Here is a 57,181-nt window from a genome sequence, read left to right as displayed (position 1 = left end):
CACTCGCGCTCGCCGCTCATCCATCATCACTGGCTGGATACGTTCGGCATCCGCGGCGACTACCGGCGGGAGGCGGTGACGGTCGAGGATTTTCCGGCATTCATCGCCGGTCTGAAATCCGGCACCTCGCCCTACGTCGGCGGCAACGTCACGATCCCGCACAAGGAAGCGGCCTGCTCCCTCGCCGATCGTCGTGATCCCGTCGTCGAGGAACTGGGGGCCGCGAATACCCTCTGGATGGAGGACGGGGAACTCTGTGCGACCAATACCGACGCGCACGGTTTTGCGGCCAACCTCGATGAACGCCACCCGGGCTGGGACAAGGTCTCGAAGGCGGTGGTGCTCGGAGCCGGGGGTGCCAGCCGCGCCGTAATCTGGGCCCTTCGCGAACGCGGCGTTTCCGAGATCAACGTCGTCAACCGGACACTTCCGCGCGCCCGTGAACTGGCCGACCGCTTTGGACCGACCATCCACGCCCACCCGATGACGGCGCTCTCGGAAGTGCTCCAGGGGGCTGGTCTTTTCGTCAACACGACATCCCTCGGGATGGACGGGGAGGCCGTTCCCGTGATCGGCTTCAAGTCCATGTCCCCCGGCGCGCTCGTGACCGACATCGTCTACGTGCCGCTGAAGACGCCGATCCTGCAGCAGGCGGAGGCGGAGGGCCTTTCGACGGTCGATGGACTGGGCATGCTCCTCCATCAGGCGGTGCCCGGTTTCGAAAAATGGTTCGGCGTGCGGCCCACGGTCGACCGCGCGCTCCGCGACCTCGTCATCGCCGACATGGATCAGAAGCCATGATCGTCATCGGGTTGACCGGCTCGATCGGAATGGGCAAGTCGACCACGGCGCGCATGTTCGCTGATGCGGGCATTCCGGTCAGTGACGCGGATGCCGTTGTCCATGATCTCTATCGTTCGGACGCCGTGGAGCCGATTGGCAAGGCCTTTCCCGGAACTATCGACGACGGCGGCGTGGATCGCGGAGAGCTGGCGCGTCGGCTGGCGGAGAATCCGGCTAACTTTCCCGTTCTCGAGGCCATCGTCCATCCGCTTGTCCGCGAACGTGAACGGGCTTTTGTGGCCGAGAACGCCGCACGCGACGCGGAGATGATCGTGCTCGACATCCCCCTGCTTTTCGAGGTCCAGGCGGAGGACCGGGTGGACGTCATCGTCGTCGTGACCTGTGATCCACAGATTCAACGTGAGCGGGTCCTTGCGCGGCCGGGCATGACGGAGGAAAAATTCAATCTGATTCTGTCTCGGCAGATGCCGGATGAGGAAAAGCGCCGCAGGGCTGATTTCCTCATCGATACCGGTAGGGGACTGGAGCCGGCGCGACGGCGGGTCGATGAGATCATCGCGGCGCTGAGAGCCGGCAGGAGAAGCGAGACGGCCCATGCGTGAGATCATCTTCGATACGGAAACGACGGGACTGGAGACGAAGCTCGACCGCATCATCGAGATCGGCGGGATCGAGCTCGTCAACAATTTCCCGACCGGTCGGACGCTGCATCTCTACATCAACCCCGGCGACCGGAAGGTTCACCCCGACGCGCTGGCGGTCCACGGGATCACCGATGAATTCCTGAAGGACAAGCCGGTCTTCGGCGATGTCGTGGGGCAGGTCATCGAATTCTTCGAAGGCGCGAAGTGGATAGCCCACAACGCCAACTTCGACATGGGCTTCATCAACGCGGAGTTCGATCGCCTGGGGCTTCCTCCGGTCTCGATGGAGCATGTCGTCGATACGCTCGCCCTGGCGCGCCGCAAGCACCCGATGGGTCCGAATTCGCTGGATGCCTTGTGCCGGCGCTACGGCATCGACAATGCTCACCGCACCAAGCACGGCGCCTTGCTGGACTCCGAACTGCTCGCGGAAGTCTATATCGAGATGACCGGCGGCCGTCAGGCGGCGCTGGGCCTCGTCGGTGCCGAATCGACCGCGACGATCATCGAGATCGAGGAGCATGTGGCCGGTACCTCGGCCCGCCCGCGTCCGCTGCCGCCACGTCTCAGTGCGGCGGAACTCGAGGCGCATCGGGCGCTGGTCGCCTCTCTCGGCGCGAAAGCGGTCTGGGCCCGTTACGAAACGGAAAGCCCGGACGTCGCCATCCGGGCTTCCTGAGAATTCAGAACTTTTGACGCGATCAGCTGTTGAGCGGTTGGACCTGCGATTTCGCACGTTCGGCGGCCATGCGCTGGGCGAACATCTGGGCAAAATCGATCGGATCGATCATCAGCGGCGGGAAGCCGCCGTTGCGGGTTACGTCTGCGATGATCTGGCGCGCGAACGGGAAGAGCAGGCGCGGGCATTCGATGAAGAGCACCGGCAGCAGGTGCTCCTGCGGGAAGCCGGCCACGCGGAAGACGCCGCCATAGACCAGCTCGGCCGCGAACACGACCTTGTCGCCTTCCTTGGCTTCGACGTTCAGCGAAAGAACGACGTCGAAATCCGTTTCCGAAAGCGGGTTGGCGTTGACGTTCACGTTGATGTTGATTGCCGGTGCCTTGTCCCGCGACTGCAGCGAGCGCGGTGCACCGGGATTTTCGAAGGAAAGATCCTTGGTGTACTGGGCGAGGATGTTGAGCGACGGGCTCTGAGTGCCCTGTTCGTTTTCGGTTGCCATGACTTTCCCTCGGAAGTGGACGTTTGGTGGCCGTCTATCACTTCGCCCAGGGGCTTACAACCCTGGCGCCCCTTGCGAAGGCGCGCGTCAATCCTCGTCGGGACGGCGGCCGGACCAGGGCGAACCGGGGTTCGGTTCGCGCTTGAAATCGTCCTCGTCCAGGTCGAGCACGCGCCGGTTCGCGGCCGGCTCTCTCTGGCGGTCGTAGCTGTGCCGCTCCGTATAGGACGCCGAGCTGACGACCACGAAACGACGGCCGATCCACGACCAGACGAGGCGGCGGACAGGAGGAATGAAGAGCGCGATCCCGATGATGTCGGTGATGAATCCGGGAATGAGAAGAAGCAGCGCGCCGATGACGATCATTGCCCCCTGGACGATAGCATCTCCGGGAATGCGTCCCTCGCGTCCTTCCTCCGAAAGCCTCCGCAGCATCTGCAGGCCCTGCACGCGCAGGAGAAGCAGGCCGGCGAGGCTTCCCAGGAGCACGAGGCCCAGCGTTCCCCATACGCCGACCATCTGGCCGACGACGACGAAGCCCGCGATTTCGGCCAGGGGCAGCAGAAGGATGGAAAGGGGGATGAGGGATGTTCGCATATAATGCTCGTCTGCGGGCGTTCCGCGCTTGCCTTCGCTATTTGAATGATGCTGTTTGCGGACTATATGATGACTTGCAACAAGAATTTAAACGGTATTGCGGGACAAGATGGGCTCCAACGACTTCATAACTCTGTTTTTCCTCGTCGCGGCAGTCCTGATTTTCCTGCAGTTGCGGAGCGTGCTGGGCCGGCGGACGGGTAACGAGAAGCCGCCCTTCGATCCCTTCAGTGCCCGTGAGGCGAGCAAGACCCCCGCAGGCGATGACGGCAAGGTCGTGACCTTGCCGAGCCGGGATGCCTCGGAACAGGATCGGTTTGCGGAAATCGATGCGGTCGCCAAGCCCGGCACTCCTGTCAATGACGGCCTGCGCCAGCTGCTCGAAGCCGACCCCTCCTTCAGCCCCCGGGAGTTTCTCAACGGCGCGCGCATGGCCTACGAGATGATCGTGATGGCCTTCGCCGACGGTGATCGCAAGACCCTCAAGAACCTCCTGTCGAAGGAAGTCTACGAGGGCTTCGATGCCGCCATCGCCGAACGCGAGTCGCGCGGCGAGGTGGTCAAATCCACCTTTGTCGGCATCAACAAGGCGGACATCACCCAGGCAACCGTGCGGGGTGAAGAGGAGCAGGTGACGGTCCGCATCGTGAGCCAGCTGATATCGGCGACCTTCGACAAGGCCGACGCCGTCATTGACGGCGATCAGGAAGCGGTCGCGGAAGTCATCGACATCTGGACCTTCGCCCGTGATGTCCGCTCGCGTGACCCCAACTGGAAGCTCGTGGCGACCGAATCCGAGCAATGACGCAGGGCTCGTCGGGTTTTTCACTTCGGCGGGTGGCTTTTTCCGATCTGCCCGGGTGGCGCGATGATCATCCGGGCGCCCTCGTGGACGGGATCCGCAACTGCCTCTCCCATATCCGCTCCGGCAAGCCCTATAAGACCGGTTCTCTGGGTCTATCGTTCGACGAGATCCTGCCCGCCTATGAAGCCGCCCTCGGCGCCGATCTTCGCGATCCGGCGGCTGCCCGTGATTTTTTCGGGCAGCATTTCGAACCTTTGATGATCTGTCCCGGCGAGGGTGGTCGCGGTTTCGTGACCGCCTTCTACGAGCCGGAGGTCGAAGTGTCGGATACGAAGTCCGACATATGGGCCCATCCGTTCTATAGCAGACCGGAGGATCTCGTTGATCTCGACAATACCAGCCGACCGGCGGACATGGACGCTTCCTGGCGGTTCGGTCGTTCCGGTCCGCAGGGCATAATCGAATATCCCGACAGGAAGGCGATCGATCACGGCTTTCTCGATGGCCGGGGACTGGAGATCGCCTGGGCCCGCTCCAGGGCGGACGTCTTCTTCGCCCATGTTCAGGGCGCGGCGCGCCTCGTCTATCCGGACGGCAGCGTGAGGCGGATCACCTATGCGGCGAAGTCGGGCCACCCCTTCAGCGCTATCGGCAGGCTGCTGATCGATCTGGGGGAGATCGATGCGGCCACGGTCTCGATGCAGATGATCCGCGCCTGGCTGGAGGCCAATCCGCATCGGATGGACGAGATCCTCTGGCACAACCGCTCCTATATTTTCTTCAGGGAGGCAGAGGTGGCCGATGACAACCTCGGTCCGATCGCGGCCGCCAAGGTGCCGCTCCTTCCGGGACGCGCCCTTGCGGTCGACCGCCTCATCCACACCTTTGGCTACCCGTTCTTCATCCACGCGCCGTCGCTCACGCATATGGATGGGGGGCGACCCTTTGCCCGCACGATGATGGCGCTCGATACCGGAAGCGCCATTGTCGGCGCCGCCCGCGGCGACATTTTCACCGGCTCCGGAGCATGGGCCGGCGAGCTCGCGGGAGCGGTGCGGAACGAGGCGGATTTCTATATCCTTGTCCCGCGTTCTGCTTCGGCGAGGATGGTTGGATGAGCGGTCGCAAGCTCAGTTCTGAAGAGCGTATCCTCTGGGGAAAGGTCGCGAAGTCGACGCGGGCCATGTCCGGCCGCGAGGCGGATCTTCGCCAACTGGAGGAGGAGATCGCGGCGATGCTGGCTGCGGAGGAGGCAGCACTGGCGAGGCCCGCACCGAAGTCGCGGCAGGATGCGCCTGCCGACGTCCCGCCGCCGCCGGCCGGTTCGAAGCGCACGCCCGGCCACCAGCCGCTGGAAAAACCGGTCCACCGCAAGCTGGCCAAGGGCCGACTGCCGATCGAGGCCCGCATCGATCTGCATGGGATGTTCCAGGACGAGGCGCATGATCTGCTTCTCGATTTCCTGTTTCGGGCCCACGATCGCGGCATGCGGCACGTGCTGGTGATCACCGGCAAGGGCAGTTCGCTCGGCAGCGAAGGGGCGTTGCGGCGGGCGGTGCCGCTCTGGTTCTCCAAGCCCGAGTTCCGTTTCCTCATCTCTTCCTATGAATGGGCGGCCCGGCACCATGGCGGCGAGGGCGCCCTCTACGTGCGCCTCAGCCGCACGAGGCATCAGCCATGACCCCGTTCGCGGAGGCGCTGCGGGAACTGCGCCGGCGCCGCGGCGTGACGCAGCGGGACCTCGCGGCGGCGATCGGCGTCTCTCCGGCCTATCTCTCGGCGCTCGAGCACGGCCGCAAGGGCAAGCCGAGTTTCGACCTCCTGCAGCGCATCGCCGGCTATTTCAACATCATATGGGACGAAGCGGACCAACTCTTCATGACGGCGGAGGCCTCCCACCCGAGGGCGGTCCTCGACACGGCAGGCCTTCCCCCCGGACATACCGCGTTTGCGAACCGCCTCGCGCGGGAGATTCGCGCATTGCCGCCGGATGTGATAGAGGCCATGGATAAAATCCTGGACCGGTCTCCTCCCAAGGGGTGATTGTTACGGAATCCCCTGATTTCAGGCAGGTCCAACAGGGCTGGAGCTTTAGAATCCGTCCCAAACTCCCTATATCTCAGAGTGGATGTGCGGGTGATTCGCTGTTTGCGGCCCGCTGACGGACAATGGAAAGATCGTTGATGACCGACACACCCGTGAACGAAGCCGGCGCGAGTGCAGAATATGGCGCAGACTCCATCAAGGTCCTGAAGGGGCTGGATGCCGTGCGCAAGCGGCCCGGCATGTATATCGGCGACACCGACGACGGCTCCGGCCTGCATCACATGGTCTACGAGGTGGTCGACAACGCGATCGACGAGGCCCTGGCGGGTCATGCTGATCTCGTCACGGTGACCCTCAATGCAGATGGCTCCGTATCCGTGACCGACAACGGCCGCGGCATCCCGACGGACATCCATACCGGCGAGGGCGTATCGGCCGCCGAAGTCATCATGACCCAGCTCCATGCCGGCGGCAAGTTCGACCAGAATTCCTACAAGGTCTCGGGCGGCCTCCATGGCGTCGGCGTCTCGGTGGTGAACGCGCTCTCCGTCTGGCTGAAGCTGCGCATCCGCCGCAGCGGCAAGGTCCACGAGATTTCCTTCACCCACGGCGTCGCGGATGCTCCGCTGAAGGTCGTCGGCGACTACGAGGGGCGCTCCGGCACCGAGGTCACCTTCCTGGCCAGCCCCGAGACGTTCACGATGACCGAGTACGACTACAATACGCTCGAACATCGCCTGCGCGAACTCGCCTTCCTGAATTCCGGTGTCAGAATCCGGCTAACGGATCGTCGCAAGCCTGACGTCCGGGAAGAGGAACTTCTCTATGACGGCGGCCTGGAAGCCTTCGTGCGCTACCTCGACCGCGCCAAGAAGCCGCTCGTCGAAAAGCCAGTCGCGATTCGCGGCGAGAAGGACGGCATCACCGTCGAGGTCGCCCTCTGGTGGAACGACAGCTATCACGAAAACGTCCTCTGCTTCACCAACAACATCCCGCAGCGGGACGGCGGCACCCACATGGCGGGCTTCCGCGCCGCGCTCACAAGGCAGATCACCACCTACGCGGATTCCTCCGGGATCATGAAGAAGGAAAAGGTGTCGCTCACCGGCGACGATTGCCGTGAAGGCCTGACTGCGGTCCTTTCCGTCAAGGTACCCGACCCGAAGTTCTCGTCGCAGACGAAGGATAAGCTGGTCTCCTCGGAAGTCCGTCCGGTGGTCGAGAGCCTCGTCAACGAGGCACTGTCGACCTGGCTGGAAGAACATCCGACCGAGGCCAGGGTTCTCGTCGGCAAGGTGGTCGAGGCCGCCGCGGCGCGCGAGGCCGCCCGCCGGGCCCGTGAACTCACCCGCCGTAAGGGCGCGCTCGACATCGCCTCCTTGCCCGGCAAGCTCGCCGATTGCTCGGAACGGGATCCGACCAAGTCCGAACTCTTCCTCGTCGAGGGTGACTCCGCCGGCGGTTCCGCCAAGCAGGGCCGCTCGCGCGAAACCCAGGCGATCCTTCCGCTGCGCGGCAAGATCCTCAACGTCGAGCGTGCCCGCTTCGACAAGATGCTTTCCAGCAACGAGATCGGCACCCTGATCACGGCGCTTGGAACCTCGATCGGCAAGGACGAATTCAACGCCGAGAAGCTGCGTTACCACAAGATCATCATCATGACGGATGCGGACGTCGACGGCGCCCATATCCGCACGCTGCTGCTCACCTTCTTCTTCCGGCAGATGCCGGACCTGATCGAGCGCGGCCACATCTATATCGCCCAGCCTCCGCTCTACAAGGTAACGCGCGGCAAGTCGGTCCAGTACCTCAAGGACCAGAAGGCCTTCGAGGAATACCTGATCACCAGCGGCCTGGATGAGACCAGCCTGATGCTCGCCTCGGGCGAAGTCCGCACCGGCCAGGATCTGCGCGAAGTCGTCCACGATGCAATGCGCTTGCGCAACCTCCTCGAGGGGCTGCACTCCCGCTATAATCGCGCCGTGGTCGAACAGGCGGCGATTGCCGGGGCGCTCAATCCTGAGCTGACGGACAACCGGGAGCGCGCACAGCAGACGGCCGACGAGGTCGCCCGGCGGCTGGACGTGATCGCCGAGGAGACCGAGCGCGGCTGGAGCGGCCACGTGACCGACGAGGGCGGACTCCGCTTCGAGCGCATGGTCCGCGGGGTCAAGGAAGTCGCGGTCATCGACGTCGCTCTCATCGGATCGGCGGATGCGCGCCATATCGACCAGATGACGCCTCGCCTCAACGAGATCTACGGAACGCCTCCGGTCATGCGCCGCAAGGACGACGAGACCGAGATGTCGGGGGCATTGGCGCTTCTCGATACGATCTTCGCGGCCGGCCGCAAGGGTATCTCGATGCAGCGCTACAAGGGGCTGGGAGAAATGAACGCCGAGCAGCTCTGGGAAACCACGCTGGACCCGAACGTCCGATCGCTCCTTCAGGTGAAGGTCAGCGACGCCACGGATGCCGACGGGCTCTTCTCCCGCCTGATGGGCGACGAGGTCGAGCCCCGCCGCGAGTTCATCCAGGACAACGCCCTGAGCGTCGCGAACCTCGATATTTAAGCAGATACTGTTTCACGTGAATCGCGCAACAAGCGCTGATTCACGTGAAACTATTCGTCGCCGGCGAACCGTCCCTCGAAGGCCACTTCCGAGAGCGGCCTGCGTCCGCTCCGGGCCGCCCGCTCGCTCAGGTCGTCCGGGAGCGCATCGCTGGGCGCAACCTTGCCGATGGCGCAGGCCGCCTCGACGCGAAAACCCTCCGGTATTCCAAGAACCCGCATCGCCTTTTCGCGGTCCAGGCCTTCCATGCCATGCGTATGATAGCCGAGCTTCATCGCCTGGGAGGCGATCGAGAACCAGGCGGCCCCCGTGTCGAAGGAATGGGTATAGGCCGGCTTCCGTTCGCCGTCGGACGAGATCCGGTAGGTGCGTGACACGAAGATGACCAGCGCCGCCGCACTCTGCGCCCATCGCTGGTTGCCCGGCACCAGGAGATCGAGGACCGTCGCCCAGCTCGGCGTGCCCTTCAGCGCGTAGATGAAACGCCATGGCTGGTTGTTGCCGGAGGAGGGCGCCCAATGCCCGGCATCGAGGATCGTCAGCATGTCCTCGCGCGGCATCGCTTCGTCGCTGAAGGCGCGTGGCGACCACCTGTCGAGAAAGAAAGGGTCGATCGGATGTTCGGACTGTCTGCCGTTGCTGGTCGTCATTTGGTCTCTCCTGCGACGCGTGCCGGGGTGAACGGTGACTGCGCCAGCCAACAAGGCAGGGTCCGGAAAATCAAGTGACAATTGTGCGACCTTCCGCCATAAGGCGGTTGTCAGACAAGTGGAGGTACTTCCGTGAAACTTATGCGCGTTGGTCAGCCGGGCCAGGAAAAGCCGGCAATTCTGGACTCGAAAGGGAAGGTGCGCGACCTCTCGCAGCATGTCGCCGATATCGGCGGCGCGGCCATCTCGCCGGAGGGCCTTGCCCGGATCGCAGCGCTCGACCCGGAGAGCCTTCCCGAGCTTCCGGTTGACCGCATCGGCGCCTGCGTTGCCGGCACCGGAAAATTCATCTGCATCGGCCTGAACTTTTCCGACCACGCCGCAGAGACGGGTGCGACCGTCCCGCCCGAGCCGGTCATCTTCATGAAGGCCACGTCCGCGATCTGCGGCCCCAATGACGACGTCCGCATCCCGCGCGGCTCGGAAAAGACCGACTGGGAGGTCGAGCTCGGCGTTGTCATCGGCAAGACCGCGAAATATGTCGGCGAAGCCGAGGCGATGGATTATGTCGCCGGCTATTGCGTCTCCCACGATGTCTCCGAGCGCGGCTTCCAGACCGAGCGCGCCGGGCAGTGGACCAAGGGCAAGTCCTGCGACACCTTCGGGCCGATCGGCCCCTGGCTCGTCACCCGCGACGAGATCGCCAATCCGCAGGATCTCGGCATGTGGCTGAAGGTCGACGGCGAAACGATGCAGGACGGCTCGTCGAAGACCATGGTCTACGGCGTCGCCTTCGTCGTCTCCTACCTCAGCCAGTTCATGTCGCTGCATCCCGGCGACATCATTTCCACCGGCACGCCTCCCGGCGTCGGCATGGGCATGAAGCCGCCACGCTATCTCAAGCCCGGCGACGTGGTCGAACTTGGGGTCGAGGGACTGGGCACGCAGCGTCAGATCGTCGTGGCCGATCATTAACCGGATGATCGGGGTGGAACCTTAATTCTCTAGCTTCATTCTGGATGCCAGGCGTTTCGCCTGGCATTTTGATATTTGAAGATCGGTTCCCGCCGGATGTTGCACTGCAATCCAAACGTGCTAGCTTCGCTCACCGCTCCCAGGAAGCCGGACGGCCCCGCCCGCGGGCCCCGGCATACATGAAAGGCGGCGCATCGATGATTTATCAATTTTACGAAATGAACCACGCGGCGGTGGCGCCGCTGCGGGCGGCTGCCGATGCAATGCGGCTTTTCCACACCAACCCGCTCAACCCCATCTCCTACACCTCCATGGGACGGAGCATGGCGGCGAGCCTCGAGCTTTTCGAGCGGATGACCCGCCGTTACGGCAAGCCCGAATTCGGGCTGGCGACCACCGTCGTGGACGGGGCGAGCGTCCGGGTCAGCGAGGACGTCGTCTGGGCCAGGCCGTTCTGCAACCTCATCCATTTCCGCCGCGATCTTCCGGCCGACCGCGCGCCCGACCAGAAGCTCCTCATCGTGGCCCCGATGTCCGGCCATTACGCGACGTTGCTTCGCGGAACGGTGGAGACGCTGCTTCCCAATGCGGAAATCTACATCACTGACTGGATCGACGCCCGGCTCGTGCCCGTTACCGACGGCCGCTTCGATCTCGACGACTATATCGACTACCTCATCGAGATGATCCACCAGATCGGCCCGAACACCCATGTGATCGGCGTGTGCCAGCCCTCGGTACCCGTGCTCGCGGCCGTGGCGCTCATGGAAGCGGAGAATGATCCGCTGGCCCCGGCCTCCATGGTGCTCATGGGGGGACCGATCGACACACGCAAGAACCCGACCGCGGTGAACCAGCTCGCCCAGGAAAAGCCGCTCGAATGGTTCCGCGACAATGTCATCATGACGGTTCCCTGGCCGCATCCGGGTTTCATGCGCCCCGTCTATCCCGGCTTCCTGCAGCTGTCGGGCTTCATGTCGATGAACCTCGACCGGCACGTTACCGCGCACAACGAATTCTACGAGCACCTGATCAAGAACGATGGCGATTCGGCCGAGAAGCACCGCGATTTCTATGACGAATATCTCGCGGTCATGGACCTGACGGAGGAATTCTACCTGCAGACGGTCGATACGGTCTTCATCAAGCACTCCTTGCCCGAGGGCAGGATGATGCATCGCGGCCGCCCGGTCGATACGAAGGCGATCCGCAATGTCGCGCTGCTCACCATCGAGGGAGAAAACGACGACATCTCCGGTCTCGGCCAGACCAAGGCCGCGCATGCGATCACGCCGAACATTCCCGACGACATGCGCATGCACTACATGCAGCCCGATGTCGGCCATTACGGCGTCTTCAACGGCTCGCGCTTCCGCCGGGAAATCGCGCCTCGCATCCTCGAGTTTACCGCGGCCCACGCCCGCGACGCCAGTCGCCGGGGATCGGCGAAGCGCGCCGCTAAAGGCGGTAAGACCGATTGAGCTCGTTCTGCTAATTCAGATTATTCTTGCGAAAGGCCCGCCTTCTTCTTGAAGCGGCGCGAAGCGCTTCCCAAATCGAGTCCGACGGGCTGGCATGTGGCTGCCCGCTGGAACGAAGGGTATGTCATCGATGAACCAGTCTGCATTGATCCGTCCGGATTGGACGCCGGCCACCATCGCGCTGATGGTGCTGGGCTTTGTGGTCTTCTGGCCGCTCGGCCTTGCCATGCTCGCCTATATCCTCTTCGGAGAACGGCTCCAGGGCTTCAAGCGAAACGCCAACCGCAGAGCGGATGGCATGTTTGCCGGTTACCGCCGGGCCAAGTCGCGCTACGACACGCATTTCTCGACCGGCAATGTCGCCTTCGACGACTGGCGGAAAGCCGAACTCGACCGGCTTGACGAAGAACGCCGCAAGCTCGACGAGATGCGCGAGGAATTCGACAGCTATGCGCGCGAACTGCGCCGCGCCAAGGACCAGGAGGAGTTCGACCGCTTCATGCGTGAGCGCAAGAACCGCCCCACCGGACAGGGCGACGTTGTCGACGTCTGAGGATTCACGTGAAACACTGCCAACCGGCGCCCTCGGGCGCCGGTTGTGTTATGGGCCGGGCCACGAATCGGCTAGATAGGCTTCTATGTTCGCGCTCCTCAAGAAACCGGTCCGCACCCCCCGCCAGCCGTCTGCGCCGGAAAAGCGCACCCTCGATATTGGCGGACGCGCCATGCCGCTCACCATCCGCGAAAATCCCCGCTCTACCCGCATCACGCTTCGCATTGAGCCTGGGGCGAGGGCGCTGAACCTCACTGTTCCCGTTGGCCTGCGCCGAGCGGAGATCGACGATTTCCTCGACCGCCACCAGGGGTGGCTTCTCACCAGGCTCGCCCGCTTCCCCGCGGCCGGCTATTCCGTGCGCCCCGGATCCACGGTCATGCTGCGCGGCGTGCCGCACCGTGTCGAACACACCGGCAGCCTGCGCGGCGTGACGGAAGCCGTCACCAGCGAGGGCAGGGCGGTCCTGCGCGTCAGCGGGATGGAAGAACATGCCGGCCGCCGGGTCGCCGCTTTCCTCAAGAAGGAGGCGCGTCGCGATCTCGAGGCCGCGATAAAGCTTCATGCACGCGGCGTGCGCAAGCCGGCCGGATCCATCACCATGAAGGATACCCGTTCCCGCTGGGGCTCGTGTTCCTGGGACGGCAATTTGAGTTTCTCCTGGCGCATCGTCATGGCGCCGCCCTTCGTGATCGACTATCTCGCCGCCCATGAGGTTGCCCATCTCGACCAGATGAATCACGGTCCGGACTTCTGGGCTCTTTGCCGTCGCCTGTGCCCGCGCACCGACGAGGCGAAGGACTGGCTGAAGCGCCACGGCTCGCAGCTTCACGCGATCGACTTCGGCTGACCGGTTGCCGAGTTGAGGCTCGGACACCCCGCGCCGGGGGATGGTTTCCAGCGTCCACGCCAATGGAAACAGCGGCATAGGTGGAATCTCATCCCCCTTCATCCCCGGGGCTTTCGCTGTCGTTAGACTTCTGCCGTCCCGCTTCGGCTACACCGGTCACGCATCGCCGGCGAAGCGGGGCCGGTGCCTGCAGGACTTGCGGTGATGCAAGCCGGTTCTGCAGGGCTGCGCAGAAAGTGGTTCCCTTTCGCATCGCGAGGCGTGCGTGTGCCGCACACAAACCGGTCCCGATAATGAGAACACTATGGGGGGGGCCGCCGCAGAGGAAACGGAGTTGCGCGGGCAAAGAACACTGAACGGGACACGTCGCGTGTCACATAAAAACCAAATACGAGACACACGACGTGTCCCGGCCGATCCCCGGTAGAACCAGGAAAGGGAAGAAAAAATAATGGCTCAACCGTCCTGCTCCGGACGGACGCAGAAAGATACCCGGAACGCCAAGGGAGGAGTCCGTCTTCCCTGTCGCAATCGTCGCGCCGATCCCGCCACCTCGCCTTAGGGATCAGTTGCTGGACATAGCCGCAAAAAGCGCTTTTATCTCGACTCCGCCATGATTTCATGCGAACTCGCAGGACATGAAACCGGACATCAAGATCTGCGGTTTGAAGACGCAAGAGGCCATCGAACGGGCGATCGCCCGCGGTGCGACCCATGTCGGCTTCATCTTCTTTCCTAAGAGCCCCCGCCATATCGATCCGGAAGTCGCAGCCGAACTCGCCGAACCGGTTCGCGGCCGGGCGCGGATCGTCGCGGTAACCGTCGATGCCAGCGACGAGGACCTGGACGACATCGTCCACCTGCTGAAACCGGACATTCTCCAGATGCACGGTTCTGAGACGCCGGAACGCGTGTTGCAGGTGAAGGCGCTCTATGGCCTGCCGGTCATGAAGGCTTTCTCGGTTCGCGATGCCTCCGACCTCGACCGCATCGATCCCTATCTGGGCGTTGCCGACCGCTTCCTGTTCGACGCGAAAGCTCCGGCCGGATCGGAACTACCCGGCGGAAACGGCGTGTCCTTCGACTGGAAGATCATGGCCTCGCTTGACGAAAGCGTGGATTACATGCTTTCCGGTGGCCTGAACAAAGACAATGTCGGTCTTGCGCTCGCCTCTACTCGGGCCCGCGGCCTGGATGTATCCTCCGGTGTGGAAAGCGCGCCGGGCGTCAAGGATACCGCCATGATCGACGCCTTCTTTGACGCCATTGCAGAGGCCCGTTCCGTCGGAGCCTGAGGGAGTAGAGAGTGAACCAGACGCCGAAACCGAATTCCTTCCGCGCCGGACCCGATGAGGATGGCCGCTTCGGCATCTTCGGCGGCCGCTTCGTCGCCGAAACCCTGATGCCGCTCATCCTCGACCTGCAGGCCGAGTGGGAGAAGGCGAAGACCGATCCGGAGTTCCAGGCGGAACTGCAGCATCTCAACACGCACTATACCGGCCGCCCGAGCCCGCTCTATTTCGCCGAACGGCTGACGGAGGAACTCGGCGGCGCGAAGATCTACTTCAAGCGCGACGAGCTGAACCACACCGGTTCCCACAAGATCAACAACTGCCTCGGCCAGATCCTTTTGGCCCGCCGCATGGGCAAGACCCGCATCATCGCGGAAACCGGTGCCGGCCAGCACGGCGTTGCCTCCGCAACTGTCGCCGCCCGCTTCGGACTGCCCTGCGTCGTCTACATGGGCGCGACCGATGTGGAACGCCAGGCACCCAACGTCTTCCGGATGAAGCTCCTCGGCGCCGAGGTCCGCCCGGTGAGCGCCGGCCACGGCACCTTGAAGGATGCCATGAATGAGGCGCTGCGCGACTGGGTCACCAATGTAGACGACACCTACTACCTGATCGGGACGGCGGCCGGCCCGCATCCCTATCCGGAACTCGTTCGCGAATTCCAGTCGGTGATCGGCAAGGAGACGCGCGAGCAGATCATGGCGGCCGAGGGCCGTCTGCCGGACATGCTGGTTGCGGCCGTCGGCGGCGGTTCCAACGCGATCGGTCTCTTCCACCCCTTCCTCGACGACGAATCCGTCCGGATCGTCGGCGTCGAGGCCGGTGGAAAGGGTCTCGACGGGGAGGAGCATTGCGCCTCGCTCACCGCCGGCTCGCCCGGCGTCTTGCACGGCAACCGCACCTACCTGCTGCAGGACGGCGACGGCCAGATCAAGGACGGCCACTCGATATCCGCCGGCCTCGACTATCCCGGCATCGGTCCGGAGCACTCCTGGCTGAAGGACATGGGGCGCGTGGAATACGTGCCGATCATGGACGACGAGGCGCTCGCCGCCTTCCAGATGCTCACCCGCACCGAGGGCATCATCCCGGCGCTCGAGCCGAGCCACGCGTTGGCCGAGGTCATCAAGCGCGCGCCGAAGATGGACAAGGACCAGATCATCGTGATGAATCTTTGCGGCCGCGGCGACAAGGACATCTTCACCGTCGGCAAGATTCTCGGAATGGGCCTCTGACATGACCGCACGCATGGACAAGAAATTCGCCGACCTGAAGGCCGAGGGCCGCCCGGCGCTCGTCACCTACTTCATGGGCGGAGACCCGGACTACGATACCTCGCTCGCGATCATGAAGGCGCTTCCGGGCGCGGGAGCCGACGTGATCGAGCTCGGTGCCCCGTTCTCCGATCCGATGGCCGACGGTCCCGCGATCCAGCTGGCAGGCCAGCGGGCACTCAAGAACGGTCATTCGCTCAGGAAGACGCTGGAGATGGCGCGCGACTTCCGCCGGTCGGACGACACGACTCCGATCGTCATCATGGGCTACTACAACCCGATCTACATCTACGGCGTCGAGCGGTTCCTCGACGACGCGCTGGATGCGGGCATCGACGGCCTGATCGTCGTCGACCTGCCGCCCGAAATGGATGACGAACTCTGCATCCCCGCTCTCAGGAAGGACATCAACTTCATCCGCCTGACGACGCCCACGACCGACGACAAGCGCCTTCCGAAGGTGCTGAGCAACACTTCGGGCTTCGTATACTACGTGTCAATGACCGGCATCACCGGCTCGGCGCTTCGCGATCCTTCCGTGATCGCTGGCGCCGTCCAGCGCATCAAGAAATCCACTGACCTGCCGGTCTGCGTCGGTTTCGGCGTCAAGACGGCCGAACATGCCCGCCTCATCGGCGCATCGGCGGATGGCGTGGTGGTCGGTACGGCGATCGTCAACCAGGTCGCCACCTCGCTCGACAAGGACGGCCGCGCGACGGCCGATACCGTGCAGTCGGTAGCCACCTTCGTTCGCGGCCTTGCGACCGGCGTCCGTTCGGCCCGCCTTGTTGCCGCCGAATAGTATCCCCAGATTAGGGCGAAGAATATCAGGAGTACGCCAAGTGAACTGGATCACCAATTACGTTCGGCCGCGGATCAATTCCATGCTTGGTCGCCGTGAGGTTCCGGATAACCTCTGGATCAAGTGCCCGGAAACGGGGGAGATGGTCTTCCACAAGGACCTCGAGGAAAACAAGTGGGTCATCCCGGCCTCCGGCTATCACATGAAGATGCCGGCCAAGGCGCGGCTGACGGACCTCTTCGACGGCGGCGTCTACGAGGCCCTGCCGCAGCCGAAGGTCGCCCAGGATCCGCTGAAGTTCCGCGACTCCAAGAAGTACATCGACAGGCTGAAGGACAGCCGCCTCAAGACGGAGCAGGAGGATACGATCCTGGCCGGGCTCGGACATGTCCGCGGCGTCAAGCTGGTTGCCGTCGTCCATGAATTCAATTTCATCGGCGGTTCCCTCGGCATGGCGGCGGGCGAGGCGATCGTGAAGGCCTGCGAGCGGGCCGTAGTCGAGAAGTGCCCCCTGGTGATCTTCCCCGCCTCCGGCGGTGCCCGCATGCAGGAAGGCATCCTGTCGCTGATGCAGTTGCCCCGCACCACGGTTGCGGTCGACATGCTCAAGGAGGCCGGTCTTCCCTACATCGTCGTCCTCACCAATCCGACCACCGGCGGCGTGACTGCGTCCTACGCCATGCTGGGTGATATCCACATTGCCGAACCCGGCGCCGAGATCGGCTTTGCCGGCAAGCGCGTCATCGAGCAGACCTTGCGTGAAAAGCTGCCCGAAGGCTTCCAGACGGCGGAGTATCTCCTGGAGCACGGCATGGTCGACATGGTCGTCAAGCGGCATGATCTGCCGGATACCCTGGCGACGCTTCTCAACATCCTGACCAAGACGCCGGCGGCGAACGATCGGATGGCCGCTTCCGGTCTTCCGGCGATGGCGGCGAGCGCCTGAGTAAAGCACTGTTATGAGCCGGAGCGGCGGGATGAGCGCCACCAATACCCCCGCCGTCAGCGCGGCCGAACAGGAAATCGAAAAGCTCATGGCCCTTCATCCGAAGGGCTTTGATCTTTCGCTCGACCGGATCCGCCGGTTGCTCGAAGTGCTCGGCAACCCGCACCGCAAGCTGCCTCCCGTCATCCATATCGCCGGCACCAACGGCAAGGGTTCGACGACGGCTTTCTGCCGCGCGCTCCTGGAGGCCGCGGGGCTCGCCGTCCACGTCCACACCTCTCCGCATCTGGTCCACTGGCACGAGCGCTATCGCATCGGATCGAGGGCAGGGCCCTCCCGGATCGTCGCCGACGAGATGTTCGCCGATGCCCTGCGGCGGGTGGCGGCGGCCAATGCCGGACAGCAGATCACCGTCTTCGAGATCCTGACGGCGGTGACCTTCGTGCTCTTTTCCGAACAGCCGGCCGATGCCGTGATTCTCGAGGTCGGGCTCGGCGGCAGGTTCGATGCCACCAATGTCGTCGAGAAGCCGGCGGTTTCGGTGATCATGCCGATTTCGCTCGACCACCAGCCCTATCTCGGCGATCGCGTCGAACTGATCGCGGCTGAAAAGGCCGGCATCATGAAGCGCGGCTGCCCGGTCGTGATCGGCAAGCAGGAATACGAACGGGCGCTGGACGTGCTTGTCGAGACGGCTGACCGGCTTTCCTGCCCGCGCTCGGTCTACGGGCAGGATTTCTCCGCCCACGAGGAGTTCGGCCGGCTGATCTACCAGGACGAATTCGGCCTTGCGGATCTGCCGCTGCCGCGCCTTCCCGGGCGACACCAGATCGCCAATGCCGCAGCCGCCATCCGCGCCGTCAAGGCGGCCGGCTTCACGCTGACCGACGCCATGGTCGAGAAGGCGATGGCCACGGTCGAATGGCCGGGCCGCCTGCAGCGGCTGACCGAGGGCCAACTCCTGGAATTCGCGCCGAAGGACGCCGAGATCTGGGTGGACGGCGGCCATAACCCCGGTGCCGGCGAGGTCATCGCCGAAGCGATGGCCGGCTTCGAGGAGCGCCGGGCGCGCCCCCTCTATCTCGTGACCGGGATGATCAACACGAAGGATCCCGTCGGCTATTTCCGGGCATTCGCAGATATTGCCGAGCACGTCTTCACGGTGCCGATCCGCGGCTCCGAAGTCGGACTCGATCAGGTGGCGCTGGCCACGTCCGCCTTCGATGCCGGCCTCGTGGCCGAACCGGCGGCATCGGTCGCAGAGGCGCTGGCCGAGATCACCCGCCGCCACGTAGCGGGTGCCGTGCCGCCGCGCATCCTGATCGGCGGCTCGCTGTATCTTGTCGGCGATGTCCTGGCCGACAACGGGACCCCGCCCAAATAAAAAAGCCCGGCGCGAGGGTCGGGCTTTGGATCAGGTGTTTGCGAGGTTCAGGCGGCGCCGGAAATCCATGCGGAAAGCGCCGTCTTCGGTGCCGCGCCGACCTTGATGTCGGCCACTTCGCCGTCCTTGAACATGGCAAGGGTCGGGATGGAGCGAACGCCGAACTTTGCGGCAAGCTCCGGGTTCTCATCGATGTTGAGCTTGGCGACCTTCACCTTGCCGGCGAGTTCGTTGGAGATTTCTTCGAGGCTCGGGCCGATCATCTTGCACGGACCGCACCATTCCGCCCAGAAGTCCACGACCACGGGCTGGGTGGAGTCCAGAACCTCGGCCTGGAAATTACTGTTGTCGACTTTCACCGTCGCCATGGGGGCTCTCCTTGTGAAGAATGCGTTGTGCACAATGTGAGGCTGCGGCAGCCTCATTTCAATACCGCTATCTCACTTTGGCCGCAGCTCGGCAAGCGATCGGTCGAGGATCTCCGGCGAGAGTGAAACGACGTCGCCGGTTTCCGTATAGGCAAGCACGCACCGGAACCGGTGCTGCGGATAGAGCGGGAAAAGGATCTCTCGATAGAGGGCGAGCTGGGCCCGATGGACGAGGGGGACATCCTCCTCGCGGCCCGGCGGGCGGCGGTTGGTCTTGTAGTCGAGGATGGTCACGACGTGCTCGTCGACGGCCATCCGGTCAATCCGTCCGGAGATCGCATAGTCCCGTCCGCCGAGGGCAAGCGTGCCCATGATCGACACTTCCGCCTGGCTGTGGCCGGAAAAGACGGACTGCAGGTCCGGGTGGTCGAGGACCGACAGCACGCAGCCGACAAGCGCGTCGCGCTGGTCCGAAGGCCAGAACCGGGCCGCCCGCTCCGCATAGCGCCGCGCAGCGTCGGGCCTTTCGCCGGCGGGAAAGTCCGGGAGGACCTGGAGCATGCGGTGCACCAGCCGGCCCTTCTGGAGCGACAGGCCGCTTGCCTCCCTTTCCCCGAACAGGGGCGAGGCGGTCATCAGGTCGTCCGCTTCGTCCTCGATCATCGTCCCGGCGCCGGACGGGCTGAGGGGGCGGGGGAGCGAAACCTGAGGCGGGAGCGCCCGTCCGAGAGCGGCAGGTAGCGGCAGCGCCGTGTCCGGCGCATCCGTCGCCCCGTCGGCGCGCGTGGCCGTGTGGACGCCGGCCGGCAGCCGCCACCGGAAACCGTCCCATTCCCCGTCCGGCCCGGAAAAGCGGGCAGGGCTGCAGTGCTCGGGATGGCTGGAGAGCGCATTCGCGATCATGCTGTTCCAGGTGTCCGGATTGGCATTCTTGCCGCGATATCCGCAGACGATCAGCCGGTCGGCGGCGCGTGTCATGCCCACATAGAGGAGCCGCCGGTACTCCTCTTCCGTGCCTTGCCGCAGCCGCTCGTCGTCGGCGATCGTGATCGCGTTGGAGAGCGTCGCTGTCGGGACCCATGCCGGGATTTCCAGCCCGTTGCGCGGCAGGAGCCGCAGCTTGGGCACATGTGACGAGATGAAGGCCTTCGATCCGCTGTCGACCAGGAAGACGATCGGCGCCTCGAGCCCCTTTGAGGCGTGGACGGTCATGATCCGGACCTCGTTGCGCCCGCTGTCCTGTTCGCGCTTGATCTCCGGCGATTCGATCTCGAGCGTCGAGACGAACGACTGCAGGCCCGGCAGGCCCTTGCCCTCGTGGTCCAGCGCGAAGGTCAGGAATTCGTCGAGGATGTCGCCGGCCTCGGTTCCCAGCCGGCCCAGGAACTGGCGCCGTCCCCCCAGTTGTCCGAGCACCCTGGCGTAGAGATCGTGCGGGCTCATCTGCCGTGACATCGCGAGAAGCTGCCCCAGCTTGTCGGTCGGGCCGCGGAACCGCAGCGGCTGCTCGTCCGCAAGACGGTGGATGTGCTCCCAGGCGCTGGTCCTCTCCGGACGCAGGGCCGCCACCTCGAAAACGTCCTCTTCCGACAGGTTGAAAAGAGGGCTCTTGAGCACCGCGCTCAGCGACAGGTCGTCCTGCGGGAGAACGAGGAAACGTCCGAGCGCGAGGAGGTCCTGCACCGCGATATGGCTCGTCAGGCGAAGCCGGTCGGCGCCGGCTACGGGAATATTGCCGCGTCTCTTCAGCGCGCGTGTCAGCGCGTTCACGAAGGCGTCGCGCTTTCGAACCAGGACGAGCACGTCGCCCGGTTCGATCGCCCGCTCGATGCCTTTCTCAATGATCGTCTCGCGCCCGATCATCTCGCCGATCGAATGGGCGATACGCGACGCAAGGATCGCCGACGGAGCCTTGTCCGGCGTCGCATCGAACGGTGCGGTCCAGTCCTCGCCCGTATCGACGACCTCCGGCACCACCACGTCCCAGAGGTCGACGGCGCCGGGATGGCCGATCCGGTTCGAGCGGTGGACGATCGGTTCGTCGTCGAATGTCAGGCCCCGGGCATTTTCCGGCAGCGAGAAGACCTGGTCAACCGCTGCAAGGACATCCGCGGTGGAGCGGAAGGAGAGCGGCAGGCGTACCGGATGGAAGACCTGGCCGCTCGCTTCCACGTCCTGCCGTGTCCGGATGCGTTCGGCGGCGAACCGCTCCGGCCTTGCGCCCTGGAAGGAATAGATGGACTGCTTCTCGTCGCCGACCGCGAAGATCGTCCGCCTCGTCGTCCTGGCGCTGCTGCCGGAATAGAAATCCTCCGCCAGCGACTTGATGACCTGCCACTGCACGGGACTGGTATCCTGCGCCTCGTCGACCAGGATGTGGTCGATCCCCTGGTCCAGCTTGTAGTGCACCCAGGCTCCGACGCCGTCCCGTGTCAGGAGGTCCGCCGTGCGGGCGATGAGGTCTTCGAAATCGAGCAGGCTGCGCTGCTTCTTCAGGTCCTCGTAGTCGTCGTTCAGCCGTTCGGCGAGTACGAGCGCGGCAGCCGTTGCCCTCGCCATGCGGATGGTGCGCAGGCGATCCCGGCAGGCGAGCACGTGGTTGCGGGCGAGATCTATGGCGTCGGCGAGAGCGGGTGCCGCGTCCAGCATCTTCTTCGCCACTAGCGAACTGTCCGCCTTGGGCTTCCCCTCCCGGGTGAGGAAGAGACCGTCGAGGATCTGGTGGAGGCGGTCCGGATCGGTCTCCTTCTGGCAGACCCGCAATCCGTAGGCGACCTCCTGGACCTTGGATCCACCCTTTTCGTCGGCCAGTTGCAGGTAGGTCGCCAGGGTCCCGCCCGACAGGCCGGGCAGCGGCCAGTATTCGGCCGCGACGCTCGATTCGGTGGCGCCCTCCGGCAGGCCGAAGGCCTCGCGCAGGATGCGATCCACGCCTCCGTGCCGGGCGGCATGGGCGAGAAAATGGCGGATCGCCGTGCGCCGCGCGACGATCTCGCCGAGCAGGTTTTCCAGCCCGAACTCGTCGCCGAGGTCCAGAACATGGGCGAACGCCTCGGCAAGCACGGGGTCGTCCTCGGCCGACGTTGCGGTCAGGAGCGAGCGGCGCGCCTCGGCAAGCAGGGCGGAGGCGGCACGATCGTCCAGGACGGAGAAGTGTCCGGCAACGTTCGCCTCCAGCGGAAACTGGTGGAGGAGGGCTTCACAGAAGGCGTGGATCGTCTGGATCTTCAGGCCGCCCGGCGTTTCGAGCGCCTTCGCAAACAGCCGCCGTGCCTCCGCGAGCTTGAAGAGGTCCGGCTCCGAACCTTCCACCGATGCGATGCGCTTCTTCAGTTCCGCGTCGTCGAGGACGGCCCATTCCGCCAGGCGCTGGAAGACGCGGTTCGACATCTCCGAGGCCGCCGCCTTCGTGTAGGTGAGGCATAGGATGGAGGAGGGGCGGCATCCGGATAGAAGCAGCCGGATCACCCGCTGGGTCAGCACATGCGTCTTCCCGGATCCGGCATTGGCCGAGACCCATGCGGAGCTTTCCGGATCGGAGGCGAGCGACTGCCGCATCGCCGTCCAGTCCAGCCAGTCGCCCGGGTCGTTACCATGGGGGAGGGCGTCATTCATCGGCGTCACCCTCCTCGGCATCCGCCGTCGACCATTCGGCAACACGCGCAAGATGATCGTAGTCGCCGCCGTAGTCGCTTTGCATGAAGGGCACCAGCCGCGACGCAAACCCGGTCCTGCCACTCCGCAGATGCGTCACGAACTTCGTCAACTGTTCGATGGACTCCTCGGCGAGTTCGATTGCCGACTTGCCATTCTTCTTGCCCTCGTTGTTGACGCATTCCGGCTTGAACCGGTCGCCCGGTTTCAGGCGGACATAGAGCAGTTCGTCGGCCTCCAGCGGGCCCAGCGCGCTGAACGCCCCGGCGCGAAGGGCGGCAGCCTCCAGCGCCAGCTGCGGATCGAGAAGCGAGCGCGCCTGGGAGGAGGTGGGGCTCGATCCGGTCTTGTAGTCGATGATGGCGGCAAGACCGGAGCCCTTGATGTCGATCCGGTCGGCGATACCCGTGAGCCGCACGTCCGCGCCGGGGATGTCCCAGCCGGCGCCGCATTCCGTGAAGGTCCGGCGGATGTCGGGCGCCCGTCTCGCTTCCCATGTCAGGAACGCCCTTCCGACCTCTTCGAACCTGCGGCGCCAGACCCGGTCGATGTGGAGTGGCAGGCGCTCGGCGTCGAACAGTTCGTCGATGATCCGCCGCATGGCCTCGATCGATGCGGGCGTGCCGGGGACATGCCCTTCCCGCGTGTAGCGGTCGATGATCGCATGATAGAGCGTGCCACGCTCGGAAGCGCCGGGATCGGCGTTGAACGGCGCGATCGGGTCGAGCTTCAGGATGCGCCGGGCATAGATCGCATAGGGGTCGCGTCGCAGCCGCCCGACTTCACTGAACGAATAACGCTTCGGCTGAAGATCGGCCGGCGGCGTCGGCGCGGGTCGTCTCGCCGGTGCCTGGTTCTCGCCGGTATCGATCTCTGCCGCCCACCGGCGGTATTGGTCGCCGCGGGTTCGCAGCTCCCGGACGAGGTCCTCGCCGCCAAGCGCCAGCAGGCGCTGCAGCCAGCGCGATGCAACGGTCGGCGTCGAGCCCTGTCGCAGCGAGCGGGAATAGACGAGCCTGCGGGTGCCGCTCGCCATGATGAAGTCATGCGCCAGCTGGCCGATCCGCCGCTCCGGCGGCTCCAGGCCCATTTCCGTCTTCATCGTCCGCGAGAGGAAGGGGTTGTTGACGGTCTGGCCCGGCCACGACCCCTCGTTCATGCCGCCGAGGATCATCGTGTCCACGGTCTGCAGCCGGGCTTCGAGCGTCCCGAAGATGAAGACCCGCGGATCGCTCAGCGAGCGCGGCTTGACCGCTTCGCCCGTGGTCAGCGCCTGGACGATATCGATCCACTGCGGCCCGTCCGCCTCCATCTGGCCCTCGGTGTCGATGACCTCGCCGAGAAGCGAGGACAGGCGCCCTCCCGCCTCCCCGGACCAGAGGGAGGAAAGGTCGCCTTTTTCATTGGCGCAGACAGCCTCCAGCGCCCGCCCCGTGCGGTTTGCCCAGTCCGAAAGGGTGAGTTTCGACGTCAGGCCGCGTCCGTCCGCCCGACGGCCGAAGAGGGCGGAGGCAAGCGGTTCGACGGCGTCTCCCAGGCGGCGAGCGAGGTCGAGCGCCTGCGCGAAGGCCGTCTCGGGGAGGCTGGAGCGCCAAACGGGGGGATGGCGATCCCCCTGCTGCGCCTGCCAGTGCTCCTCGAGAAGCGGCGCGAGTGTCGAGACGTCCATCTCGCCGCGGCCACCCCGCAGCGCGAGAAGCTCGAGTGCTTCGGCCGCCTGCCGAAGCGCCTCCCGCTTCATCCCCAGGCGCATCAGCGGATGTTTCAGGAGCGCGGTGATGGCCACCGGATCGCCCGGCCGCAGCGTAGATTCAAGGAGAAGCTGCAGCAATGTCCCCTGCGGGGTGGCCGAAAGCGGCGTTCCGGCGGTGTCGTCGGCGGTAATGCCGAACCGCGCAAGCTCCGCGGTGACGCGGCGCGCAAGGGCTCGATCCGGCGTGATCAGCGCCGCCTGGGACACGCGGCCCCGGTCGCCGGGCTCCTCGAGCGCGAGGCGGAGCGCGATGGCGATCGCCACCGCTTCTTCCCGTTCGTTCGCGGCTTCGATGAGCGCGACATCCCGGAACGCTTCGAGGAGATCCTCGCGGCTCGTTTTATTGCGCCAGGTGCTCCATTCGTCGGTCGCCGCTGCCGGAGCAAGCGCCTGCGAGAGGGACTGGTTGCGAAAATCGAGGTCGGCGGTCGGCGGGTCGAGCACCGCCACCTCGTCACGGTCGACGCCGAGCCGGGAAAGCAGGCGGGACAGGCCGAATTGCGGATGGCTTCGGCTCCCCGGTTCGATCCGGCCGTCCGGGCCTTCGCTGCCGATCGCGTCCCAGTGCTGGCGTGGCATGCGCTGGTCCAGTCCCGGAAGGACGATCGTCCCTTCCGGGAGGGCGGCGATGGCGGCGATGAGATCGGCGGCAGCCGGGATAGAGCCCGTCGATCCGGCAACGATCACCGGCCCCTTGTGCGGGCGTTCGGCGATCCGCCTTGCTTCCCCGCGCAGAAGCGTGGCCTGATGGCGGGAAGGGGAGGAGCGGCGCAGTTCGGCAAGCCGCTGCGGCCAGAACTCGCTCGCAATGCGGAGGAACTCGGCGGTCAGCTGCCACCAGAGGGCGAGTTCGGCGGTCTGCAGGTTCTCAAGGTCCGTCCAGTCGCGTTCTTCCGTTTCGATCGCGTCGATCAACTCCGCAAGCGAGCGCGCCAGCCAGATGGCGTCGGCGGGACTGGCCGGTGCCACGAGCGGCGAATCGGAATGGAGGTCGATGACGACCTGCGGCAGCCGGTTGCGCCATGCGAGGATCAGCCGGCCGAGCTCCAGAAGCCGGGCGACACCGCCGATCGGTGTCGCGAGGTCGAGCTCCTCGGGTGCGGCAAGATCGAAATAACCGCTGTCGTCCTCCGTCTCGCCGAGCGGCCGGATGACCGGCAGAATGGCGGAGCGTCCGCCGAGCAGGTCGACGAATTCCGATCGCAGCACGCGTGCTGCGCGGCGCGTCGGCACGAAGATGGTGACGTTGGCGAGCGAAAGCGGGTCCTGCGGATCGTGGACGAAGCCCTCGTTCAATCGCCCGTCGCAGAGAGCGGCGGCAACGGTGCGGAGGAATGCCGTGCCCGGCGGGATGGTGAAGATCCGCTTGTGACGGCGGGCGTCCATGGTCAGGCCTCGACCTGGTGTCGGGAAAGGACCTCTTCCGCTTCCACGAGTGCATCGGGCGTCCCCACCGTAAACCACTGGCCATCGAGCACCGTGCCGTAGAGCCGGCCCAAGGCGATCGCCTTGTCGAAGTAGAGGTTGAGGTTGAAGGCATCGTCCGGCGCATCGTCGAGAAGCGCGGCGTGCATGGCGACCGCGCCCGCATAGACGAGCGGCTGGGCTCCGTCGCGATACCGCGTCAGGCGCCCGCTTTCGTCCATCTGGAAATCCTTCTTGCCGCTGTGGCCCGTCGTCCGCTCCAGCGGGACACAGAGGAGCGCCATGTCCATGATGTCGGGATCGAAGAAGGCGGCAAGCCGTTCCAGGTTGCTGGGCTGGCCTCTCGTCTCCCCGACCCAGAAGAGGTCCGCGTTCATGACGAAGAGCGGGGCCCGGTCGAGGAGGCGCACGCCCCTGGCAAGCCCGCCGCCGGAATTCATCAGCCGGTCGCGCTCGTCGGAGATCGTCACGTCCAGCCTGGGATAGGCCTTCAGATGCGCTTCCATCTGGTCTGCGAAGTGATGGACGTTGACGACGGTGCGGCGCACGCCTGCGTCGGCAAGCGCATCGAGGGCGTAGTCGATCATCGGCTTGCCGGCGACGCGCACCAGCGGTTTAGGCAAGCTATCCGTGATCGGACGAAGGCGGGTCCCGAGACCCGCCGCGAGAACCATGGCCTGGACGATCTTCATACCCTGCTTTCTAGAGCAGGGCTCATGATTCGGGTAGCTCTATTCCTGTCTGGAGGCACCAGCCGCGAAGCGGAGCGAGGACTTCGTGCCGCAGCGACCAGGAGAGATGGGTCAGCGTGCGCGGCATGTGCTTCATGTAGCCCGGCTTGCCGTCGCGCTTCATCAGCCGGACCCAGAGCCCGGCGAGCTTGCAGTTGCGCTGCGCCGACATGATCGCGAACGCCTTGAGGAATTCGCGTTCGTCGAACGGCCCGAGGGACCGGCGCAAGGTGAAGTAGTCGCGCATCATCTGCTCGGCCAGCGCAGGAGGCACGTCGACGCGCGCATCCTGAACGATCGAGGCGAGATCGTAGGCGGTCGGCCCGATCATGGCGTCCTGGAAGTCGATGATCCCGACGCGGCGCACGCCGGATTCATGGGCCCGCCAGATGATGTTCGGGGAGTGGAAGTCGCGCAGCAGAAGATTTTTCTCGGCGCTCTCAAGTTCGCCGATCAGTCCGTCCCAGATGCGGAGAAAGGTCTGCCGCTCCTCCTCGCTCGCCTCTGTGCCGCGCTTCCAGGGAAGGTGCCAGTCGATGAGAAGACGGGCTTCCATCTTCATCGCGGTAGGGTCGAAATCCGGAATGTGATGGACGTGGCCGCCGTCCGCGGCGAGGTCACGAGGGGCCGGATGGCTGTGCAGGTAGCCGAGGCAGACGACGCTTTCCCGGTAGCGATCGGCGATCGGCCGGCCTTGTTCGTCTAGCACGCCGTCCTCGCCCATGTCCTCCAGCAGGAGGATGCCCTGGTCGTAATCAGCGCGAAATACCTCCGGTGCCGCCAGGCTGAGCCGGCGGAGATAGCGGGAAATCGCGACGAAGGAATAGGCGTCCTCGGCAAGGTGCACGACCTTCGGATAAGGCTTGCCTTCATGGAATGGCGGTCCGTCGGGCTGGCGAGGCCAGTTCATCAGGACGAGCGATCCGCCGTCTTCCGGCGTCACGGTCTCGTAGGACCGCACCGACGCATCGCCGGTCAGGTAGCGGCGCCTCGCGTTCGGGTATCCCCACCGGTCCAGGAGGGCGCGGATGGCAAGCGAGCGGCGGATGCGGTCCAGTGCCGGTGCGGGGCCGTATATGGTCGCGGTTCGACCCGATGTCTCGTGCTCAAGCCGCAATGTCAGCCGGTCCGCCGGGAGGAAATCCTCGGCCATCTCAGGCCATTCGACCAGCGCGATACCGGTTGCGAGAGCCTCGTCCAGCCCCAGTTCGTCGAGTTCCGATCCATCCCCGAGACGATAAAGATCGAAATGGGCGACGGGGATGCGAAGGTCGTAGCTTTGGACCAGGGTAAATGTCGGCGAGGGAACCTCGAGCGTCTCGTCATTCGCCATGGCGCGCAGCAGGGCGCGTGCCAGTGTCGACTTTCCGGTCCCGAGGTCTCCGGAAAGGGCCACGCAGTCGCCCGGGCGAAGCGCCAGCGCGAGATCTTCCCCGAACCGGATGGTCGCCGCTTCGTCCGCAAGCGTGACGACGATCGCCGTACCGTCGTTCATTCGGCGGCAGCGATAGTGTGCATGGTCGCCCCGGTCGGGATGCGGCAGGTGACCGTGGTTCCGCCGGCAGGACGGCTGTCGATCCGGACATCGCCCTGGTGAAGGGTGACGAAGCTCTCGACGATCGAAAGCCCGAGCCCGGCGCCGCTGCGCTTGCCGCCTTGCGGGCTGGAGGAGAAGCGGTTGAAGACGCTGTCCAGCATTTCAGCCGGGATGCCGGGCCCGTCGTCGGAGACGGAGAAATAGACGTCCCTTTCGTCGCGCCGGCACGTCAAGGTGATGGTGCTGCCTTCGGGAGCGAAATTGGTGGCATTGGTCAAGAGCTTCAGGAGGATCTGCTTCAGCCGCTGCTGGTCGGCAACGATGCTGCCGAGGCCTTTCGGCGCGGTGATCTCCAGCGTCACGCCGTTCTCGTGCAGCCGGTCGGCGATCTGCATCGCGACGTCATCCAGCAGGCCGTCGAGGTCGAGCTGGGTGTAATTGAGTTCCATGATGCCGGCATCGACCGTCGCGAGGTCGAGGATATCGTTGACGATCGTCAGAAGCAGCGAGGACGACGTCGATATGTGCTCGACATATTCCGCCTGGCGCTCGTTTAGCGGCCCGATGCCGGGGGTCTTCAGGAGATCGGTAAAGCCGATGATGTTGGTAAGCGGCGAGCGCAGCTCGTAGGAGACGTGCTGGACAAAATCGTTCTTGATCTCGTCGGCTTTGCGCAGCGCTTCGTTCTTTTCCTTCAGGGCGCGTTCGGCGCGCGCGCTCGCCGTCATGTCGACGAAGGTCAGCATCGTCTGGGCATTCGGCAACGGCGTGACCGCATAGTCGAGGATAAGACCGGAATAGAGCTCGAACGTCCCCTGCAGCGAGGGCCGGGCGTCGTCGCCGCTCGTCAGCATCTGGCCGAAGAGGCGCCAGCCGTCGGGCTTGTCGTAGGACGGGCCGCAGGCTTCCTCGATCGCCCGGATATGCGTGCCGGGCTTCGCCTGCTCGGCGGTGATGCCCCAGAGCGCGCGGAAGGCCGGATTGGAAAGCTGGATGCTTCCGTCGGGCCCGAACACCGCCACGCCTTCCGACAGGTGGTCGATCGTTTCGCCCTGGACCTGCAGAAGCGTGTTGTAGCGGGTCTCGAGGTTCACCTGTTCGGTCAGGTTCTCGAAGACCCAGGTGGCGCCGCCCTGCGGATGGGCCGTGGCGACGACACGCAGCGTCTCGCCGTTCGGCAGGTGCCAGAGTTCGTCCTTGGTATCGAGCGCCTGGTAGATGGAAAGCGCCGATTCCTTCCACGTCCGCCAGTTGAGGGGCTCCGGAAGCTTGTTGCTGCTGCGCAGGCGGTCGAGAAGCTCGCTATTGTCCGGTCGAGAATCGAGGAAGGCGAGATCGAGGCCCCAGAGGGAGACGAAGGCCTGGTTGTAGAATTGCAGCCTTCGGTCGCGATCGAAGATCGCCACGGGCGTGCCGAGATTGTCGAGGGTCTCCGCATGGCTGCGAAGCGTCCGCTTCAGCTCTTCCCGGACCGATTCGGCCTCGGAAACGTCGAGCGCCATGCCGGCGGAACCACCGGTGGCGACGACGTCGACGATCTCGTAGATCGTCCGGTTGCCGTGAACGACCGTCGAGACGCGATCGTGGAAGGGGGAGGCGGGCGTCGCGGTCGCGCGGATGCTTTCCCGGGTGATCGTCCCGAGGAATTCCCGGCCTTCGCCGACCACCTGGCCGGGGCTCTCCGCTTCCACGGCCTCGCTGTAGGCGTGGTTGACCCAGGCGAGCCGACCCTCGCTGTCGCGGCGCCAGACGGGCTGTTCAAGGGCGTCCAGAAGAGACTGGAACAACGTGATGGAGCCGCGCAGACGCTCGCGCTCGATTTTCAGTTCCGCAAGTTCGGCGCGCAGATTGTTGAGCGCGATGAAGCGCACGAACGCCTTGCCGCCGGCGACGCGGCCCTGGACCTCGAGGATTTCGTCGCGGATGGTCTCCACCACCATGTCGAAGCTGCTGGCATTGCCGCGCAGCGTCTCGACGGCCCGCTCGAGTTCGCCGGCAGACTTTGGCCGCAGCCAGCGTCCGAAGGCCAGGAACTCGCGGTCATCCTGCGGCGCGCCCGTATCGGACGGCAGTTGACCGAGGACTTCCGGGCGCGCGATGGAACCATCCCAGATGATGATCCGGCGGTTCTTCTCGGCGATGAGGGCCTCGTATTTGGAGATGCGCTGCTGGGCGTCGGAGAGGGCGTTTCGCATCTCCTGGCTCTCCGCCTCCATGTTCCCCCGCTGGCGCACGAGCCAGAGGACGGAGAGGAGCGTCGCGCCGAGTGCGCCGACGACGAGGGAGGAGATGACGACCTCTGACGAGGAAAACAGCCTTGCCGCGGCGTCCACCGGCTGCTGCGCAAGCGCGGTGCCCGCGAAGGACGCCAGCGCGCTGCCGGCAAGGAGGGAAGGGAGGAAGGCACGTTTCCGGCCCCGCGGTGCCCGGCAACCGTGACGAACCTGCGAAGCGTCCCCGCCCTCTCCAGGGGAGGACGAGGTAGGGCCGTCGCAACAGGAAGCCGCCCCTTCCGCTGGGTTCTTTACGTTCACCGCCATTGCCGGTCTGTCTCCGTCCTTTGCCGCATTTCGACAAGACATCCCATATCGCCCTTGCCCGAAGCAGGAGCGAATCGCTGGCTAAGAGAATACTTGCTTAGGGAATCGGCGGGAAGGGTGACGCCAAAAAAGAAGGTCGCGATCCGTCAAGATCGCGACCTTCAATATCTTGTGGATTAGCCTTGGAAAATTAATACCTGTAGTGTTCCGCCTTGAAAGGTCCCGTCGGCGAGACGCCGATGTAGGCGGCCTGTTCTTCGGAGAGTTCCGTGAGCTTTACGCCCAGCTTGGCGAGATGCAGGCGGGCGACCTTCTCGTCGAGGTGCTTCGGCAGGATGTAGACGTCGTTCTTGTATTCGCCCTGCTTGGTGAACAGCTCGATCTGCGCAAGCACCTGATTCGTGAAGGATGCCGACATGACGAAGGAGGGGTGTCCCGTGGCATTACCGAGGTTCAGGAGACGGCCTTCCGAAAGAAGGATGATGCGGTTGCCCTTCGGGAACTCGATCATGTCGACCTGCGGCTTCACATTGGTCCACTTCAGGTTGCGTAGCGACGCCACCTGGATCTCGTTGTCGAAGTGGCCGATATTGCCGACGATCGCCATGTCCTTCATGGCCCGCATGTGATCGATGCGGATGACATCCTTGTTGCCTGTGGTGGTGATGAAGATATCGGCGCTGTCGACCACATCCTCGAGTACGACCACTTCGAAGCCGTCCATCGCGGCCTGCAGGGCGCAGATCGGATCCACTTCCGTGACCTTCACGCGGGCGCCGGCCCCGGCAAGCGAGGCGGCCGATCCCTTGCCCACGTCGCCGTAGCCGCAGACCACGGCGACCTTGCCGGCCATCATCACGTCGGTGCCGCGGCGGATGCCGTCCACCAGCGATTCCTTGCAGCCGTACTTGTTGTCGAACTTCGACTTGGTGACCGAATCGTTGACGTTGATGGCGGGGAAGGGCAGCAGGCCCTTCTTGGAGAGTTCGTAGAGCCGGTGGACGCCGGTCGTGGTCTCTTCCGATACGCCCTTGATCGCGTCGCGCTGCCTCGTGAACCAGCCGGGCGAAGCCTGCAGGCGCTTCTTGATCTGCGCGAAGAGGATTTCCTCTTCCTCGGAGGTCGGGTTGGACAGGACGTCTTCGCCGGCTTCGGCGCGGGCGCCGAGCAGGATGTACATGGTCGCGTCGCCGCCGTCGTCGAGGATCATGTTCGACAGGCCGCCGTCGGCCCACTGGAAGATCCGGTCCGTGTACTCCCAGTACTCGGTGAGGCTTTCGCCCTTCACGGCAAAGACCGGGATGCCGCGCTCGGCGATGGCGGCGGCGGCGTGATCCTGGGTTGAGAAGATGTTGCAGGAAGCCCAGCGGACCTCGGCACCGAGAGCCGTCAGTGTCTCGATCAGCACGCCGGTCTGGATGGTCATGTGCAGCGAGCCGGAAATCCGGGCACCTTTCAGGGGCTTGCTTTCGCCGAATTCCTCGCGGCAGGCCATCAGGCCGGGCATTTCGGTTTCGGCGATATCGAGTTCCTTGCGACCGTAGGCGGCAAGGCCGATGTCAGCGACGATATAGTCTTTATCCATGCTCATGAAGCTCTCCAGCTGGGATTTGCGCGCCCTGGGGCGTCACCTCTCGCATTCTGGGGCTGGTTTAGCAGGCTTGGTCGAACGAAGCAACGACACATAAAGAAGTGTTTATGTCTTTATGTGCCGTCAAACTTCTTCGCCGAACTTGTCGGCGACAAGGTCTTCCAGCGCAGTCAGCACTTCAGATGCCTGCGGTCCGGCAGCCGTTACCTGGACGCTGCAGCCGGGGCTGGCCGCGAGCATCATCAGCCCCATGATCGACATTCCGCCGACCGTGGTGCCGTCCTTGGTGACGGTGACGTCCGCGTTGTACTTTGCGACCGTCTGGACGAATTTCGCCGACGCGCGGGCGTGAAGGCCACGCTTGTTGACGATGAGGAGTTCGCGGGACTGAGATGACATGCCGGGCTTCGCTTACTTGCCGCTTAGGACACGGCTTGCGACATTGATGTATTTGCGGCCCGCCTCGGATGCCTCCAGGAGCGCACGGTTCATGTCGTTGTCGCTGCGGACACCGGCAAGCTTGATCAGCATGGGGAGGTTGACGCCGGCAATCACTTCGATGCGCCCGCCGTCCATGACGGAGATGGCGAGGTTGGAAGGCGTGCCGCCGAACATGTCCGTGAGGATGATGACACCATGGCCGTCGTCAGCCACTGCGACGGCATCGACGATATCCTGGCGCCGTTGGTCCATATCGTCTTCAGGCCCGATGGAGACCGTTTCGATGTACTTCTGGGGACCTACCACATGCTCGAGTGCATGCCGAAATTCCTCAGCCAGCTTGCCGTGGGTGACAAGCACAAGTCCGATCATCAATTCCCCCTGCTCTGGCAACGCGCAGGCCATATCGCACTGCAAAAGTGGCGTCCAGCGGTGGGACGCCATCTTGGCCATGTAGATCGCAAGTGCAAGTCAAAAATCCGTTGCGCTCAACGCGGATATGGCGCTGGCAGCCCGAAATCGGGAAAAAATACGCCGATTACCGCGAGGGGATCGGCATTTTCTGCCGCCAGCCGCAGCTGCGGCAACATGTCTATCCCGTCGACGGAAAAGCGCTCCGATTCTGGCGGCAGCCGCTCCATCCTCTCCCTTCGGCCGACCTTCACGGCCAGGTGAAGCGGCGCGGAGGCGACATGCGGAAGGCGGGCAATCCCGCTGCCGCATATTTCGATGAGCCCCGCGATCTTATCCGGGCATTCTCCGATGATCTGCTCTCCGTCACGCGAAAGGAGCACGCGGTCGTCGGCGAGAAGCGTGGCGGGTATTCCGGCGCGCCAGGCGGCCGAAAGGCAGGCAAACGCTGTCGTGGACTTTCCCGACCCGGAAGGACCGGTGAACAGGAGCCCGGTCGTTCCGACCACGATAGCCGTGGCGTGGATATTGACCGGCGCGCCCGTCACGAGGCTTCCCCGGCCGGGAGCGACAGGACGAAGCGTGCTCCGACGACGGCGCCGCTGGCATCCATGATGTTCTCGGCCCTGAGCGTGCCGTTATGGGCTTCGGCGATCTGCCGGCTGATCGACAGGCCGAGGCCGGAATTCTGGCCGAAGCTCTCGCTTTCCGGGCGATCGGTATAGAAGCGCTCGAAGATCCGGTCGATATCCTCCGCCTGGATGCCCGGGCCGTTGTCGTCGATCGTGACGTTGACGCGCCCGCGCGACTGGGACAGGCGAATGGCGATGCGGCCGCCCTCGTCGGGCACGAAGGAACGGGAGTTCTCGATCAGGTTGGTGATGATCTGCCCGAGCCGGAGATCGTGTCCGTTGACGATGAAGTCCTGCTTGCCGCCCCGGCTATCGACCGTCAGGTCGATCTCGACGGGCTTGCGGCCGTTGCGGATCTGCCGCGAGATGTCCACCAGGTTGCCGAGCAGGACGCGCATGTCCACGGGCGCGGAATCGGTTCGCGCCAGTTCGGCATCGAGACGCGAGGCGTCCGAGATGTCGCTGATCAGCCGGTCGAGGCGGCGCACGTCGTGGAAGATGATCTCCGTCAGGCGCCGCTTCGCATCATCCGACTTGGCGAGCGGCAGCGTTTCGACTGCGCTGCGCAGCGAGGTGAGCGGGTTCTTCAGTTCGTGGCTGACATCGGCCGCGAAGCTCTCGATCGCGTCGATCCGGTCATAGAGCGCCGTCGTCATTTCCCGAAGCGCGATGGACAGGTTGCCGATCTCGTCCTGGCGATAGGCAAAATCGGGGATTTCCTCGCGTTGCTTGGCGCCGCGGCGCACCCGGATCGCCGCTGCCGCCAGGCGCCGCAACGGATTGGCGATCGTCGATGACAGGAGGAGCGACAGAAGGATATTGACCAGCGTTGCGACACCGAAGACCCGCATGATCGCGAGGCGCTCCGCATGGACGATCTTGTCGATGTCGCCGGCCTGCGTCGACAGAAGCAGCACGCCCAGCACCGCCCGGAAGCGCTGGACCGGCACCGCGACGGAAACGATGAGTTCGCCCTTGTCGGTGATGCGGACCACGGCACCGCGAACGCCGGTGAGCGCGTTCATCACCTCCGGATAGATCGAGCCGTCGCCGCCTGGCGCCTCCTTGTAGACGGGCAGGTTTCGCTGCTGAAGCATGCGGTTGAAAAGGCCGGCGATGCGCTCGTTCCAGCTCAGCGTCTCCTGCTCGACCGGCGGCAGGTCGTAACGGAGCACCTGACCCCTGGAATAGAGATGCCGGGAATCGAGGAGGAGGTTCGCATCCGCGTCGAAGAGACGGGCGCGCGTTCGGGTCGGCGAGATCAGCCGGCGCAACACGGGTGCGACGCGGTCCGGATCGATCGGGAAATCGAGGTCCTCGTCGTTGGGGACGGGCGTGATGCTCTGTCCCGCCTGCAGTTCGAGCAGTTTTTCCGGGTCGATGGTGATGGAGTTGGTGTCCACCGAGGCGGAGGCCGAGATTGCCCCGGCGATGATTTCGCCCTGGGTCAGCAGGCTCTCGACGCGGGCGTCGATCAGTCCCTCGCGGAACTGGTTGAGGTAGAGGATGCCGCCGACCAGCACGACCGTGGCGGCTAGGTTGAAGAAGAGGATCCGTCGTGTCAGGCTCGAGAAGACCGCGTGGCCGAAGACGCGGCGGATCAGAATGAACGGCCGCGACCAGATGCGCCGCGGCGTTCGGCGCATCTCCGCATCCGGGGAATCAAGCATGTCATCGTCAAGCAGTTGGTCTGCCACGCATCGTCCTTTCAAGGGACGGGACAAATTCCCGTCCAGGCGCGGCTTCTACGGTGAGACGGTCGCCGGTCAGGCTGCCTCGCGGAAGCGATAGCCGACCCCGTAGAGCGTCTCGATCATATCGAAATCGCCGTCGACCATCTTGAACTTCTTTCGCAAGCGCTTGATGTGACTGTCGATCGTGCGGTCGTCGACATAGACCTGTTCGTCGTAGGCCGCGTCCATGAGCGCGTCGCGGCTCTTCACCACGCCGGGCCTCTGGGCGAGCGAGTGAAGTATCAGGAATTCGGTCACCGTCAAGGTGACGGGTTCGCCCTTCCAGGTGCAGGTATGGCGTTCCTGGTCCATGACGAGCTGGCCGCGCTCCAGCGTGCGGGCCTGCTGGGCATCGGTTCCCGGCTTGGCGCCAACGGCGCCCAGGGTCTCGCGCGCGCTTGCCCGGCGAAGGATCGCCTTTACCCGCTCGACGAGCAGGCGCTGGGAGAAGGGCTTGGTGATGAAGTCGTCGGCGCCCATCTTGAGCCCGAAAAGCTCGTCGATCTCCTCGTCCTTCGAGGTCAGGAAGATAACCGGAATGTCGGACTTCTGCCGGAGCCTGCGAAGCAGTTCCATGCCGTCCATACGGGGCATCTTGATATCGAAGATCGCCAGTTGCGGCGGCCGGGCAACAAGCCCGTCGAGTGCGGATGCGCCGTCCGTGTACGTCTCGACCTTGTAGCCCTCGGCCTCCAGTGCAATCGATACTGACGTGAGGATATTGCGGTCGTCGTCCACCAGGGCGATTGTCTGCATTCTCTCTGTCTCCATTACCATTCGTGCGCATCTCCAGGATTCATCCCAGCCGCGTCGGCATCCCGACGATGCGCGTTTTGAGTATAAAGGTGGAACAAATTGTGGCAAGGCGGCAGGATTGGACCAGGAGTCACAATCCGGCGATCCGCCAATTCACGTCTCCGAGCCTGAACTAAATCCAGACCTAAACCGATTTAAGAAGAAATAAATTTTTTTAAATCGATTAATTTATTGATATCGTTGAGCTATCGCCGTCCGGTCACTTGCCCTTTGGAAATGCGGGCGTTAGGTGAGAGTCACATCCACCGCCAAGGAAGGAAGGCGCGCATGCAGGAACTCGGACTTTACAATCCGTCCAACGGGCTAGCAGCGATGGGCTTCCACGACGTCTCTCGGGTCAGCTACAACCTCTCGGAAACGGAGCTTTACGAGGAAGCCATCCGCAATCGCGAAGGCGATTTGACCGCCGATGGTGCCCTGCGCGCAGTGACCGGCCAGCATACGGGCCGTTCGCCGAAGGACAAGTTCGTCGTGCGCGACGACAATACCGAGGACGCCGTCTGGTGGGACAACAACCGGCCGATGTCCCGCGAGCGCTTCGATATCCTGCACCAGGACATGCTCGCGCATGCCGCTGGCAAGACCCTCTACGTCCAGGACCTGATCGGCGGCGCCGATCCGGACAACGCGCTGCCCACCCGCGTGGTGACGGAGTTCGCCTGGCATGCGCTGTTCATCCGCAACCTCCTCATCCGGCCGAGCCGAGCCTTGCTCGAAGGCTTCGTGCACAAGCTGACCATCATCAACCTGCCGAGCTTCCGCGCCGATCCGGCCCGCCACGGCTGCCGTACCGAAACGGTTATCGCCTGCGACCTCACCCGGGGCATCGTGCTGATCGGCGGCACTTCCTATGCGGGCGAGAACAAGAAGTCCGTCTTCACCATCCTCAACTACCTGCTTCCGGCAAAGCACGTCATGCCGATGCACTGCTCCGCAAATGTCGGCCCGGGCGGCGACGCTGCCGTCTTCTTCGGCCTGTCGGGTACCGGCAAGACCACGCTGTCGGCCGATCCGAGCCGCACGCTGATCGGCGACGACGAGCACGGTTGGGGCGAGAACGGTATCTTCAACTTCGAGGGCGGGTGCTACGCGAAGGCGATCCGCCTTTCCGCCGAAGCCGAGCCGGAAATCTACGCGGCGACCCGCCGCTTCGGCACCGTCCTGGAAAACGTGGTGCTGGACGAGAACCGGGTTCCGGATTTCGACGACGCCTCGCTGACGGAAAATACCCGCTCTGCCTATCCGCTGCATTTCATCCCGAATGCGTCGGAGACCGGCATCGCGCCGCATCCGAAGACGATCATCATGCTGACCGCCGATGCCTTCGGCGTCATGCCGCCGATTGCCCGGCTGACGCCCGAGCAGGCCATGTATCACTTCCTTTCCGGCTATACGGCTAAGGTGGCGGGTACGGAAAAGGGCGTCACGGAGCCGGAAGCGACATTCTCCACCTGCTTCGGCGCGCCGTTCATGCCGCGCCACCCGGCGGAATACGGCAACCTTCTGCGCGACCTGATCGACCGCCACGGCGTCGATTGCTGGCTCGTCAACACGGGCTGGACCGGCGGTGCCTACGGTGTCGGCCGCCGGATGCCGATCAAGGCGACGCGGGCGCTCCTGACGGCCGCGCTGACCGGCGACCTGAAGAGCGCGCAGTTCCGTACCGACCCGAACTTCGGTTTTGCGGTGCCCGTCGCGGTGGAGGGTGTCGAGACCGCCATCCTCGACCCGCGCTCCACCTGGGCGGACGGCGCGGCCTACGACCAGCAGGCGAAGAAGCTCGTCTCCATGTTCATCGCCAATTTCGAAAAGTTCGAGGACCATGTCGACAGCCGGGTGCGGGATGCCGCCCCCGTGCTGCTCAACGCCGCGGAATAGCGGACCCGAACCCGATTGTGCCTTGTGAACCGCCGGCCCCGTGGCCGGCGGTTTTCTTTATCCGCTCTTTGTGGGATAGAGGCCGACGGAGGCGACCATGGCCAGCAACCCGCTCTACATCAATGATCGCATCACGATTGCCGGCTGGGAACTGACCGAGCAGTTCGTGCTGGCCGGCGGCGCGGGCGGCCAGCACGTCAACAAGGTCTCCACCGCGGTCCAGCTCTTCTTCAACCTCGCCAGTTCTCCGTCGCTTCCGGACCGGATCAAGGCTGCGGCCATTCGGCTCGCCGGCCGCAGGATGTCGAAGGAAGGCGTGCTGATGATCGAGGCCAACCGCTTCCGCAGCCAGGAGCGCAACCGGGAGGATGCGCGCGAAAGGCTGAAGGAACTGATCCTGAAGGCCGCCGAACCTCCGCCACCGCCACGCCGGGCCACCAAGCCGACCAAGGGATCGGTCGAGCGGCGCCTGAAGGCCAAGGCCGGGCGGTCGGAGACCAAGCGCATGCGTGGCAAGCCGGGGGGAGAGTGATCCGATGACGGCCCTTCCCGACGGTATTCGCTATATGCCCGGATATCTCGACCGAAAGGCCCAGGAGGATCTCGTCGAGGAGATCAGGCAGGTCGTCGCGGAGGCGCCGCTCTATGTCCCCGAGATGCCGCGGACCGGCAAGCCCATGTCCGTTCGGATGACGAATTGCGGTCCGCTCGGCTGGGTGACGGACAGGGAGCGCGGCTATCGATACCAGGCCTCTCATCCGGTGACCGGACGGGCCTGGCCGGCCATTCCCGACCGGCTTCTGGACCTATGGTCGAAGGTTGCGGACTACCCCAGGCCGCCGGAGGCCTGCCTCGTCAATTTCTACGGCGATGAGGCGCGCATGGGACTGCACCAGGACAGGGACGAGACGGATCTCGCCGCGCCGGTGCTCTCCGTCTCTCTTGGAAATACCTGCCTGTTTCGCATCGGCGGCACCGAACGGGAGCACCCGACACGGTCGTTCCGGCTGGCGAGCGGAGACGTGCTGATCCTCGGCGGCGCGGGCCGCCTCTGCTTCCACGGAGTGGACCGGATCTACCCCAACACGTCGACATTGCTGAAAAACGGCGGGCGCATCAACCTGACGCTCCGACGGGTCAATCCCTGATCAGAGCTTGCGAAGCGCCACGGTCTCGACCAGGTGGTTGGAGCCCTTGCGCAAGATGATATCAGCGCGCGGCCGGGTGGGCAGGATGTTTTGCCGCAGGTTCTTGAGGTTGATGTTCTCCCACAGGCCCTCGGCGATCGCCCGGGCCGCATCCTCGCTGATCGTCGCGTAGCGGTGGAAAAAGGAGTTGGGATCGCGAAACGCGGTGTTGCGAAGCTTCATGAAGCGTTCGACATACCAGTTGTGGATCAGCGTCTCCTCGGCGTCGATATAGATCGAGAAGTCGAAGAAGTCCGAGACCATCGGCACGAATTTCCCATCGGCGGGAAGGTCGCGGGGCTGAAGGACGTTGATCCCCTCGAAGATCAGGATGTCCGGTCGGTCGACGACGGTAAACTCGTCCGGAACGACGTCATAGGTAAGGTGCGAATAACGGGGTGCCTTGACGTTCGGCTCGCCGGCCTTGATCGCCGAGAGGAAGCGCAGCAGCGCGCCGATGTCGTAGCTCTCCGGAAATCCCTTCCGTTCCATCAGGTTTTCGCGCCTGAGCACGGAGTTCGGATAGAGGAACCCGTCCGTGGTGATCAGGTCGACCTTCGGGCTGGAAGGCCAGCGCGCCAAAAGTTCCTTCAGGATGCGAGCGGTCGTCGACTTGCCGACCGCCACGGATCCGGCAATCCCGATGACGAAGGGCGTCTTGGTCACGTCCGAAAGGCTGAGGAAGCGGTTGCGCTGTTGGAAAAGCAGGAGCGAGGCTTCCACATGCGCCGAAAGAAGCCGTGACAGCGAGAGGTAGATGCGCCGGACCTCGTCGAGATCGATCGGGTCGTCGAGGGATCGCAGCCGCGCCACTTCGTCGAAGGTCAGCGTCAACGGCGTATCCGCCCGGAAACGGGCCCATTCCGCCGAACTGAAGACATGGTAGGGCGAGTAGTTCGCTAACGTGGACTGCTCCGTGCCTTCAGCCGGTTGCACTGCCAGTGTCATGATGGGCGGCTCGCCTTTTCCTGCAGACCGGACTGGGCGGTCCGCCGCTGAAGTTCGTCCAGCACATCCTTGAGCGGAATCCCGCCAATATTCAATACGACCATCAGATGATAAAGGAGATCGGCGCTTTCGCTGACGAGTTCCGGCCGCCCCTGCGAGACCGCGGCGATCACCGTTTCAACCGCCTCCTCGCCGAGTTTCTTGGCCGCTCTAGTCTGGCCAGCGGCGATAAGCTTGGCCGTCCACGATTCGTCGGGCGATGCCTTCGCGCGGGATGCGATGATCCGCTCGAGGTCGCTGAGGGAGAAATCGCTCATCATCTGGTCTCCGGCGGCGTCAGTGGAGCCGCATCGCGATGCCGTGCTCCGCCATGTAGTGCTTGGCTTCGCCGACGGTATAGGTGCCGAAGTGGAAAATCGAGGCCGCAAGCACGGCCGTGGCATGGCCGTCCCGGATGCCGGCCACCAGGTCGTCGAGCGTGCCGACCCCGCCGGAGGCGACGACCGGTACCTTGACGCTGTCGGCAATCGCCCGCGTCAGGGCGATGTCGTAGCCGCTCTTGGTGCCGTCGCGGTCCATCGAAGTGACCAGAAGCTCGCCCGCGCCCTTCTCGACCACCTTGGCGGCGAATTCCAGCGCGTCGATGCCGGTCGCCTGCCGTCCGCCATGGGTGAAGATCTCCCAGCGATCCGGTGCACCCTCGGACGAAACCTTCTTGGCGTCGATCGACACGACGATGCACTGGTTGCCGAACTTGTCCGCGGCCTCGGCGACGAAATCCGGGCTCTTCACGGCGGCGGAATTGATCGAGACCTTGTCGGCGCCGGCAAGCAGCAGTTTGCGGATGTCGGCCACGCTGCGCACGCCGCCACCGACGGTAAGCGGCATGAAACAGTGATCGGCGGTGCGGGCCACCACGTCGAATATGGTTTCGCGATTGTCGGAGGATGCGGTGATGTCGAGGAAGCAGAGCTCATCGGCACCGGCCGCGTCATAGGCCTTGGCGGCTTCGACCGGATCGCCGGCATCGATCAGGTCCACGAAGTTGACACCCTTGACGACACGGCCGTCCTTGACGTCGAGGCAGGGGATGACGCGGGCCTTGAGGCTCATGCGGCCTCTCCTTTCTGCGTTCGGATCAGCGCAAGCGCCTCAGCCGGGTCGATCCGGCCGTCATAGAGCGCGCGGCCGGAGATCGCGCCTTCGAGGCGTGCCGCATCCGGTTGCATCATCCGCCGGATGTCGTCCATCGAGGCAAGGCCGCCCGAGGCGATGACCGGGATCGATACGGCGTTCGCCAGTTCCAGCGTCGAATCCCAGTTGATGCCGGTCAGGATGCCGTCCCGGTCGATGTCCGTATAGATGATCGCCGAAACGCCGGCCCCTTCGAACTTCCTTGCCAGCTCGATGACGCCGAGCTCCGAGGCCTCCGCCCAGCCCTCGACGGCGACCTTGCCGCCCTTGGCGTCAATGCCGACGGCGACCTTGCCGGGAAACTGCCTGCAGGCCTCGATGACGAGAGCGGGATCGCGCACGGCGACCGTTCCGAGGATGACCCGCGCCAGCCCGCGCGAAAGCCAGCTTTCGATATGCGCGAGCGTGCGGATGCCGCCGCCGAGCTGGACGGGGTTCTTCGTCGCCTTCAGGATGGCATCTACGGCGGCGCCGTTGACGCTTTCACCGGCGAATGCCCCGTTGAGATCGACGACGTGCAGCCACTCGAACCCCTGGTCCTCGAAGGCCTTGGCCTGGGCGGCGGGGTCAGGATTGTAGACCGTGGCCTGTTCCATGTCGCCCAGCTTGAGGCGAACGCACTGGCCGTCCTTTAGGTCGATGGCGGGGAAGAGGATCATGCTTCAGGGCTTCCAGCGCAGGAAATTGGCGATCAGTGCGAGACCCAGCGTCTGGCTCTTTTCCGGGTGGAACTGCGAGCCTGCCATGTTGTCGCGGGCGACGAAGGCCGTCATAGGGCCGCCGTAATCGGTGGTGGCGACGACGTCCTGCGGGTTCCTGGCCGCCAGGTGATAGGAATGGACGAAATAGGCGTGCAGCCCGTCCGGTCCGGTCTGAATACCCTCGAACAGGGGGTGCGGACGCGTGAGGTCCAGGGTGTTCCAGCCGATCTGCGGGATTTTCAGGGTTGGATCGGCCGGCTCCATCTCCCGGACATCGCCCTCGATCCAGCCGAGCCCCTCGGTGACTGTCTTTTCAAGACCGCGGGACGACATGAGCTGCATGCCGACGCAGATCCCGAGGAAGGGACGGCCCTTCCGCTCGACCGCCTCGATAAGGGCGTCGTTCATCCCGGGAACGGCGTCGAGCCCGGCGCGGCAGTCCGCATAGGCGCCGACGCCCGGCAGCACGACCCGGTCGGCCGCCGCAACCACGTCGGCCTTGTCGGTCAGCTCGATCGAGGCATCGAGGCCCGCCTCCTGCGCCGCGCGCTCGAAGGCCTTGGTCGCGGACCGAAGGTTGCCGGAGCCATAGTCGATGATCGCGACGCGCATCAGCGCCCTCCTTGGTCGAAGAGGCCTATTCCGCTGCCGCCCCACGCTTTAGGGGAGGGGACGCGAGCGGGACTTGCCCAGTCGGCAGCGGCGACGGGCGTCGTCGAAACCTTGGGCAGGCCGGCAAAATAGATTTCCTCGGCGGTATCCAGATCCGCAGCCGTGATCACGTCCTGCAGCGTCCAGCCCCGCCGGATGAGGCTTTCGCTATAGAAGTGCCGTCCTTCAAGCGCAACGAGAAGATTGATGGAAATGGCGATCAGAACTCCCGGGACGGCAAATCCCGGAAGCTGCGTCAGTTGGCCCGCCGCGATCTGCGCGAGGAAGACGGCGAGCGCCGGGAGCCAAAGTTTCTTCGTCAGGAGCCAGATCCACGGAAAGAACAGCGCCAGCCAGGAAAACCGGTCCGCGAGGATCACCGTCTTGCGGTGGTCCGGATCCGCGCCCGGAGGGGTCAGGACGAGATAGCTCTTCAACGTCGCTCCTTGGCCTTCAGACCAGCGTGCCCTTCGTGGAGGGGACACGACCGGCCTGGCGCGGGTCGATTTCGGTTGCCGTGCGAAGGCAGCGTGCCACCGCCTTGAAGCAGGTCTCGGCGATATGGTGGTTGTTCGCGCCGTAGTAGTTGAAGATGTGCAGCGTGATGCCGGCGTTCTGGGCGAACGCCTGGAAGAATTCGCGCACCAGTTCCGTATCGAAGCTGCCGATCTTGGGGGAGCTGAATTCGACGTTCCATACCAGGAAGGGCCGGCCCGACAGGTCGACCGCCGCCTTGGTCATCGTTTCGTCCATGGCAAGGTCCAGCGAGGCGTAGCGCGCGATCCCGCGCCGGTCTCCGAGCGCCTTGGAGATCGCCTGGCCGATCGCAATACCGGTGTCCTCCACCGTATGGTGGTCGTCGATGTGGAGATCGCCCTCGACCGCGATATCCATGTCGATCAGCGAGTGACGGGACAGCTGGTCGAGCATGTGATCGAAGAAGCCCACGCCCGTCGAAATCCTCGATGAGCCGGTTCCGTCGAGATTGACGGTGACCGAAACCGAGGTCTCGTTCGTCTTTCGGGAAACCGAGCCCGTGCGCGCGGCGATTTCGGCCATAGTCTTCTCCATGCGTTTGTCGTGCGCTCCATAACAGGCGGCCCGGGAAATATCCAGCGGAAGCAGGGCCGCCTGCGGCCGGGCGCCGCGTCGTTTGCAATCGTGCGATCGCCGCTTACATAGGCATCAACAGGCCGAGATGCCTCCATGGAAACGCCTTCAAGGCAAACAGGTGAAGAATGACAACGATCATAACGGTCCGAAAGGACGGCAAGGTCATCATGGCCGGCGACGGGCAGGTCAGCCTTGGCCAGACGGTAATGAAGGGCAATGCCCGCAAGGTGCGCCGCATCGGCAAGGGCGAGGTGATCGCCGGTTTTGCCGGCGCGACGGCAGACGCGTTCACGCTGCTCGACCGGCTTGAGAAGAAGCTGGAGCAATATCCCGGCCAGTTGATGCGCGCGGCCGTCGAACTCGCCAAGGACTGGCGGACGGACAAGTATCTCCGCAATCTCGAGGCGATGATGCTCGTGGCCGACAAGACGATCACGCTCGCCATCACGGGCAACGGCGACGTGCTCGAGCCCGAGCACGGTGCGATCGCCATCGGTTCCGGCGGCAACTACGCCTATGCCGCCGCGCGGGCACTCATGGACGGCGACAAGTCGGCCGAGGAAATCGCGCGCACGGCGCTCGATATCGCCGCAGAAATCTGCGTCTACACCAACCACAACCTCGTGGTCGAGGAACTCGACGCAGCGTAACTTCATCAACAGAAGCGGTTTCCTGCAAGGACGGGCTTTCATGGACGCCAGGGCAGGAAAGCCGAAAGGAAGATCATGACAAATTTCTCCCCTCGCGAGATCGTTTCCGAACTCGACCGCCATATCATCGGCCAGCATGACGCCAAGCGCGCGGTCGCGATCGCCCTGCGCAACCGCTGGCGCCGCCAGCAGCTCGACGAGAGCCTGCGCGACGAGGTGATGCCGAAGAACATCCTGATGATCGGCCCGACCGGTGTCGGCAAGACCGAGATCTCGCGGCGTCTAGCAAAGCTCGCGGGCGCGCCCTTCATCAAGGTCGAGGCGACGAAGTTCACCGAGGTCGGCTATGTCGGCCGTGACGTGGAGCAGATCATTCGCGACCTCGTCGAGGTCGGCATCGGCCTGGTGCGCGAGAAGAAGCGCGCCGAGGTGCAGGCCAAGGCGCACATGAGTGCCGAAGAACGCGTTCTCGAGGCACTCGTCGGCTCCACCGCCTCGCCGGCAACCCGCGACAGCTTCCGCAAGAAGCTCCGGAGCGGCGAGCTGGATGACAAGGAAATCGAGATCGAGGTATCGGACACCGGTTCCGGCATGCCCGGTTTCGACATTCCCGGCATGCCCGGAGCCAATATCGGCGTCCTCAACCTTTCCGAAATGTTCGGCAAGGCGCTGGGCGGCCGCACCAAGAAGGTACGCACCACCGTTTCCAAGTCCTATGCGGAACTCATCCGTGACGAGTCCGACAAGCTGATCGACAACGAGGTGATCCAGCGCGAGGCCGTACGCTCGGTCGAAAATGACGGCATCGTCTTCCTCGACGAGATCGACAAGATCGCCGCGCGCGATGGCGGCCTGGGTGCCGGCGTCTCGCGCGAAGGCGTTCAGCGCGACCTCCTGCCGCTGGTCGAGGGCACGACGGTTGCGACCAAGTACGGCCCGGTGAAGACCGATCATATCCTCTTCATCGCCTCCGGCGCCTTCCATGTGGCCAAGCCCTCGGATCTCCTGCCGGAACTGCAGGGCCGCCTGCCGATCCGCGTCGAGCTGCGTCCGCTCACCAAGGAGGACTTCCGCCGCATCCTCACCGAGACGGAGGCAAGCCTGATCCGCCAGTACAAGGCGCTGATGGAAACCGAGCAGCTCAGCCTGGACTTCACCGAGGATGCCATCGACGCCCTGGCCGACGTCGCGGTCCATCTGAACTCGTCGGTCGAGAATATCGGCGCCCGTCGCCTGCAGACGGTGATGGAGCGGGTTCTGGACGATATCTCGTTCAATGCTCCGGACAGGGCGGGCAATACGGTGATGATCGACGCCGATTACGTGCGCGAGCACGTCGGTGATCTGGCCGCCGATACGGATCTGTCGCGCTATATCCTGTAGCGCGACAGCAACGCCGCCGAAGGTCTTAGTGCAATTGACGTCAAGTTGATGTACATCGCATCGACATGGCCCCGCCCGATCGCCTAAGGGTGGCGTCAACTCCGATGAAGAGCGCGAGTCGGGCTCGCCTGTCCTGACGACATGGCCAGCCACGACTGCGCGAGTCCGCAGGTCCGACATCTTGAAGCGACTTCTACTGGCATTTGCACTGGCGTTGAGCAGCATACCGGCGGCCGATGCCGGGGGACTCCGTGCGGTCCCGGAAGGCAACCGACATGTCGAGCAGCCGAAGGTGCCGGGCGCCTCGGTCCGCCGCACCCAGGCAGGCCGCACGACCTTCAACGTCAAATATGAAAAGATACGGGACCTGCTGGCGAGCGATCGCGCGCTGGTCGGCAAGATCAAGGCGACTGCGGCGGACTATCGTCTCGACCCGATCCACATGATCGGTGCCATCGTTGGCGAGCACACCTATAATGTCGATGCCTATGACCGGCTGCAGTCCTATTACATCAAGGCGGCCGCCTATGCCGGAGACCGCTTCCGGTTCGGGCACGGCGATGAATCGGTCAGCGAATTCGTTGCCCGCCCGCAGTTCCGTCAATGCGAGGGCAGGGCGGACTCCTACGGCCTGTGGACCTGCCGCGAGGCCGTTTGGGAAAAGGAATTCCGCGGCCGGACGGTCGGCGGGATCGCCTTCCCGAACAATCGTTTCAGCGCGGTATTCTTCCAGCCCTTCTATGCCGGCCAGACCTTCGGCCTCGGCCAGGTCAATCCGCTGACGGCGCTGATGCTGTCCGATATGGTGGCGAAGACATCCGGTTATCCGAGGCTCGACGAGAACAAGGCGGCGGCGGTCTACGAGGCGATCATGGACCCCGACAAGTCGCTGGCCTACATGGCCGCCGCGATCCGCAGGTCCATCGACGATTACGCCTCGATCGCCGGCGTCGATATCTCCACCAATCCGGGGATCACGGCGACGCTCTACAATACCGGCGGCTCGGCGCAACGGGCTGCCGCTCTGAAGGCAAGGGGCGGATTGCCGGAGGAGAACTATTACGGCTGGCTGGTCAACGACAGGCTCGAAGAGTTGAAATCGCTGCTCTGAAGGCTGATATTTCCTGTTTGCCACAAGCAACAGGAGGGCTTCGTTGGATATCCGCCCCGAGCCGTTCGTCCCCCCGGCACCCATCCCCCGCACCGTCGCACCGTCCCGGCTGGAGATCATCCGGACCGTGCTGGACAACCCTCTCGAACTGTGGGGGGAGCCCTCCTACACGCTGCCGTGGATCGAGACGAAGTTCCTCAAGGAACGGACGATCATCGTCAACGATCCGGGCCTGATCCGCCATGTGCTGGTCGATAACGCCGCCAATTACGAAATGTCGGAAATCCGCCAGCTCATCCTGCGGCCGATCCTGAGGGACGGATTGCTGACGGCCGAAGGACCCGTCTGGAAGCGGTCGCGCAAGGCGATGGCGCCGGTCTTCACGCCGAGGCATGCCAGGGGTTTTGCGGATCAGATGCTTCGCAAGTCGGAAGACTATGCCGAGAAGTACGCGTCGGTCGGGGAAGAGGGCCAGGTGTTCGACATCTCCGTCGACATGACGGAGATCACCTTCAACATCCTGTCGGAGACGCTTTTTTCCGGCGAGATCGTCACCGAGAGCGGCGACTTCTCCGAAGACGTCGACAGCCTGCTTCACCGCATGGGTCGGGTCGATCCGATGGACCTCCTGAGGGCGCCGTCCTGGGTGCCGAGGATCACGCGGATCGGGGGCAAGCGGGTTCTCGGGAAGTTCCGGGAGATCGTCGCGAATACCATGGCGCTTCGCCTCAGGAAGATGAGCGAGGATCCCGATCATGTGCCGCAGGATTTCCTGACCCTCCTGCTCGAACTTGCCGGCCCCGACGGCCTCACGATGGAGGAGATCGAGGACAATATACTCACCTTCATCGGCGCCGGCCACGAGACGACCGCGAGGGCGCTCGCCTGGACCCTCTATTGCGTCGCCAACAGCCCGCATGTTCGCGAGCGCATGGAGGGGGAGATCGACGAAGTGTTTCGCTCGGGCGCCGACCCTGTCGAATGGCTCGAGCGGATGCCGATGGTGAAGGCCGCCTTCGAGGAGACGCTGCGCCTCTATCCTCCGGCTCCGTCGCTGAACCGTGCGGCCATCGCCGACGACCGGTGGACGGCGCCGGACGGAAAGACGGTAAGGATCGATGCCGGCGTGACGGTTCTCATCATGCCCTGGACCCTCCACCGGCACGAACTTTACTGGAATAATCCGAGGGCCTTCGCGCCGGAGCGCTTCCTGCCTGAAAACCGCGCCGCGATCGGCCGCTTCCAGTACCTGCCCTTCGGCGCCGGGCCCAGGGTCTGCATCGGCGCGACATTCGCGATGCAGGAGGCGGTCATCGCGCTTGCGGTCCTGATGGGGCGCTATCGTTTCGACGTGACGCCCGGCACCAGGCCGTGGCCCGTCCAGAAGCTCACCACCCAGCCGCGCGACGGTCTTCCGATGCGCGTCAGCCGGCGCGTTCGCCCATAGGCGCATTGACAGCGGCGGCGGCCCGGGCAAATTGGCACCCGATAATCGCGAAGGAGGAAGCCTGAATGGCACGCATCGACAAGAACGGGCTCGCAATCGACAAGAAGCTGCATGATTTCCTCGTGCAGGAAGCGATCCCGGGCACCGGCGTGGATGCGGAACGTTTCTTCTCCCAGTTCGCGCAGATGGTCCACGAGCTGGCGCCCAAGAACCGGGCGCTGCTCGCCAAGCGCGACGAGCTGCAGGAAAAGCTGGACGCGTGGTATCGGGAGAACGGCGCACCGAGCGATCTTTCCGCCTATGAGACCTTCCTGCGCGAGATCGATTATCTCCTGCCGGAAGGTCCGGCCTTCAGCGTCTCGACGGACAATGTCGATCCTGAAATTGCCGAGATCGCCGGGCCGCAACTGGTGGTTCCGGTGATGAACGCCCGCTACGCGCTGAATGCGGCGAATGCTCGCTGGGGCTCGCTTTACGACGCCCTCTACGGCACCGATGCCATTCCGGAGACCGATGGCGCCGAAAAGGGCGGGGGCTACAATCCGGTCCGCGGTGCAAAGGTCATCGCCTGGGCAAGGTCCTTCCTCGACCAGTCCGTGCCGCTCTCCGGCGCAAGCTGGAGCGACGTGACCGGGTTGGTCGTGACGTCAGGCAGGCTGACGGCGGCCGGTCCGGAAGGGCGTACCGCCGAACTCGCCGACCCCTCCCAGTTCGTCGGCTATACCGGAGAGCCGTCACAGCCCCGGAGCCTGATTCTGCGCCGCAACAACCTGCATATCCAGGTGCTGATCGACCCGTCGACGGCGATCGGCAAGGACGATCCGGCACGGATCTCCGACGTCCGGCTGGAATCGGCGATCACCACGATCATGGACTGCGAGGATTCGGTCGCAGCCGTCGATGCCGAGGACAAGGTTCTGGTCTACGGCAACTGGCTCGGCCTGATGAAGGGCGATCTGCAGGAGGAGGTCAGCAAGGGCGGCAGGACGTTCGTCCGCAAGCTGGAGCCGGACCTTGCCTTCACGGCGGCGGACGGCAGCGCGGCAAGCCTCAAGGGCAGGTCGCTGATGCTGGTGCGCAATGTCGGCCACCTGATGACCAATCCCGCCATCCTCGACCAGGAAGGCCGCGAGGTCCCGGAAGGCATCATGGATGCCATGGTGACGGGCCTGATCGCCCTCCACGACATCGGCGAGAACGGACGGCGGCAGAATTCCCGCCGCGGCTCCATGTACGTCGTGAAGCCGAAGATGCACGGCCCGGAGGAAGTGGCCTTCGCCTGCGAGATCTTCGCGCGCGTCGAGGAAGCACTCGGCATGCCCGCCAACACGATCAAGATGGGCATCATGGACGAGGAGCGCCGCACGACGGTGAACCTCAAGGAATGCATCCGCGCTGCCCGCGAGCGAGTGGTGTTCATCAACACCGGCTTCCTCGACCGCACCGGCGACGAGATCCACACATCCATGGAAGCCGGCCCGATGATCCGCAAGGGCGACATGAAGCAGGCTCCATGGATCGGCGCCTATGAAAACTGGAACGTCGATATCGGGCTCGAATGCGGGCTCTCGGGCCATGCACAGATCGGCAAGGGCATGTGGGCCATGCCGGACCTGATGGCCGCCATGCTGGAGCAGAAGATCGCCCATCCGAAGGCCGGCGCCAACACCGCCTGGGTCCCGTCCCCGACGGCCGCGACACTGCACGCAACGCACTATCACAAGATCAACGTGGCGGAGGTCCAGGCAGGGCTGAAGAGCCGGAGCCGCGCGAAGCTCTCCGACATCCTCTCGGTACCCGTCGTCACCCGTCCGAACTGGACGCCGGAGGAAATCCAGCGCGAGCTGGACAACAACGCCCAGGGCATTCTGGGCTACGTCGTCCGCTGGATCGACCAGGGCGTCGGCTGCTCCAAGGTCCCCGACATCAACAATGTCGGGTTGATGGAAGACCGCGCGACGCTGCGCATCTCGGCCCAGCACATGGCCAACTGGCTGCATCACAAGGTGGTGGACGAGGAGCAGGTCGTGGAGACGATGAAGCGCATGGCCGCGGTCGTAGACGGCCAGAACGCCGGCGATCCGCTCTATCGTCCCATGGCGCCGGACTTCGATGCGTCCATCGCCTTCCAGGCCGCGCTGGACCTCGTGCTGAAGGGCCGCGAGCAACCGAACGGCTATACCGAACCGGTGCTGCATCGCCGACGCCTCGAGCTGAAGGCTAAACTGCAGAGTTGAAACGAAAGAGGCCGCCGGATCGCTCCGGCGGCCTCTTTCGTTGAGGCGTGTCGCTTCGTTACTGGATGACGACGACCTTGGCGTTCCGGCCCGGCCGGACGCGCGTATAGAGGTCGATGATGTCCTGGTTCATCAGGCGGATGCAGCCGGACGAGGCTGCCGTGCCGATCGAGGACCATTCCGGCGTACCGTGCAGGCGGAAGAGCGTATCCTGGCCCTTTTCGTTGAAGAGATAGAGCGCCCTGGCACCAAGCGGATTCCGAAGGCCCGGCCCCATGCCGGTCTCCACGTAGCGTGCGACATCCGGCTTGCGCTCGGCCATTTCCTTCGGCGGATGCCAGGTCGGCCATTCCTGCTTCCAGGCGACATAGGCCTCTCCCGACCAGGAGAAGCCCTGCTTTCCGACGCCGATCCCGTAACGGACCGCCTTGCCGCCCGGCAGGACGTAGTAGAGGAACCGCTCGCGCGTGTTGACGACGATGGTGCCCGGCGTCTCCTCGGTGGCGTAGGACACGATCTGGCGATGGAATTTCTTGTCCAGGCGGTTGATCGGGATGGCGGGCAGGGAATATCCGGCGTCCGTTACCGTGCCGTAGGAATCCGTGAAGATCTTGCTGGTCTCGACGCGTGTGACTTCGGTCTGCTCGGACGTCGTGGAGCATCCGGCCAGGGCAAGGCTTGCCAGAAGGCCGAATACTGTCATGCTTGTGCGGCTGCGCATGGATTTCTCGTGAAAATTGAGGGCGACGCAGACGGAGATCGTCTACGTTCCCGGGTTATTTTCCAAGTGGATTGCCTTGGCAAGCCGCCGCGCGTGTCCAGAAGCGACCGTCGCCACGATTGGCGGCAACATTGCCTTTTTTGCAACAAATTGCCTTGCCTAAACGGATCCCATGACCCTCGTCAGCATAGCCAACGACAATCCGCTCATCGACGGCCGCCAGTCGGCACGGGCCATGATGGTCCGGCGCGGCCTGCAGATACTGCTCGACGACATGCGTCACGCGACCTTGCCGGAACTCGTTCTGGCAAACGGACGCCGCGCCGACCTGGTAACCGTGTCGGAGAAGGGCGAGATCTGGATCATCGAGATCAAGACGTCGATCGAGGATTTCAGGGTCGACTGCAAGTGGCCCGAATACCGCGCCTATTGCGACCGGCTGTTCTTCGCGACCCACAGGGAGGTGCCGCTGGAAATCTTCCCGGAGGAATGCGGCCTCCTCCTGTCCGACGGCTATGGGGCGCACCTCATGCGCGAAGCCCCGGACCATCGGCTGGCGCCGGCGACGCGCAAGTCCCTGATGTTGAGCTTTTCGCGCGTCGCCGCCCGGCGGCTGATGATGGCCGAGCGGGCGACGGGCCGGAATTTCGACGAGGTCTAGCCTATTTCGGCGCGCGCTTGGCGAGAATCCGCTGCAGCGTTCGCCGGTGCATGTTCAGCCGCCGCGCCGTCTCCGAGACGTTGCGCTCGCACATCTCGTAAACGCGCTGTATATGTTCCCAGCGCACCCGGTCCGCGGACATCGGATTTTCCGGCACGTCCGCCTTCTCGCCCGGGCGCTGCGTCAGGGCATGGAAGATATCGTCCGCATCGGCCGGTTTGGCGAGATAGTCGACCGCCCCGAGCTTCACCGCGGTAACGGCCGTGGCGATGTTGCCGTATCCGGTCAGCACGATGGCCCTCGTATCCTCCCGCTGCTCACGGATCGCCTCGATCACGTCCAGGCCGTTGCCGTCGCCGAGGCGAAGGTCGACGACCGCGTATTTCGGCGGCCGCGTTCTGGACTTCGCGATCCCTTCGGCCACCGATTCGGCAACCTCGACGGCAAAGCCGCGGCCCTCCATGGCCCGCGCCAGGCGCCGCAGGAACGGCCCGTCGTCATCGACGATCAACAGAGTGGGATCCGGGCCGATCGAGTCATCCGCGCTGACCGGTGAAGTGCCTAGGTCTCTTTCCATGTCTCTTCTCCAGAAGCGTCACGTCGTCATAGGGCGCCGAAGCGCCGAGGACCACGCGCCGCTGCTAAACTTCCTCGAGCATCGCGCGGGGCCACTCGATCCTGATGCGCGCACCCGCCTCGCTGCCCCTGCGGTTGTCGAATACGAGTCTGGCGCCTGTCCGCTCAAGCAAAGTCTTGGCGATGAACAGACCAAGCCCCAGGCCGCCGGCCCGTTCGACTTCTTTGTTCCTTTTTGTCATATAGGGTTCGCCGATGCGAGAAAGAATATCTGGCGAATAGCCGGTGCCATCATCCTCGATGATCACGACCACGTGCTCGCGATCGTGCTCCACCGTCAGCGTCACCTTGCTGCGGGCGAAGTCCACCGCATTCTCGACGAGGTTTCCGAGACCGTAAAGGACGCCGGCATTGCGCAGGCATACCGGCTCGGTCGCCCGATCGCCATGCTCGACGAGGTCGATCTCGATACCGAACTGCCGGTGCGGCGCGATCACCTCCTCGATCATCGAGGAGAGCGGCAGGCGCCGCATATGCTCCTCGCTGGCCGCCGAAAGGGAGGTCAGCCGCTGCAGGATGTCGCGGCATCGCTCGCTCTGGCTGCGAAGCAGCTGGACGTCCTCTCGCAGGCGCTCGTCGGTGCCGAACTCCCGTTCCATCTCCTTGGCGACGACGCTGATGGTCGCAAGCGGCGTCCCGAGTTCATGGGCGGCGGCGGCAGCCAGACCGTCGAGCTGCGACAGGTGCTTTTCCCGCTCGAGCACCAGCTCCGTCGCGGCCAGCGCGTCGGCGAGCAGGGTGGCCTCGTTGGAGACGCGATAGGCATAGAAGGCCGCAAAGCAGGTCATCGAGACGATCGAGCACCAGATGCCGACGAGCATGACGGGCTGCAGCTGGAGGGTCTCGTTCGGATACCAGGGGAGCGGATAGGGGGAAAAGACCAGCGCCGTCGTGCAGACCAGCGCCAGCACGAGCAGCGGGATCGCGTGGCGAAGCGGCTGCGAGGCGAAGGATATGATGACGGGTACGCAGATCAGCGGCGAAAAGGGATTGGCCAGGCCGCCGGTGATGAAGAGCAGCGCCGCCATCTGCAACAGGTCGAAGCTCAGCAGCGCCAGTGCCGCGTTCGGTCCGAGGCGATGGGTCGATGGAAACCAGAGCGACAGCATGATGTTGGCGAGCGCCAGCGCGCCGATCAGGAAGGCGGCCTGCGGCAGGGGAAGCGGAAAATCAAGCAGAAGGTCGACCGCCAGCACGGTGAGCGTCTGTCCCGCCACGGCTAGCCATCGCAGCCGGACCAGCGTCTCCAGGCGGAACTTGCGGCTGATGGGCCTGGAATGGAAATCCCGCTGGGGGGAGTTGTCCATGTCCTTGCGGTTCGGGGTGGCGTTTTCTCGAATGGTCATGCGCTGCCTTTACAAGCTCGCTCCGTGGTGAGGGAGGGCCATACTGTCACTTCCCGCGGGGTTTGGCACGATGGGTCGGCACGGCCTCGGCCGGATCTTCCGGCCAGGGATGTTTCGGGTAGCGGCCCCGCATGTCGGCGCGGACGTCCTTCCAGGATCCCGCCCAGAAGCCGGGAAGGTCGCGGGTCGTCTGGATCGGGCGGTGCGCCGGCGAGGTGAGCTCGAGAAGAAGAGGGAGCCGTCCGCCGGCGATCGCCGGATGCGTCTTCAGTCCGAACAGTTCCTGGACGCGGATCGCCAGGACCGGCTCGTCGCCGTCATAGCGGATCGGATGCCGCTGTCCTGTCGGCGCCTCGAAATGGGTAGGCGCCAGCGCATCGATCTGCCGCTGCAGGTCGTGGGGAACGAGGGAACGGAGGCCCTCCGTCAGCGTCCCCGGGCGAATGTCGTTCAGGCTCGTGCTGCCGGTCTGGAAGGGGACGAACCACGTGTCGAGGCGCTCCGCCAGGGCCTCGTCCGACATGTCCGGCCAGGGCTCGCCGACGGTTCGGTGCAGGAAGCCGAGCCGCTGGCGAAGATGCTCGGCCTCCTTGGAGAAGGGCAGGGCGGCGATCCCCATGTCCCGCACGCCCTCGGCGAGCGCCCGGGCCGCCTCCTCGCCCGAAGGCTTTGGAAGCGGTGCCTCCTCGAAGACGATCGCGCCGAGGCGGGTGACGCGGCGGGCCCGCACCTGTCCGCTCTGCCGGTCGAAGAAGCACTCCTCGCCCCGCACGATGGAAGGCTCCAGTTCCTCCATCACCTCCTTGCGCGCGACGGATGCGGCGGCGAGGACCCGTCCCCGGGCGGCCTTGCCGGTCAGGTCGGCGATGACCAGCATCGGCTCTCCGGCAAGCCGCTCCGTTTCCGGCAGTTCCGCCCCCCGCCCGTTCGCCATCACGAACCGGCCGCGCCCGCCGCGCTGGAGGCCGACGCGATCCGGGTAGGCATGGAGAAGCATTCGCCCGGCCGAAACGGGATGGCCGACGCTTTCGCCTTTCGGCAGGCTGCCGGCGATGCGCGACGCGAGCGCCCGCGCGGCCTGTGCCCGGCCGCTCCGCTCGCTGCGGAACCGGCGAAGCCGCTCGTCGAGGTCGATGTCGCTGCCGCCAAGCCCCTGCTCGGTCAAGAGGACCGCGAGTTCGCAGGCCTGTTGCCCGAGGCCTTCCCCGGCGGCGGAGATGACCATGGCCGCAAGCCGCGGCGGGAGCGCGATCCGGCGCATCAGCTTTCCCTGCTCCGTCAGCGCCTGCTTTGCGTCGAGGGCGCCGAGCTGCACCAGGAGCGCGCGTGCCTCGCGAAGGGCCGGAAGGGGCGGCGGATCGAGGAAGGGGAGGGTCGCGGCGTCCTGCACGCCCCAGTGGGCGAGATCGAGGGCCAGCTGGGAGAGATCGGAGGATAGGATCTGCGGCGGCGTGAAGGCCGGCAGGGCCGCCGTCTGCCCGGCATGCCAGAGCCGGATCGCGATGCCCGGTTCCGTACGTCCGGCCCGCCCGGCCCGTTGGTCGGCCGAGGCCTTCGAGACGCGCACCGTCTCCAGCCGGGTGATCCCCGTCGAGGCTTCGAAGACCGGCAGTCGCTGCAGGCCGCTGTCGATGACCACCCGCACCCCGTCGATGGTGATCGAGGTTTCGGCGATCGAGGTGGCGAGAACGATCTTTCGTTGTCCGGGGGGGCTCGGGCGGATCGCCCGGTCCTGCTCGTCCTGGGTGAGGTTGCCGTAGAGCGGCACGATCGTCGTTTCCGGGCCGAAGCGACCCTCCAGCCGCTCCGCCGTTCGCTGGATCTCCGCCTGGCCGGGGAGGAAGGCGAGGATCGAGCCCGTCTCGCCGCGATGCGCCTCGATGACCGCACGCGCGACGCTCTCCTCGATCCGTTCGCCCTGAGAACGGTCTTGATAGCGGATCTCGACCGGAAAGCTGCGGCCCTCGCTGACGATCACCGGCGGATGATCGAGGAGTTCCGCCACCCGCGCGATGTCGAGCGTCGCCGACATTACCACGATCCGCAGGTCTTCCCTGAGCCCCGACTGTACGTCGAGCGCGAGCGCAAGGCCGAAGTCGGCGTCGAGCGACCGCTCGTGGAATTCGTCGAAGAGGACGGCCGAAATCCCGGAGAGTTCAGGATCGTCCAGCACCATTCGCGCAAAGACGCCCTCTGTCACCACCTCGATCCGGGTCCGGGCGGAGATCCGGCTGTCCAGCCGCATGCGGTAGCCGACCCGCTCGCCGACCAGTTCGCCGAGAAGTTCGGCCATTCGCCCCGCTGCTGCCCGCGCCGCAAGCCGTCGTGGCTCGAGAAGGATGATCTTGCCCGTCGCCCATGGCTGGTCGAGGAGGGCGAGCGGAACCGCGGTCGTCTTGCCGGCGCCGGGGGGCGCCGACAGGACCGCGCGGCTCCCCGCGCCGAGCGCCGCAACGAGTTCCGGCAGGGCGGCGTGGATAGGAAGGTCCGGCGCCGCGACGGCGGGGGGAGGAGTGCTGTTCTTCGATGCCGGCATCAGAAGGAGAGCCTGACGCGCGCATCATGCGGGCGCGTTGTCTTTGGGAAAGGCATGGAGGGCACGTTTTGCATGGCGTCGAGCCTAGCAAGCAGGCGAGGCGATCGGAAGGGGCGCTCGGGGTGCGATCACGGCGTCCGGAAAGGCTCCGCGAAAAAAATGACAGTTTTTTAAAATGGCGTGTTGACTTGTTTTGAGGGTTGGGACTATAAACCGCTCACCAACGAGGGCGGCGGCGCTGCTGGCGACGACCTCTCTCGTTCTAGAGAAACCCTTTGAATTGGCGAATGCT

The 57,181-nt window shown here is 64.6% G+C and carries 52 protein-coding genes (1 of these 52 cut by a window edge); 26 read left to right on the top strand and 26 right to left on the bottom strand.

Going from position 1 to position 57,181, the window contains the following annotated elements:
* The 3 genes in view from ACWGPT_RS15245 to dnaQ are tightly spaced (each overlapping or abutting the next) and all read left to right on the top strand, a layout consistent with a single transcriptional unit that may run on beyond the window.
* A protein-coding gene (locus tag ACWGPT_RS15245) for a shikimate dehydrogenase (protein ID WP_452606470.1) crosses the window boundary here: on the top strand, positions 1-801 show its 3' portion. Its footprint begins 54 nt before the window's first position; 801 of the gene's 855 nt are visible here — the last part of the coding sequence; its start codon lies off the left edge, out of view; its stop codon occupies positions 799-801.
* Positions 798-1,406: a dephospho-CoA kinase gene (gene coaE / locus ACWGPT_RS15240; RefSeq protein ID WP_452606469.1), complete on the top strand. Its 609-nt coding sequence runs from the start codon at positions 798-800 to the stop codon at positions 1,404-1,406. The genes ACWGPT_RS15245 and coaE overlap by 4 nt, the downstream gene beginning before the upstream one ends.
* Complete coding sequence (gene dnaQ / locus ACWGPT_RS15235) at positions 1,399-2,127, top strand: DNA polymerase III subunit epsilon (RefSeq protein WP_452606468.1); 729 nt, start codon at positions 1,399-1,401, stop codon at positions 2,125-2,127. The genes coaE and dnaQ overlap by 8 nt, the downstream gene beginning before the upstream one ends.
* Positions 2,128-2,149: 22 nt before the next feature.
* On the opposite strand, the gene secB is transcribed toward dnaQ, so the two are convergent.
* Positions 2,150-2,629 (bottom strand): protein-export chaperone SecB, encoded by a 480-nt coding sequence (secB, locus tag ACWGPT_RS15230; protein ID WP_452606467.1) that lies wholly within the window; start codon positions 2,627-2,629, stop codon positions 2,150-2,152.
* 87 nt (positions 2,630-2,716) lie between these two features.
* Positions 2,717-3,226, bottom strand: a complete 510-nt coding sequence (locus ACWGPT_RS15225; RefSeq protein WP_452606466.1) for an FxsA family protein — start codon at positions 3,224-3,226, stop codon at positions 2,717-2,719.
* Between the two features lie 109 nt (positions 3,227-3,335).
* Between ACWGPT_RS15225 and ACWGPT_RS15220 the strand changes: the two genes are divergently transcribed.
* The 5 genes from ACWGPT_RS15220 (at position 3,336) to gyrB (ending at position 8,650) form a co-directional block, all read left to right on the top strand.
* Positions 3,336-4,031, top strand: coding sequence for a Tim44/TimA family putative adaptor protein (locus ACWGPT_RS15220; RefSeq protein WP_452606596.1), 696 nt, complete (start codon positions 3,336-3,338; stop codon positions 4,029-4,031).
* Positions 4,028-5,149: a murein transglycosylase A gene (gene mltA, locus ACWGPT_RS15215; protein WP_452606465.1), complete on the top strand. Its 1,122-nt coding sequence runs from the start codon at positions 4,028-4,030 to the stop codon at positions 5,147-5,149. Before ACWGPT_RS15220 ends, mltA begins: the two co-directional genes overlap by 4 nt.
* A complete protein-coding gene (locus tag ACWGPT_RS15210) occupies positions 5,146-5,712 on the top strand; it encodes a Smr/MutS family protein (protein WP_452606464.1) in 567 nt (188 codons plus the stop codon). The genes mltA and ACWGPT_RS15210 overlap by 4 nt, the downstream gene beginning before the upstream one ends.
* Positions 5,709-6,074 (top strand): helix-turn-helix domain-containing protein, encoded by a 366-nt coding sequence (locus ACWGPT_RS15205; protein ID WP_452606463.1) that lies wholly within the window; start codon positions 5,709-5,711, stop codon positions 6,072-6,074. Before ACWGPT_RS15210 ends, ACWGPT_RS15205 begins: the two co-directional genes overlap by 4 nt.
* Before the next feature lie 140 nt (positions 6,075-6,214).
* Entirely contained in the window at positions 6,215-8,650 is a 2,436-nt protein-coding gene (gene gyrB / locus ACWGPT_RS15200) for a DNA topoisomerase (ATP-hydrolyzing) subunit B (protein ID WP_452606462.1), read from the top strand.
* Positions 8,651-8,700: 50 nt separating this feature from the next.
* On the opposite strand, the gene ACWGPT_RS15195 is transcribed toward gyrB, so the two are convergent.
* On the bottom strand, positions 8,701-9,300 hold the full coding sequence (locus tag ACWGPT_RS15195; RefSeq protein ID WP_452606461.1) for a nitroreductase family protein: 600 nt from the start codon (positions 9,298-9,300) through the stop codon (positions 8,701-8,703).
* Between the two features lie 132 nt (positions 9,301-9,432).
* On the opposite strand from ACWGPT_RS15195, the gene ACWGPT_RS15190 reads away from it, so the two are divergent.
* The 9 genes from ACWGPT_RS15190 to ACWGPT_RS15150 all read left to right on the top strand — a co-directional run bounded on the left by ACWGPT_RS15190 (position 9,433) and on the right by ACWGPT_RS15150 (position 18,857).
* Positions 9,433-10,275, top strand: a complete 843-nt coding sequence (locus ACWGPT_RS15190) for a fumarylacetoacetate hydrolase family protein (protein WP_452606460.1) — start codon at positions 9,433-9,435, stop codon at positions 10,273-10,275.
* A 197-nt stretch (positions 10,276-10,472) separates the two neighbouring features.
* Positions 10,473-11,756, top strand: a complete 1,284-nt coding sequence (locus ACWGPT_RS15185; RefSeq protein WP_452606459.1) for a polyhydroxyalkanoate depolymerase — start codon at positions 10,473-10,475, stop codon at positions 11,754-11,756.
* A gap of 130 nt (positions 11,757-11,886) precedes the next feature.
* A complete protein-coding gene (locus ACWGPT_RS15180) occupies positions 11,887-12,309 on the top strand; it encodes a DUF2852 domain-containing protein (protein WP_452606458.1) in 423 nt (140 codons plus the stop codon).
* An 85-nt stretch (positions 12,310-12,394) separates the two neighbouring features.
* Positions 12,395-13,159 (top strand): M48 family metallopeptidase, encoded by a 765-nt coding sequence (locus ACWGPT_RS15175; protein ID WP_452606457.1) that lies wholly within the window; start codon positions 12,395-12,397, stop codon positions 13,157-13,159.
* Positions 13,160-13,797: 638 nt separating this feature from the next.
* Positions 13,798-14,454, top strand: coding sequence for a phosphoribosylanthranilate isomerase (locus ACWGPT_RS15170; protein WP_452606456.1), 657 nt, complete (start codon positions 13,798-13,800; stop codon positions 14,452-14,454).
* An 11-nt stretch (positions 14,455-14,465) separates the two neighbouring features.
* On the top strand, positions 14,466-15,686 hold the full coding sequence (trpB, locus tag ACWGPT_RS15165; RefSeq protein ID WP_452606455.1) for a tryptophan synthase subunit beta: 1,221 nt from the start codon (positions 14,466-14,468) through the stop codon (positions 15,684-15,686).
* A gap of 1 nt (position 15,687) precedes the next feature.
* The gene (trpA, locus tag ACWGPT_RS15160; RefSeq protein ID WP_452606454.1) at positions 15,688-16,527 is read left to right on the top strand and encodes a tryptophan synthase subunit alpha; all 840 of its coding nucleotides are present in this window, start codon (positions 15,688-15,690) and stop codon (positions 16,525-16,527) included.
* A gap of 40 nt (positions 16,528-16,567) precedes the next feature.
* Positions 16,568-17,473 (top strand): acetyl-CoA carboxylase, carboxyltransferase subunit beta, encoded by a 906-nt coding sequence (gene accD, locus ACWGPT_RS15155; protein ID WP_452606453.1) that lies wholly within the window; start codon positions 16,568-16,570, stop codon positions 17,471-17,473.
* A gap of 31 nt (positions 17,474-17,504) precedes the next feature.
* Positions 17,505-18,857 carry a bifunctional folylpolyglutamate synthase/dihydrofolate synthase gene (locus ACWGPT_RS15150; RefSeq protein ID WP_452606452.1) on the top strand — a complete coding sequence of 451 codons (1,353 nt, stop codon included), beginning with the start codon at positions 17,505-17,507 and terminating at the stop codon, positions 18,855-18,857.
* 47 nt (positions 18,858-18,904) lie between these two features.
* Here the strand turns inward: ACWGPT_RS15150 and trxA are convergent, their stop codons facing one another.
* The 12 genes from trxA to ACWGPT_RS15090 all read right to left on the bottom strand — a co-directional run bounded on the left by trxA (position 18,905) and on the right by ACWGPT_RS15090 (position 36,429).
* Positions 18,905-19,225: a thioredoxin gene (trxA, locus tag ACWGPT_RS15145; RefSeq protein WP_452606451.1), complete on the bottom strand. Its 321-nt coding sequence runs from the start codon at positions 19,223-19,225 to the stop codon at positions 18,905-18,907.
* A gap of 72 nt (positions 19,226-19,297) precedes the next feature.
* The gene (addA, locus tag ACWGPT_RS15140) at positions 19,298-22,840 is read right to left on the bottom strand and encodes a double-strand break repair helicase AddA (protein WP_452606450.1); all 3,543 of its coding nucleotides are present in this window, start codon (positions 22,838-22,840) and stop codon (positions 19,298-19,300) included.
* Positions 22,833-26,018: a double-strand break repair protein AddB gene (gene addB / locus ACWGPT_RS15135; RefSeq protein WP_452606449.1), complete on the bottom strand. Its 3,186-nt coding sequence runs from the start codon at positions 26,016-26,018 to the stop codon at positions 22,833-22,835. Before addB ends, addA begins: the two co-directional genes overlap by 8 nt.
* A gap of 2 nt (positions 26,019-26,020) precedes the next feature.
* Positions 26,021-26,749, bottom strand: a complete 729-nt coding sequence (locus ACWGPT_RS15130) for a nucleotidyltransferase family protein (RefSeq protein WP_452606448.1) — start codon at positions 26,747-26,749, stop codon at positions 26,021-26,023.
* A gap of 22 nt (positions 26,750-26,771) precedes the next feature.
* On the bottom strand, positions 26,772-28,283 hold the full coding sequence (tsaE, locus tag ACWGPT_RS15125; protein ID WP_452606447.1) for a tRNA (adenosine(37)-N6)-threonylcarbamoyltransferase complex ATPase subunit type 1 TsaE: 1,512 nt from the start codon (positions 28,281-28,283) through the stop codon (positions 26,772-26,774).
* Complete coding sequence (locus ACWGPT_RS15120; protein ID WP_452606446.1) at positions 28,280-30,865, bottom strand: ATP-binding protein; 2,586 nt, start codon at positions 30,863-30,865, stop codon at positions 28,280-28,282. The genes tsaE and ACWGPT_RS15120 overlap by 4 nt, the downstream gene beginning before the upstream one ends.
* Positions 30,866-31,055: 190 nt before the next feature.
* Positions 31,056-32,456 carry an adenosylhomocysteinase gene (gene ahcY / locus ACWGPT_RS15115; RefSeq protein WP_452606445.1) on the bottom strand — a complete coding sequence of 467 codons (1,401 nt, stop codon included), beginning with the start codon at positions 32,454-32,456 and terminating at the stop codon, positions 31,056-31,058.
* 123 nt (positions 32,457-32,579) lie between these two features.
* Positions 32,580-32,855: an HPr family phosphocarrier protein gene (locus ACWGPT_RS15110; RefSeq protein WP_452606444.1), complete on the bottom strand. Its 276-nt coding sequence runs from the start codon at positions 32,853-32,855 to the stop codon at positions 32,580-32,582.
* Between the two features lie 12 nt (positions 32,856-32,867).
* Positions 32,868-33,269 (bottom strand): PTS sugar transporter subunit IIA, encoded by a 402-nt coding sequence (locus tag ACWGPT_RS15105; RefSeq protein WP_452606443.1) that lies wholly within the window; start codon positions 33,267-33,269, stop codon positions 32,868-32,870.
* A gap of 116 nt (positions 33,270-33,385) precedes the next feature.
* Entirely contained in the window at positions 33,386-33,856 is a 471-nt protein-coding gene (locus ACWGPT_RS15100; RefSeq protein ID WP_452606442.1) for an HPr kinase/phosphorylase, read from the bottom strand.
* Positions 33,853-35,610 carry a stimulus-sensing domain-containing protein gene (locus tag ACWGPT_RS15095; protein WP_452606595.1) on the bottom strand — a complete coding sequence of 586 codons (1,758 nt, stop codon included), beginning with the start codon at positions 35,608-35,610 and terminating at the stop codon, positions 33,853-33,855. Before ACWGPT_RS15095 ends, ACWGPT_RS15100 begins: the two co-directional genes overlap by 4 nt.
* Positions 35,611-35,706: 96 nt before the next feature.
* On the bottom strand, positions 35,707-36,429 hold the full coding sequence (locus ACWGPT_RS15090) for a response regulator transcription factor (protein ID WP_452606441.1): 723 nt from the start codon (positions 36,427-36,429) through the stop codon (positions 35,707-35,709).
* A gap of 327 nt (positions 36,430-36,756) precedes the next feature.
* Between ACWGPT_RS15090 and ACWGPT_RS15085 the strand changes: the two genes are divergently transcribed.
* The 3 genes from ACWGPT_RS15085 (at position 36,757) to ACWGPT_RS15075 (ending at position 39,515) form a co-directional block, all read left to right on the top strand.
* Entirely contained in the window at positions 36,757-38,367 is a 1,611-nt protein-coding gene (locus ACWGPT_RS15085; protein WP_452606440.1) for a phosphoenolpyruvate carboxykinase, read from the top strand.
* A gap of 97 nt (positions 38,368-38,464) precedes the next feature.
* Entirely contained in the window at positions 38,465-38,899 is a 435-nt protein-coding gene (arfB, locus tag ACWGPT_RS15080; protein WP_452606439.1) for an alternative ribosome rescue aminoacyl-tRNA hydrolase ArfB, read from the top strand.
* A gap of 4 nt (positions 38,900-38,903) precedes the next feature.
* On the top strand, positions 38,904-39,515 hold the full coding sequence (locus ACWGPT_RS15075; RefSeq protein ID WP_452606438.1) for an alpha-ketoglutarate-dependent dioxygenase AlkB family protein: 612 nt from the start codon (positions 38,904-38,906) through the stop codon (positions 39,513-39,515).
* Here the strand turns inward: ACWGPT_RS15075 and coaA are convergent, their stop codons facing one another.
* From coaA to hisB, 7 genes are read right to left on the bottom strand one after another with little or no spacing between them, the layout of a single operon-like run.
* A complete protein-coding gene (coaA, locus tag ACWGPT_RS15070; protein ID WP_452606437.1) occupies positions 39,516-40,502 on the bottom strand; it encodes a type I pantothenate kinase in 987 nt (328 codons plus the stop codon).
* Positions 40,499-40,819 (bottom strand): phosphoribosyl-ATP diphosphatase, encoded by a 321-nt coding sequence (locus ACWGPT_RS15065; RefSeq protein ID WP_452606594.1) that lies wholly within the window; start codon positions 40,817-40,819, stop codon positions 40,499-40,501. Before ACWGPT_RS15065 ends, coaA begins: the two co-directional genes overlap by 4 nt.
* A gap of 19 nt (positions 40,820-40,838) precedes the next feature.
* Positions 40,839-41,615, bottom strand: a complete 777-nt coding sequence (gene hisF, locus ACWGPT_RS15060; RefSeq protein ID WP_452606436.1) for an imidazole glycerol phosphate synthase subunit HisF — start codon at positions 41,613-41,615, stop codon at positions 40,839-40,841.
* A complete protein-coding gene (gene hisA / locus ACWGPT_RS15055; RefSeq protein WP_452606435.1) occupies positions 41,612-42,355 on the bottom strand; it encodes a 1-(5-phosphoribosyl)-5-[(5-phosphoribosylamino)methylideneamino]imidazole-4-carboxamide isomerase in 744 nt (247 codons plus the stop codon). The genes hisF and hisA overlap by 4 nt, the downstream gene beginning before the upstream one ends.
* A 3-nt stretch (positions 42,356-42,358) precedes the next feature.
* Positions 42,359-43,009 carry an imidazole glycerol phosphate synthase subunit HisH gene (gene hisH / locus ACWGPT_RS15050; protein ID WP_452606434.1) on the bottom strand — a complete coding sequence of 217 codons (651 nt, stop codon included), beginning with the start codon at positions 43,007-43,009 and terminating at the stop codon, positions 42,359-42,361.
* The gene (locus ACWGPT_RS15045) at positions 43,009-43,485 is read right to left on the bottom strand and encodes a DUF2628 domain-containing protein (RefSeq protein WP_452606433.1); all 477 of its coding nucleotides are present in this window, start codon (positions 43,483-43,485) and stop codon (positions 43,009-43,011) included. Before ACWGPT_RS15045 ends, hisH begins: the two co-directional genes overlap by 1 nt.
* A 16-nt stretch (positions 43,486-43,501) precedes the next feature.
* The gene (gene hisB / locus ACWGPT_RS15040; RefSeq protein ID WP_452606432.1) at positions 43,502-44,107 is read right to left on the bottom strand and encodes an imidazoleglycerol-phosphate dehydratase HisB; all 606 of its coding nucleotides are present in this window, start codon (positions 44,105-44,107) and stop codon (positions 43,502-43,504) included.
* Between the two features lie 179 nt (positions 44,108-44,286).
* On the opposite strand from hisB, the gene hslV reads away from it, so the two are divergent.
* From hslV to ACWGPT_RS15015, 5 genes are all read left to right on the top strand, one after another.
* Positions 44,287-44,811, top strand: coding sequence for an ATP-dependent protease subunit HslV (hslV, locus tag ACWGPT_RS15035; protein ID WP_452606431.1), 525 nt, complete (start codon positions 44,287-44,289; stop codon positions 44,809-44,811).
* 75 nt (positions 44,812-44,886) lie between these two features.
* On the top strand, positions 44,887-46,194 hold the full coding sequence (gene hslU / locus ACWGPT_RS15030) for an ATP-dependent protease ATPase subunit HslU (protein ID WP_452606430.1): 1,308 nt from the start codon (positions 44,887-44,889) through the stop codon (positions 46,192-46,194).
* A 181-nt stretch (positions 46,195-46,375) separates the two neighbouring features.
* The gene (locus ACWGPT_RS15025) at positions 46,376-47,305 is read left to right on the top strand and encodes a DUF1402 family protein (protein WP_452606429.1); all 930 of its coding nucleotides are present in this window, start codon (positions 46,376-46,378) and stop codon (positions 47,303-47,305) included.
* A gap of 43 nt (positions 47,306-47,348) precedes the next feature.
* On the top strand, positions 47,349-48,752 hold the full coding sequence (locus ACWGPT_RS15020; protein ID WP_452606428.1) for a cytochrome P450: 1,404 nt from the start codon (positions 47,349-47,351) through the stop codon (positions 48,750-48,752).
* A 65-nt stretch (positions 48,753-48,817) separates the two neighbouring features.
* A complete protein-coding gene (locus ACWGPT_RS15015) occupies positions 48,818-50,989 on the top strand; it encodes a malate synthase G (protein ID WP_452606427.1) in 2,172 nt (723 codons plus the stop codon).
* A gap of 58 nt (positions 50,990-51,047) precedes the next feature.
* On the opposite strand, the gene ACWGPT_RS15010 is transcribed toward ACWGPT_RS15015, so the two are convergent.
* A complete protein-coding gene (locus ACWGPT_RS15010) occupies positions 51,048-51,710 on the bottom strand; it encodes a L,D-transpeptidase (RefSeq protein WP_452606426.1) in 663 nt (220 codons plus the stop codon).
* A 172-nt stretch (positions 51,711-51,882) separates the two neighbouring features.
* On the opposite strand from ACWGPT_RS15010, the gene ACWGPT_RS15005 reads away from it, so the two are divergent.
* Positions 51,883-52,371 carry an MmcB family DNA repair protein gene (locus ACWGPT_RS15005; protein WP_452606425.1) on the top strand — a complete coding sequence of 163 codons (489 nt, stop codon included), beginning with the start codon at positions 51,883-51,885 and terminating at the stop codon, positions 52,369-52,371.
* Position 52,372: 1 nt separating this feature from the next.
* Here the strand turns inward: ACWGPT_RS15005 and ACWGPT_RS15000 are convergent, their stop codons facing one another.
* The 3 genes from ACWGPT_RS15000 to hrpB form a co-directional block, all read right to left on the bottom strand.
* Positions 52,373-52,948 (bottom strand): ActR/PrrA/RegA family redox response regulator transcription factor, encoded by a 576-nt coding sequence (locus tag ACWGPT_RS15000; protein WP_452606424.1) that lies wholly within the window; start codon positions 52,946-52,948, stop codon positions 52,373-52,375.
* Positions 52,949-53,012: 64 nt separating this feature from the next.
* On the bottom strand, positions 53,013-54,314 hold the full coding sequence (locus ACWGPT_RS14995; protein ID WP_452606593.1) for an ActS/PrrB/RegB family redox-sensitive histidine kinase: 1,302 nt from the start codon (positions 54,312-54,314) through the stop codon (positions 53,013-53,015).
* Positions 54,315-54,399: 85 nt separating this feature from the next.
* On the bottom strand, positions 54,400-56,889 hold the full coding sequence (hrpB, locus tag ACWGPT_RS14990; RefSeq protein ID WP_452606423.1) for an ATP-dependent helicase HrpB: 2,490 nt from the start codon (positions 56,887-56,889) through the stop codon (positions 54,400-54,402).
* Positions 56,890-57,181: the final 292 nt, after the last annotated feature.

The organism is Pseudorhizobium sp. NPDC055634 (genome assembly GCF_053618655.1).
The sequence above is the reverse complement of the archived record's forward strand: the minus strand, read 5'-3'. Positions and strand labels throughout refer to the sequence as shown.

Coding starts and splice junctions, on each gene's coding strand:
- ACWGPT_RS15180 (WP_452606458.1), top strand. CDS start 11,887: ATGAACCAGTCTGCATTGATCCGTCCGGATTGGACGCCGGCCACCATC.
- ACWGPT_RS15000 (WP_452606424.1), bottom strand. CDS start 52,948: ATGGAAAGAGACCTAGGCACTTCACCGGTCAGCGCGGATGACTCGATC.
- ACWGPT_RS15010 (WP_452606426.1), bottom strand. CDS start 51,710: ATGCGCAGCCGCACAAGCATGACAGTATTCGGCCTTCTGGCAAGCCTT.
- ACWGPT_RS15205 (WP_452606463.1), top strand. CDS start 5,709: ATGACCCCGTTCGCGGAGGCGCTGCGGGAACTGCGCCGGCGCCGCGGC.
- coaE (WP_452606469.1), top strand. CDS start 798: ATGATCGTCATCGGGTTGACCGGCTCGATCGGAATGGGCAAGTCGACC.
- ACWGPT_RS15185 (WP_452606459.1), top strand. CDS start 10,473: ATGATTTATCAATTTTACGAAATGAACCACGCGGCGGTGGCGCCGCTG.
- ACWGPT_RS15015 (WP_452606427.1), top strand. CDS start 48,818: ATGGCACGCATCGACAAGAACGGGCTCGCAATCGACAAGAAGCTGCAT.
- ACWGPT_RS15085 (WP_452606440.1), top strand. CDS start 36,757: ATGCAGGAACTCGGACTTTACAATCCGTCCAACGGGCTAGCAGCGATG.
- hisA (WP_452606435.1), bottom strand. CDS start 42,355: ATGATCCTCTTCCCCGCCATCGACCTAAAGGACGGCCAGTGCGTTCGC.
- hslU (WP_452606430.1), top strand. CDS start 44,887: ATGACAAATTTCTCCCCTCGCGAGATCGTTTCCGAACTCGACCGCCAT.
- trpA (WP_452606454.1), top strand. CDS start 15,688: ATGACCGCACGCATGGACAAGAAATTCGCCGACCTGAAGGCCGAGGGC.
- ACWGPT_RS15095 (WP_452606595.1), bottom strand. CDS start 35,610: ATGCTTGATTCCCCGGATGCGGAGATGCGCCGAACGCCGCGGCGCATC.
- ACWGPT_RS15170 (WP_452606456.1), top strand. CDS start 13,798: ATGAAACCGGACATCAAGATCTGCGGTTTGAAGACGCAAGAGGCCATC.
- gyrB (WP_452606462.1), top strand. CDS start 6,215: ATGACCGACACACCCGTGAACGAAGCCGGCGCGAGTGCAGAATATGGC.
- ACWGPT_RS15105 (WP_452606443.1), bottom strand. CDS start 33,269: ATGATCGGACTTGTGCTTGTCACCCACGGCAAGCTGGCTGAGGAATTT.
- ACWGPT_RS15005 (WP_452606425.1), top strand. CDS start 51,883: ATGACCCTCGTCAGCATAGCCAACGACAATCCGCTCATCGACGGCCGC.
- ACWGPT_RS15225 (WP_452606466.1), bottom strand. CDS start 3,226: ATGCGAACATCCCTCATCCCCCTTTCCATCCTTCTGCTGCCCCTGGCC.
- arfB (WP_452606439.1), top strand. CDS start 38,465: ATGGCCAGCAACCCGCTCTACATCAATGATCGCATCACGATTGCCGGC.
- ACWGPT_RS15110 (WP_452606444.1), bottom strand. CDS start 32,855: ATGTCATCTCAGTCCCGCGAACTCCTCATCGTCAACAAGCGTGGCCTT.
- hisB (WP_452606432.1), bottom strand. CDS start 44,107: ATGGCCGAAATCGCCGCGCGCACGGGCTCGGTTTCCCGAAAGACGAAC.
- hisH (WP_452606434.1), bottom strand. CDS start 43,009: ATGCGCGTCGCGATCATCGACTATGGCTCCGGCAACCTTCGGTCCGCG.
- ACWGPT_RS15150 (WP_452606452.1), top strand. CDS start 17,505: ATGAGCGCCACCAATACCCCCGCCGTCAGCGCGGCCGAACAGGAAATC.
- ahcY (WP_452606445.1), bottom strand. CDS start 32,456: ATGAGCATGGATAAAGACTATATCGTCGCTGACATCGGCCTTGCCGCC.
- ACWGPT_RS15065 (WP_452606594.1), bottom strand. CDS start 40,819: ATGAGCGATTTCTCCCTCAGCGACCTCGAGCGGATCATCGCATCCCGC.
- ACWGPT_RS15210 (WP_452606464.1), top strand. CDS start 5,146: ATGAGCGGTCGCAAGCTCAGTTCTGAAGAGCGTATCCTCTGGGGAAAG.
- ACWGPT_RS14995 (WP_452606593.1), bottom strand. CDS start 54,314: ATGGACAACTCCCCCCAGCGGGATTTCCATTCCAGGCCCATCAGCCGC.
- ACWGPT_RS15195 (WP_452606461.1), bottom strand. CDS start 9,300: ATGACGACCAGCAACGGCAGACAGTCCGAACATCCGATCGACCCTTTC.
- ACWGPT_RS15075 (WP_452606438.1), top strand. CDS start 38,904: ATGACGGCCCTTCCCGACGGTATTCGCTATATGCCCGGATATCTCGAC.
- mltA (WP_452606465.1), top strand. CDS start 4,028: ATGACGCAGGGCTCGTCGGGTTTTTCACTTCGGCGGGTGGCTTTTTCC.
- tsaE (WP_452606447.1), bottom strand. CDS start 28,283: ATGAACGACGGTACGGCGATCGTCGTCACGCTTGCGGACGAAGCGGCG.
- hslV (WP_452606431.1), top strand. CDS start 44,287: ATGACAACGATCATAACGGTCCGAAAGGACGGCAAGGTCATCATGGCC.
- coaA (WP_452606437.1), bottom strand. CDS start 40,502: ATGACACTGGCAGTGCAACCGGCTGAAGGCACGGAGCAGTCCACGTTA.
- ACWGPT_RS15175 (WP_452606457.1), top strand. CDS start 12,395: ATGTTCGCGCTCCTCAAGAAACCGGTCCGCACCCCCCGCCAGCCGTCT.
- trxA (WP_452606451.1), bottom strand. CDS start 19,225: ATGGCGACGGTGAAAGTCGACAACAGTAATTTCCAGGCCGAGGTTCTG.
- dnaQ (WP_452606468.1), top strand. CDS start 1,399: ATGCGTGAGATCATCTTCGATACGGAAACGACGGGACTGGAGACGAAG.
- ACWGPT_RS15120 (WP_452606446.1), bottom strand. CDS start 30,865: ATGGCGGTGAACGTAAAGAACCCAGCGGAAGGGGCGGCTTCCTGTTGC.
- secB (WP_452606467.1), bottom strand. CDS start 2,629: ATGGCAACCGAAAACGAACAGGGCACTCAGAGCCCGTCGCTCAACATC.
- hrpB (WP_452606423.1), bottom strand. CDS start 56,889: ATGCCGGCATCGAAGAACAGCACTCCTCCCCCCGCCGTCGCGGCGCCG.
- ACWGPT_RS15090 (WP_452606441.1), bottom strand. CDS start 36,429: ATGCAGACAATCGCCCTGGTGGACGACGACCGCAATATCCTCACGTCA.
- ACWGPT_RS15130 (WP_452606448.1), bottom strand. CDS start 26,749: ATGAAGATCGTCCAGGCCATGGTTCTCGCGGCGGGTCTCGGGACCCGC.
- ACWGPT_RS15220 (WP_452606596.1), top strand. CDS start 3,336: ATGGGCTCCAACGACTTCATAACTCTGTTTTTCCTCGTCGCGGCAGTC.
- addB (WP_452606449.1), bottom strand. CDS start 26,018: ATGGACGCCCGCCGTCACAAGCGGATCTTCACCATCCCGCCGGGCACG.
- addA (WP_452606450.1), bottom strand. CDS start 22,840: ATGAATGACGCCCTCCCCCATGGTAACGACCCGGGCGACTGGCTGGAC.
- hisF (WP_452606436.1), bottom strand. CDS start 41,615: ATGAGCCTCAAGGCCCGCGTCATCCCCTGCCTCGACGTCAAGGACGGC.